Raw genomic sequence first — 56,446 nt, forward strand, 5'->3', positions numbered from 1 at the left:
CGTCGGGCTCAATTCCTCAGTGTGGCCTGCGTGCGCATCGGCCAGCACCAGCGGGGAAAGCAGGACGCCGCAAAGGACGGCGGTAGCGTGCCTGAAACGGATGCGCGATTCGTTCAGGACGAAGGACGCCTGGGCAGAACCCGAGTATGGGACAGCAGAAAACCTGGACATGATAATTTCCATCAAACAGTCGTAAACGACACGGTCGGCAGCCTGAAGCTGTCTTCTCGACCGTGTGCAATCAGTGGTGGGTGTTTACGCTGCGACGGGAGGGGCGCGGCTGCGGGCGCCGGGGAAGAAGGTCTGGCGGGCATGGCCCAGATGCGGGGAGGGCGGGGTGAAGGTATTGACGAAAGGAATGCTGAACGTGGCAAAACTGCCGCCGCCGGTCAGCGCCGGGCAGTTGAACAGCAGGCTGCAATAGCCGCATTTTTCCCACAGCACGTGGTGCGAAGATTGCGGCGGGCAGTGTTCGGCCGCGGGTTGCGCTTCATGCGCGGAATGATCCATGCCGGGCATGGCCATCGACATGTCCATGCCCGGCATGGATGTCGAGGCGTGCCGATCCATCGGCATCGACTGAGAAATCAGCGGGCCGATAAAAATCATCAACATGGCAAACAGGGCGATCCAGCTGCCGCGTGTCAGGTATTCGGTCTGACGGCGTTGCACGGATCCCCTGGCGCTGCGCGGGCGCACGGGCGGAGTCTGCCGGAACGGTTATTGGGTGTGCGCGTGTTCCGGCATGTCCTGCGGTGGTTTCTTCTGCACGGCGACTTCCACTGTTACGTCTCCGGCCTTCTCGAAATGCATCGTCAGCGGGAAGCGCTTGCCGTCGCTCAGCAGGCTGCGGTCGGTGGGGTTCATCAGCATCACGTGATAGGCCATCGGGGCGAAGATCACGTTTTCACCAGCTGGAATCGACACGCTCGGCACCTGTTGCATCTTCATCAGATCGCCCTGCATCACATGCTCGTGCAGTTCTGCTTTCGGGGCGATGGGCGAATCGACGCTGAGCAGGCGGTCAGCGCTCTTGCCGTTGTTGTGAATGATGAAATACGCGGCAACGGTCGGCGCATTCGGCGGCAGTTCCTGTGACCACGGGTGGGCGATTTCCAGCTCGCCGGCCTTGTATTCGTGGGCATGGGCGAAGCACGCAGGCAGCAACAGCGCAGCGATGACGATGAATTTGTTCAGCATGGCAGTTCTCCAGAACGATTTGAAACGCAGGTCAAATGCGGGAACAAATCAGACCAGAGGGGACGCACGGGGATTGAGGTTTGGCCATTGCTGGCGCGGTGTCGGAGTTTGCAGCACGGCAGGCGCCACGCTGTGATTGCTTTCGTATTGCGCGAAATACAGCTGCGGCGAATGCCCCGGCAACGCCACCACCGGCGCCGATCCGGAACAGCACCAGCAATGCTGCATGGTCGAATGGTTGTCGCCGCTTTGCGGCGCTTTCTGATCGAGGTTGCCGATGTCGATCGCCACCATCTTCGTGCCGCTGCCGGTGCAGAAACTGCTCCACAGCAACTGCTCGGCCGGCGTTTGCGCCGCTTGCGCCATCGCGCCCGTCAACGGCATGGCAAGCATGTTGAACAGCACTGCGAAGCAGGCGATCCAGGCAATTGCGAGCCGGCGTCGGTTCATGGGACAGGTCCGTAGGGTGGGCAATCAGGCGTGGCTATTTAGCCTGATCAGGGCCGATAAGTAAAAACGCGGTGTGCGGTTTGGTGTCGCAGCGCACTTTCAAGAGAGTGTAGCGGCTCGAAATTGCATTGCATGGGACCTGCGTCAACAATTGAACCGGTCGCGAGAGGTAAAAAAATCAGCCTCGATCACGTTTTTCAAGAGCCGAGATGGTTTCATCAACCGTCCAAAACTCCCGATCAACCCCCGCCAACCCTGGCCGCTTCAACACTATCACCGGCACCCCAAGCTCTCGCGCCACTTCCAGTTTCGGCTCGGTCGCGGTGCTGCCGCTGTTCTTGCTGATCAGCACATCGATCTGCCGTCGTTCGAACAATGCCCGTTCATCCTCCAGCAGAAACGGTCCCCGGGCGCCGATGACTTCGCAGCGTTCGTTGCCGGGATAAACGTCGAGGGCGCGCAGGGTCCAGAACTGGTGTTCAGGGATTTCGTGCAGGTGTTGCAGCGGTTCGCGGCCGAGGGTGAACAGGGGGCGGCGGAAAGGTTCGAGGGCGGTGATCAGTTCGGCCCAGTCGGCGACTTCGCGCCAGTCATCGCCCGGCTGTGGTTGCCACGCGGGGCGGCGCAGGGCCCAGCAGGGGATGCCGGTGAGTTGCGCGGCGGTGGCGGCGTTGTGGCTGATTTGCGCGGCGTACGGATGGGTCGCGTCCAGCAGCAGACCGATGCCTTCATCGCGAACAAATTGCGCCAGCCCTTCTGCGCCGCCATAGCCGCCGACGCGCACCCGACAGGTCAGATCGGTCGGGACCCGGCCCACCCCGGCCAGGCTGTAGATATGCTCCGGCCCCAAATTCCGGGCGATGGCCAGCGCTTCGGTGACGCCGCCCAGCAATAGAATCCGTTTCATGCAAACGCTCCTGCATGACCGACGATGCCGCCCTGACGATCAATCGCAAACACCTCGACCTGCACCTGCGCGGGCACCACGCTGCGGGCGAACTCGAGGGCGTGGCGACAAACTTCATCACCCAGGGCAACACCCGCCGCACTGGCCATCGCCAATGCCTGCTGGCTGGTGTTCGCCCCGCGAATGGCTTGTTGCAAGGCGTCATCGGCGCCAATTGCCGCCGCCCATCCGGCCAGTTGCGGCAGGTCGATGCTCGAATGACGCGAATGCAGATCCATATGCCCCGCCGCCAATTTGCTGATCTTGCCGAAGCCGCCGCACAGGCTGAGTTTATCCACAGGCACTTTGCGCAAGTGCTTGAGTACCGCGCCGACGAAGTCGCCCATTTCGATCAGGGCGATTTCCGGCAGGTCGTAGACCCGGCGCATGGTGTCTTCGCTGGCGTTGCCGGTGCAGGCGGCGATGTGCAGGTAGCCATTGGTTTTCGCCACGTCGATACCCTGATGGATCGAGGCAATGTACGCCGCGCAGGAAAAAGGCCGGACGATGCCGCTGGTGCCGAGAATCGACAGGCCACCGAGAATGCCCAGGCGCGGGTTCATGGTCTTCAGCGCCAGGGCTTCGCCGCCCTCGACATTGACCGTCACCTCGAAGCCGCCGCGATAGCCGGTTTCAGCGGCGAGCAGCATCAGGTGATCGCTGATCATCTTGCGCGGCACCGGGTTGATGGCCGGCTCGCCAACGCCCAGCACCAGTCCTGGTCGAGTCACGGTGCCGACGCCTTTGCCGGCGATGAAGCGGATTCCCGGCTCGGTCAGCAACCTGACCTGCGAGTAGAGCAGGGCGCCGTGAGTCACGTCGGGATCGTCGCCGGCATCCTTGAGGGTTCCGGCTTCGGCGCCGTCCTCGGTCAGCCGACAGAATTCCAGACGCATCTGCACCTGTTTGCCTTTGGGCAACACGATCTGCACGGCGTCCGCCACCACGCCGCCAAGCAGCAGGCGGGCGGCGGCGAGGCTGGTGGCCGTGGCGCAACTGCCGGTGGTCAGGCCGCTGCGCAGGGCCGCGGGTTGTTCGGCGGTTTCGTCACGCATCGAGGGGTTTGACCAGATCGAGCAAGGTGATAGGCAGGGCCTGACGCCAGGTGTCGAACTCGCCCAGCGGTTGCGCCTGGGCGATGTGGATGCGGGTCAGCTCGCCGCCGTGGTGTTCGCGCCAGTTCATCAAGGTCATTTCGCTCTGCAGGGTCACCGCGTTGGCCACCAGGCGGCCGCCGGGTTTGAGTTGCGCCCAGCAGGTGTCGAGCACGCCTTCGCGGGTCACGCCGCCACCGATGAATATCGCGTCGGGACGCTCCAGGCCCGCAAGGGCTTGCGGTGCGCTGCCGCGAATCAGTTGCAGGCCGGGAACGCCCAGCGCATCACGGTTGTGCTCGATCAATTGCTGACGACCTTCGTCGGCCTCGATCGCCAGCGCGCGACAGCTCGGGTGTGCGCGCATCCACTCGATACCGATCGAGCCGCTGCCGGCGCCGACGTCCCACAACAATTCACCCGGCATCGGCGCAAGGCGGGCGAGGGTGATGGCGCGCACGTCGCGTTTGGTCAACTGGCCGTCATGTTTGAACGCAGTGTCCGGCAGGCCGGCGAGCCGTGACAGGCGCGGTGTCTGCGGATCAGCGAGGCACTCGATGGCGATCACATTGAGGTCGGCAATGGCCGGATCGGTCCAGTCGTTGGCGATGCTGTCGATGCGGCGTTCGGTGCTGCCGCCCAGATGTTCCAGAACGCTCAGGCGACTGGCACCGAATCCGCGCTCGCGCAGCAATTGTGCGACGGCTGTGGGGCTTTGCCCGTCATTGCTCAGCAGCAACAGGCGCACGCCGCTGGACAACTGAGCGTTGAGGGCTGCAAGCGGGCGCGCCACCAGCGACAACACATGGACGTCCTGCAACGGCCAGCCCAGACGGGCTGCCGCCAGCGAGCAAGAGGATGGCGCCGGCAGTACCCGCATCTCTGTGCCCGGAATCTGACGAGCGAGGCTCGCACCGACGCCGTAGAACATCGGGTCACCGCTGGCCAGCACGCACACCGCTTCGCCGCGGCGCTCCAGAACCGGGGCCAGCGAAAACGGGCTCGGCCACAGCTGGCGCTCGCCACGGATGCACACCGGCAACAGATCCAGCTGGCGCTGGCCGCCGATGATCCGTGAAGCGTCCATCAGGGCGCGCCGGGCGTTCTTGCCCAGGCCCTTGAAGCCGTCTTCACCGATTCCTACTACTGTCAGCCAGGGTGACATCTGTAGCCCTCAAGAAAGTGTCCGCAAACGAGTTGTTCCGACGGGCAGACTTTTCATGCCGTCGGACAAAGCAGGCATAATACCGCGCCTTCGCCCACGAAGCGCCTTTCCCACTGAGCCGGCCAGCCCCTTGAACGAACGCCCGATGTCCACAGCCATACGCCCCTCGGCCTGCCCGGGGTTGCTGCGTATCGTCCAGGCGCTGGATGGCGGTATATGCCGGATCAAGCTCGATGGCGGTTCGATCACCGCCGATCAGGCCGATGCACTGGCCAATGCCGCCGAACGCTTTGCCGGCAGGGTGATCGAGGCGACCAACCGGGGCAATCTGCAGATCCGCGGCATCGGCGACCAGTCCGCCGCGCTGATCGACAGCTTGCTGGCCGCCGGTCTCGGCCCACGTACCGCAGCGGGTGACGACGTGCGCAACCTGATGCTCAGCCCGGCCGCCGGGATCGATCCGCAGATGCGTTTCGACACACGTCCATTGGCCGGGCAGATCCTCGAGACCCTGCAAAGCCATCCGCGTTTCCATGAACTGAGCGCCAAGTTCGCTGTGCAACTGGACGGCGGTGAAGCACTGGCGATGCTCGAACATCCCCACGATCTGTGGTTGTCGGCATACGAAGAGCACGGCGATACGCTGCTGGCGTTCGGTCTGGCGGGTTGCCCGACGGATCGACCGCTGGCTGGCGCGGCACTCGCGGACGGCCATGCACTGGTGGTGGCGGTGCTGGAACTGTTCCTCGATCTGGCCCGGCCGGAGCAGACGCGAATGCGACATCTGCTGGATGAGTGCCCGGCTCCGGTGGTCCTGGAAAAACTCGGTCAGCGGATCAGGCTGCAGAGCGTCGGCGACTGGCAGCGCGAAGCGGCGCCGGAAGGTCTGCACCTCGGAGTCCATCCTCAGCCATTGGCCGGTCAAGTGTATGTCGGCGCCGCACCGGCCCTCGGTCGCCTCGATCCGGTCATGCTGCGTGGCGCCGCGCAACTGGCCAGAACCTTTGGCGACGGCAGCCTGCGTTTCACCCCTTGGCAGAGTCTGTTGGTGCCCAATGTGCGTGAGGCAGATGCCGCTCAAGTGCTCGATGCCCTGTGCAAGCTGAACCTGCTGACCCGGATTGACGACCCGTTGTCGCGCCTGATCGCCTGCACCGGCTCCAATGGCTGCGGCAAAGGCCTGGCCGATACCAAACACGATGCCCGCCTTCTGGCTACGCTGTTGCCACACGCCGTGGATGTGCACCTGTCCGGTTGTTCGCGGTCATGCGCTGCCGCACACCGTGCCCCGGCGACGCTGCTGGCGGTCGCACCCGGTCACTACGATCTCTATTTTCGCGATGCAACGCAGCCGGGTTTCGGCGCGTTGTACGCTCACAACCTTACTATCGAAGCGGTCGCGACCCTGCTCGCCGATCGCTCACGGAGCCCCCTTGATGCTTGATTACATCCGCGACGGTCAGGAGATCTATCGCAACTCCTTCGCGATCATTCGCAGCGAGGCCAATCTGGCGCGCATCCCGGCCGACCTGGAAAAACTCGCAGTGCGGGTGATCCACGCCTGCGGCATGATCGAAGCCATCGACGGGCTGCAATTCTCCGAAGGCGCCGGCAAGGCCGGGCGCGATGCGCTGGCCGCCGGCGCGCCGATCCTGTGCGATGCGCGGATGGTGTCCGAGGGCGTGACCCGTGCGCGCCTGCCGGCCAACAACGAGGTGATCTGCACCCTGCGCGATGACAGCGTGCCGGAGCTGGCGCGTGAGCTGGGCAACACCCGCTCGGCGGCGGCGCTGGAGCTGTGGCGTCCACATCTGGAAGGCAGCGTGGTGGTGATCGGCAACGCGCCGACCGCACTGTTCTATCTGCTGGAAATGCTCGACGCCGGTGCGCCGAAACCGGCGCTGATCCTCGGCTTCCCGGTGGGTTTCGTCGGCGCAGCCGAATCGAAGGCCGAGCTGGCCGCCAACAGCCGTGGCGTGCCGTTCGTGATCATGCAGGGCCGCCTCGGCGGCAGCGCCATGGCCGCCGCCGCGGTCAACGCACTTGCCACGGAGATCGAATGATGCAGGCAAAAGGACGTTTGATCGGCCTGGGCGTCGGCCCCGGTGATCCGGAACTGATTACCGTCAAGGCTCTGCGCCTGCTGCGCGAATCGCCGGTGGTGGCGTATTTCGTGGCCAAGGGCAAGAAGGGCAATGCGTTCGGCATCATCGAAGCGCACTTGCAGGACGCGCAGAAACTGCTGCCGCTGGTGTACCCGGTGACCACTGAAGTGCTGCCGGCGCCGCTGTCCTATGAGCAGGTGATCAGCGATTTCTACGATGACGCGGCAGAGGAAGTGGCCGCGCATCTGGATGCCGGTCGCGACGTGGCGGTGATCTGCGAAGGTGATCCGTTCTTCTACGGCTCCTACATGTATCTGCACGATCGCCTCGCCAGCCGTTACGAAGCCGAAGTGGTGCCGGGCGTCTGTTCGATGCTGGGCGGCGCGTCGGTACTGGGCGCGCCGCTGGTGTATCGCAATCAGAGCCTGTCGGTGCTGTCCGGCGTGCTGCCACATGACGAACTCAAGCGTCGTCTGGCGGACGCCGATGCGGCAGTGATCATGAAGCTGGGACGCAATTTCCCGAAAGTGCGTGAGGTGCTGGGTGAGCTGGGACTGGCCGGACGGGCGCTGTACGTCGAGCGTGCGACCATGGCCAACCAGAAGATCGTGCCGCTGGACGAGGTCGAGCCGATGTCGTCGCCGTACTTCTCGCTGATCATTGTTCCCGGCGAACGGTGGCAAGGCTGATGACTCAATCCACACCGGCCATCGTCATTCTCGGCCAGGGCGCGCTGGCCACGGCCCGTCGCCTTCAGCAGGCCTATCCGGGTGCGCAGATCCATGGTCTCTGCGGACGCGTCGAAGGCGCCGATCTGACTTACAGCGAGTTCGGCGCAACCCTGCGCGAGCTGTATCGGCAAGACACACCGATCATTGCCCTGTGCGCGGCGGGGATCGTCATTCGCACCCTGGCGCCGCTGTTGCTGGAGAAGGGCGTCGAGCCCCCCGTGCTTGCCGTAGCGGAAGACGGCAGCGCCGTGGTGCCGCTGCTCGGCGGCCTCGGCGGGGTGAATGTCATGGCCCGCGAGATCGGTACGGCGCTTGAAGTCGCAGCGGCTATCACCACCAGCGGCGAATTGCGTTTCGGCACCTGTCTGCTCAATCCGCCCGGCGGTTATACCCTCGGTGATCTGGAACAGGGCAAACGTTTTGTCTCCGATCTGCTGGCCGGTCACAGCGTGCGCATCGATGGCGACGCGCCGTGGCTCGATCAGGCGCAACTGCCGCAAGACCCGCAGGCGCAGCGCTCGATTCATGTCGGCAGCGATGCCCGGATGGCAAGCGCCAGCGAGCTGCTGATTTATCCGCGCAGCGTGGCGGTGGCGGTCGGTGCCGATGTGGCCGACCTGCCGGATGCGATTCGCAAGGCGTTGCGGCAGGCCGGTGTGGCGATTCAGTCGCTGGCCTGTCTGGTGGCGGCAGACGTTCACATGGCCAGCCGGGCATTGCGTGAAGCCGCGCTTGAATTGGCCGTGCCGCTGCGCTTTGTGGCGCCGGCAAGTGACATGGCCGAGCTGGCCCGCCATGCTGTCCCCGATGCCCGGATCATCGCGACCGCCCACGATATCGCCATCGCGGTGGCCGAGCAGCCGCTGGAGGTTTCGCAAATCGGCCGCCCGCGCGGACGCCTGGCCGTCATCGGTCTCGGTCCTGGCGCCGCCGAATTGATGGTGCCGGCGGTGAAGGCCGAACTGGCCCGGGCCACCGATGTGCTGGGTTACGAAACCTACGTGCGCATGGCCGGCCCGTTCCGCGATGACCAGGTGCAGCATTGCACCGACAACCGCGAAGAGATGCAGCGCGCCCGTCACGCCTTCAGGCTGGCTGCAGAGGGCCGTTCGGTAATCGTCGTTTCATCGGGCGATCCGGGCGTGTTCGCCATGGCAGCGGCGGTGCTCGAAGCGCTTCACGAGTCGACGGATCCGGCGTGGCACAGCGTCGAACTGGAAATCCTGCCGGGGGTTTCCGCGTCACTCGCCACCGCCGCTCAGGCCGGTGCGCCGCTGGGGCATGACTTCTGCGTGATGTCGCTGTCGGACAACCTCAAGCCGTGGTCGATCATCGAGAAGCGTCTGGATCTGGCTGCCGAGGCGGATCTGGCGCTGGCGTTCTACAACCCGATCTCCCGTGCCCGTCCGTGGCAATTGGGACGAGCGCTGGAAATCGTCGCCCGACACCGCACGCCGCAAACGCCAGTGGTACTGGGCCGTGACATCGGCCGTCCGGGGCAGACACTGCGGGTGACAACACTTGGCGCACTGACACCGGATCAGGTGGACATGCGCACGATGGTCCTGATCGGTTCGTCCACGACCTGCACTTTTCCTCGCGCCGAAGGCGGGGAGTGGGTGTATACGCCGCGCTGGTATGGCGAGAAACCTGGTACCTGAGGCATAAAAAAGCGGCTCTTCGGAGCCGCTTTTCAATTCAGGGATGGCGAGTCAACCCAGATACCCCTTCACCCCGGTAAAGATGATCTGCGCAGCCAGGGCACAGACAAACAATCCCATGAGCCGACTGACGATCTGCAAACCCTGATCGCCGAGAATCCGCTCGATCCGGTTCGACAGATACAACACCACGCCGACGGTAAAACTGGCGAGCGCGATACTCATGATCGCGATCAGCTTGTCGTCCCAGTGCGGCTGGCTGACACCCATCACCAGCAGCGCACCGATCGTGCCGGGGCCGACGGTCAGCGGGATGGTCAGCGGGACGATGGTCACGTCCTGCTGCACATTGTCGGCCTGCACCGCCGGCTTGCCCTGGGCCATGCCCAGCGCCGAGATGAACAGCACGCTGCCGGCACCGATGCGGAAGGCGTCCACCGTGATGCCGAATATCTCAAATATGAATCGCCCGAACAGATAGAGCAGGACGCTGGAAACCAGTGTGGCGATCGCCACCTTCCAGGCCAGTCGGCGTTGTTCCTTGCGCGAATAACCCCGGGTCAGACTGATGAAGCAGGACAACACGAAGAACGGGCTGTAGAGCACCAGCATCTTCAGGTAAACGCTGAACAACTCATGGAGCATGATTGAAACTCGCGCCGACGAAAGTTGAACGGAGTCTATCAGGCGGCTCTGGCTTGATCACACGATGTTCCAGTCGAAGACGTGAGTACTGACCGGGGTCAGGGAGTACGGGCTGTCGTGCGATTGTGCTGATCACGCTGGGCCACCCAGTGCTCGATCAGCTCGCGCAGTTGCGACAGCTCCACCGGTTTGGCCATGTGGCCGTCCATGCCGGCCTGACGTGCGCGTTCCTTGTGCTCGGCGAGGATGTGCGCGGTGAGTGCGACGATCGGCGTACGGATGCGCTGATTGCCGACTTCCCAGGCCCGCAGTTGCTGGGTCGCGGAAAAACCGTCGAGGATCGGCATTTCGCAGTCCATCAGCACCAGGTCGTAGCGCTGGGCTTTCATGGCCTGCAAGGCTTCCTCTCCATTGCTGGCGGTGTCCGGTTGCAGGTTGAGCTTGCCGAGCATGCCGCGGATCACTTTGGTGGAAATCGTGTTGTCTTCGGCCACGAGGATGCGGAAGTCGCTCGGAACCTTGACGGTCGTGGCCGGGCCGGTGACTTGAGGCTGGAACACGACCTGGCCGCGATTGCGCTGGTTCAGTTCGTCGGCCAACGTAGTCTTGAGGGTATAACCGGCCACCGGTTTGGCCAGGATGCGTTTGATCCCCGAGTTGCGCGCGATGATCTTGCTCGGCGCGTTGCTGATGCCGGTCAGCATGATCAGCAGGATGTCGTGATTCAGGCTTGGGTCTTCCTTGATCTTGGCAGCCAGTTGCATGCCGGTCATGCCCGGCATGTTCTGATCCAGCAGGACCACATCGAAATAGTCGCGCAAATGGGCCTTGGTGCGCAGCAGCGCCAGTGCTTCCTTGCCTGAAGGCACGGCGCTGACGTTCAGGCCCCAGGCGCTGCATTGTTGCACCAGCACCTTGCGGCAGGTTTCGTTGTCGTCGACCACCAGCACCCGCGCACCCTGCAGCGGGCTGTCGAGGTCGGAGGTCGGATGCTCCAGGCGATCGGGATCCAGGGGCAGGGTCAGCCATAGTGTGCTGCCCTGGGAGCCGCCACTCTTGATACCGAACTCGCCCTGCATCAGACGAATCAATTGCCGTGCGATCACCAGCCCGAGATTGCCGCCCAGCCGGTTGGCCGACAGGAAATGCTTGCTGTGCAGTTCGGCGTGCATCAGCGCGTCGCGCTCTTCCTGATCCATCGGCTGACCGCTGTCCTGCACGGCGATGCGCAGGCGCGGCCTGACGCTGCGTTCATCGAGGGCGACCACCACCAGCACTTCGCCTTCCTCGGTTTTCTTCAGGGCGTTTTCCAGCAGGCTCAGCAAGGTCTGGCGCAAGCGCGTCGGATCACCGCTGATGACCCGGGGCACCTGCGGCTGAATGAAACTGATCAGTTCCACGCTCTGCTGTTCGGCCTTCGCCCGATAGATGCTCAGGCAATCGTCGATCAGGGCGTTGAGATCGAACTGCACGTCGTCCAGCTCGATCTGTCCGGACTCGAGCCGGGAGATGTCGAGGATCTCGTTGATCAGGGTCAGCAGTTCGTTGCCGGCGCTGTGAATGGTCTGCACGTAGTCTCGTTGCTTGACCGACAGCGGCGTGCCGAGCAAAAGCTCGGTCATGCCCAGCACGCCGTTCATCGGGGTGCGGATTTCGTGGCTGATCTTGGCCAGGAACTCGGCCTTGGCATTGATCTCGGCGTTGCTTGCGGCAAGGTCGCGGCTGATGCTGAAACGGCTTTCGGTGATGCTGCGCTGGCGTTCGCCCAGGGCAATGCTCATCAGCAGTCCGCTGATGCAGATAAAGCCCATCAGCGTCATGATCAGACCTTGCGGCGCCACCAGGGTCAACCCCAGCAGCGCCGGGAGGATGATCAGCGTGCCGATGTTGAACACCACCATCGCGGCGACGAACAGCCGGGCAGGGCGGTAGCCTTTCTGCCAGTGATAGAAACCCACCAGCAGCATGCTCAGCCCGGCCAGCGCCACCAGTGCGTAGGTGATGATGTTCAGCGGCAGGGTGTTGACGAACAACAGCAGCAGGCTGCAGATCACGATGAGCAGGATGTCGCCCAGCAGCAGCTTGTTCAGCGGATGTTCGCCGAGCGGAGCGAAGAAACGGTAGGCGAACATCAGGCCGGCCGGGGCCGTCAGCAACAGGGCCAGATAGGCGCCGGGGGTCTGGATCGCATGCCAGTTCGGCAGCCACGGACCGGCCAGGTTGAGCAGCAGCAACAGGCTCAGACTCAGCAGGCCTTCGCACACCGCCAGCCACAGGCTGCTGCGCGAGCGGGTGTAGGCGTAGCGGATCAAGTTGTGCAGGATCAGCATGCCGAGGCAGCCGAACAGCAGCCCGTAGATCAGCGTCTGGTTATGGTTGGCCGCGCCCATCACCGCCGATTGCAGGGTGATGTAGGGGCGTAACTGGTGTTCGGAGACCAGTCGCAGATAAACGTCGAGGGGCTTGTCGCTTTGCGGCAGCGGCAGCAGGAAATCGCTGCTGGGCAGAGGGCGCTCGGCCTGTGCCTGCCTTGTGCCGGTTTCCCGTTGCTCGATCAGTTGTTCGCCGTCCAGTACGTACAGATTGAGGTGCGACAGGTCGGGGGCGAAGATCCGCAGCACTTGTTCGTGCTTGCCGGGAGCGAGTTTGAAGCGAAGCCATAATGCGCCATCGGGTTCGGCTGCGGTCAGGCGGTCGAGCTCGATGGGACTGAATTGGTTGGTGTAGCGGGCGGAGCGGATATCACTCAGCTGAAGAATGCCCTGATCGTCGAGCAATATCGACCAGCCACTGCCTTGCGCGGCCTGGGCCGGAAGCATGCAGAGCAAGGTCAGCAAGGTGACGGTGAAGCCTATGGCAATCCTGAGCCAGCGCACGGCGAAATCCCTTCGTAGGTTGATGCCAGAATATAACGATGCGCAGCGTCGGAACAGTCCGGCAGGGACGCAAGGTCCCTGCCGGACACACAGCGTAGCTTATCAGCGGGTTTCGCCGCGTTCACGGGCAATGGCACGGTAGCCGATGTCGGTGCGGTAGAAGCAGCCTTCCCAGTCGATGGCCTTGGCCAGCCTGTAGGCCTGCTCCTGAGCGGCGCCTACGCTGGCGCCCATGGCGGTGGCACACAACACCCGACCACCGGCCGTCACGACGTTGCCGTCCTTGAGCGCGGTACCGGCGTGGAAGACCTTGCCTTCCAGTGCGGCTGCCGCGTCCAGACCGTTGATCTTCGCACCCTTGGCATAGTCGCCCGGGTAACCGCCGGCCGCCAGCACGATGCCGACGCTCGGGCGCGGATCCCATTGCGCTTCGACCTTGTCCAGTGCCTGGGCCAATGCCGCCTCGACCAACAGCACCAGACTCGACTGCAGGCGCAGCATCACCGGTTGGGTTTCCGGATCACCGAAACGGCAGTTGAACTCGATGACCTTCGGATGGCCGGCCTTGTCGATCATCAGACCGGCGTACAGGAAGCCGGTGTAGACGTTGCCTTCCTCGGCCATGCCGCGCACGGTCGGCCAGATCACCTGGTCCATCACGCGCTGGTGCACGTCCGCGGTGACGACCGGAGCCGGGGAGTAAGCACCCATGCCGCCGGTGTTCGGACCGCTGTCGCCGTCGCCGACGCGTTTGTGGTCCTGGCTGGTGGCCATCGGCAGGACGTTCTTGCCGTCGACCATGACGATGAAGCTGGCTTCTTCGCCGTCGAGGAACTCTTCGATGACGACGCGGGAGCCGGCGTCGCCGAACGCGTTGCCGGCGAGCATGTCGCGGACGGCGTCTTCGGCTTCGGCCAGGGTCATGGCGACGATCACGCCTTTACCGGCGGCCAGACCGTCGGCCTTGATCACGATCGGCGCGCCTTTTTCACGCAGATAAGACAGGGCCGGCTCGATCTCGGTGAAGTTCTGGTAGTCGGCGGTCGGGATCTTGTGGCGCGCCAGGAAGTCCTTGGTAAAGGCTTTCGAGCCTTCGAGCTGTGCGGCACCGGCGGTCGGGCCGAAGCAGTCCAGGCCACGGGAGCGGAACAGGTCGACAACACCGGCGACCAGCGGTACTTCAGGGCCGACGATGGTCAGGGAAACGTTTTTCTCGGCGAAATCCGCCAGTTGCTCGAGGGCCAGCACGTCGATGGCGACGTTTTCGCACTTGGCTTCAATCGCGGTGCCGGCGTTGCCCGGTGCGACGAAAACTTTCTGCACACGCGGATCCTGAGCCACTTTCCAGGCCAGGGCGTGTTCGCGGCCACCGCTGCCAATGATCAAAACATTCATTTCAAAAACCTCAAAATTCTGTCAGGCGCTGCTGGAGCGCTTTATGTGGGAGCGAGCCTGCTCGCGAAAGCGGTGTGTCAGTCAACCTCAACGTCGCTGACAGATTGCATTCGCGAGCAGGATCGCTCCCACATTTGAATCTGCGTATCAGTGACGGAAATGGCGCATGCCCGTGAACACCATCGCGATACCGGCTTCATCGGCAGCAGCAATCACTTCAGCATCACGCATCGAACCACCTGGCTGGATCACCGCAGTGATACCGACCTTGGCCGCATTGTCCAGACCGTCGCGGAACGGGAAGAACGCATCGGATGCCATTACGGAGCCAGCGACCTGCAGACCGGCGTGCTCAGCCTTGATCGCAGCGATACGTGCCGAGTTCACGCGGCTCATCTGGCCGGCGCCGACGCCGATGGTCTGACGGTTCTTGGCGTAGACGATGGCGTTGGACTTGACGAACTTGGCCACTTTCCAGGCAAAGATCAGGTCGTTGATTTCCTGCTCGGTCGGTGCACGCTTGGTCACCACTTTCAGGTCGTCGGCGCCGATCATGCCGATGTCGCGGCTCTGCACCAACAGGCCGCCGTTGACACGCTTGTAGTCCCAGGCCGGAACGCGATCCGCCGACCATTCACCGCAGGCCAGCAGGCGCACATTGGCCTTGGCGGCGACGATTTCGCGGGCTTCTGCGCTGACGCTCGGGGCGATGATCACTTCGACGAACTGACGCTCGACGATTGCCTTGGCGGTTTCGGCGTCCAGTTCACGGTTGAACGCAATGATGCCGCCGAATGCCGATTCGGTGTCGGTGGCGTAGGCCAGATCATAGGCCTGACGGATGCCGCCTTCGGCGTCCGGGCTCACGGCTACGCCGCACGGGTTGGCGTGCTTGACGATCACGCAGGCCGGTTTGACGAAGCTCTTCACACATTCCAGTGCGGCGTCGGTATCGGCCACGTTGTTGTACGACAGCTCCTTGCCTTGCAACTGGGTGGCAGTGGCGATGCCGGCTTCGGCAGGCTTGGCCTCAACGTAGAACGCCGCGCTCTGGTGCGGGTTCTCGCCGTAGCGCATTTCCTGGGCCTTGATGAACTGGCTGTTGAAGGTGCGCGGGAATTCGCTGCGGCCGGAAGTCGAGAGGGTTTCGGCAGCCTGGTTCACGGTGCCCATGTAGTTGGCGATCATGCCGTCGTAGGCGGCTGTGTGTTCGAACGCCTTGAGCATCAGGTCGAAACGCTGCGCGTAGGTCAGACCGCCGGCCTTGAGGTTTTCCAGGACGTTGGCGTAATCGCTGGCATTCACCACGATCGCTACATCTTTGTGGTTTTTCGCCGCCGAACGAACCATGGTCGGACCGCCGATGTCGATGTTCTCGATGGCGGTCGGCAGGTCGCAGCCCGGCTTGCTGATGGTGGCTTCAAAGGGGTACAGGTTGACGGCCACCAGATCGATCGGCTTGATGCCGTGTTCGCTCATGATCGCGTCATCGACACCGCGACGACCGAGGATCCCGCCGTGAATTTTCGGGTGCAGGGTTTTCACCCGACCGTCCATCATTTCTGCGAAACCGGTGTAATCCGCGACTTCCACTGCGGCCACGCCGTTGTCCTGCAGCAGTTTGAAGGTCCCGCCGGTGGAAAGGATTTCCACGCCCAGGGCTTCCAGCTCCCTGGCGAATTCGAGGATCCCGGTCTTGTCGGAAACACTGATCAAGGCGCGGCGGATCGGCAGGCGGGTAGTCTGGTCGGTCATCTCAATTTCCATCAAAAGCAAGGGAAGTCAGCAAAAAAGGCGACCGGTTTTACGCGGGCGCCTTTCTGGTTGGATTGAATGCTTACAGCAGATCGTACTGCTTGAGTTTCTTGCGCAGCGTGCCGCGGTTGAGTCCGAGCAGCTCGCTGGCCTTGGTCTGGTTGCCCTTGACGTAGTTCATCACGCTTTCGAGCAGGGGAGCCTCGACTTCGGAGAGCACCAGGTTGTACACGTCCGTGACGGCTGCGCCCTCAAGGTGGGCGAAATAATTGTGCAGCGCTTTCTCGACACTCCCGCGAAGGGTCTGGCCTTCTTCGCTCGGGGTGTTGAGGTGCTGTTTCAAATTCACGTTGTCGCTCACGGGTGTTGTTCCACTCACTAAAGTCTCGGTCATCATCGTCATGCGGCCACCCCTTCTTCGTCCCCTGTCAGGCTCTTATAACGTTCGGCGAAGAACTCCCGAACGTTGGCGCATTGTGTTTCCGTACCATCCAAACGATTGAAACGGGCGCGAAACTCCCTGGCGCCCGGCAAGGTTGCGAGATACCAGCCCACATGCTTTCGGGCAATGCGTACGCCCATCACGTCCCCATAGAAGGCGTGGAGGGCGGCCAGATGCTCAAGCAGAATGCGTTCCACCTCGGACAGCTCCGGCGCCGGGAGTTTTTCTCCCGTACGCAGGAAGTGTTCGATCTCACGAAAAATCCATGGTCGCCCTTGGGCGGCCCGGCCGATCAACAGGCCGTCGGCACCGGTCGCGTCGAGCACGTAGCGGGCCTTTTCCGGCGATACGATGTCGCCATTGGCGAAGACCGGAATAGACACCGCCTGCTTGATCGCGGCAATGGTGTCGTACTCGGCTTCGCCGGTGTACAGGTCGGCGCGGGTGCGGCCATGCACTGCCAGCGCCGTGATCCCGGCCTGCTCGGCGATCTTCGCCACGGTCAGGCCGTTCTTGTTGTCGCGATCCCATCCAGTGCGGATCTTCAGGGTCACCGGCACATCAACCGCCGCCACGACGGCGTGCAGGATCTCGGTAACCAGCGCTTCATCTTTCAACAACGCGGAGCCGGCAGCCTTGTTGCAGACCTTTTTTGCCGGGCAACCCATGTTGATGTCGATAATCTGCGCGCCCAGCTCGACGTTGGCCCGGGCTGCATCCGCCAGCATCTGCGCGTCGCCTCCGGCGATCTGCACCGAGCGTGGCTCGGGATCGCCTTCGTGGATCATGCGCATGCGCGACTTGCGGGTATTCCACAGGCTCATGTCACTGGTGACCATTTCCGAGACTACAAGCCCTGCGCCCAAACGCTTGCACAACTGACGAAAGGGCTGGTCGGTGACACCCGCCATGGGGGCGAGAATCAAGCCGTTCTGTAATGTATATGGGCCGATGCGTACCGCCGACATAGGACTTCCCTGAAGTGGGGCCGGATCATGAGAGTTCGAAAAAGGGTTGGCATGATACCCGCTCTCGATGACTGGATAAAGGCTGAATTGAACAAAATCTGAACAGTCATTCCGTTATTGCCTGTGGTTTGGTCGTACAGGGCAAAGTCAGAAAACTGCCGTCAATGACACATTGGTGAGGCGCTTTATTCGGGAGAGTGGAAACTCAGACTGTAGTTCACCGCTTTCGGCCCTGGATCGAGAATGTCCAGGGCGATGTGGATAGGCGTCTGTGGCGGCATTTCCGCCATGCCTTCGAGGTCGCCGTTGAGGTATTCGCCAGGTTTGAATCGGCGACTGGCGATCAGGTGGCCGTTGAGGTCGGCAAAGCGCAGCTCCAGCAACGGGAACGGTTGGGAAAATGGCGCGCGGTTATAAATGATTGCGTCGACCACCAGTGCGCCACTGAAGTCCGGATGGCTGCGTACGACCAGGTTGCTGCTCTTGATCTTGGCAATATCGACCTTGGACGGCACCGTGCAGCCAATCTGCGGGCACAGTTGCTGGAACCATGGGCGGTACTGGTCCTGACGGGCCAGCTCGTCAAAATGATAGGCGACGTACTGGCCGGCGAGGCCGGCAGTGGCCAGTAATACCAATAGCAGCCAGAGCAGGCGTCGGCCCCAGGGCGAACGGCGCTTCTGCCAGTCCAGTTGCAGCGGATCGTCGGTCAGATCCTGCAAGGCTTCGGCACGCACGCCGGGTTCATTGCGTTCGCGCTTTTTGCGGGGAGGCTCGACAGCTGGCGGATCGTTATCGATTTCCGTACCGGCCGACAGACGTGCCTGGCGAGATGCCGGATCGATCGGGTCATGCAGGCGCAGTTGTGGAATCACGGGTTCGTCATCGAGGTCTACCGGGACCAGCGACAGGGAAGGCTCGGTGCGTTCCGGCTTTGCCGGTTCAAAATCGGCGACGTCGTCTGCGTGTTCGGCCTCGACGATCCGTTCGTCGGCCGGTTCGCTGAAAAGGCTGTCCGACCACGGCTCGTTATCCGGTTCGTGGTCGTCGCGGCGAGCACTGAGGGACTCTTCGCGGGCGCCACCGAATTCGATGGTAGGCTGGATTTCCCGCTGTTCGAGACGAGCCAGTTCCTCGTCCAGATCCAGACTGTCGAGATCCAGTTCTGCGGCGCTCCACTGTTTCTGGCTGATGGCGCGTGGTTGAGGCGGTTCAGGTGGCTCGGGTGGTCTGGCGACGACCGGTGTTTCGGCTACCGGGGGCGGTTCGGCAATGACTGGCGCCACCGGTGTGACAGCCTCCTTGCCTGCGCGTTGCTCGAGCAGCTGTTTGGCGGCGTTGAACACTTGCAGACAGGAGCCGCAACGAACCACCCCGCGGGCCACGCTCAACTGAGTATGGCTGACACGGAAGCTGGTTTGGCAATGCGGGCACTGGGTGACGAAGCTGTCGGTCATGCGGCGATCCGGATTGAGCAGGCGGTCATTCTAGCGCCGACGGCCGGTGATGCGCACCCAGCCATCGCGATTGGCGATCGGGTCGAGATCGAAGTCCTGCGCGTACGCGGCAGCGACTTCATCGCCCTGTTCGGCGAGGATCCCGGACAGCGCCAGACGTCCGCCGGACTTGACCAGGCCGGACAGTTGCGGCGCCAGGGAAACCAGCGGTCCGGCCAGAATGTTGGCCACCAGCACGTCGGCTTTGACCTGCGGCAGATCCTGTGGCAGATACAGCGCAAACAGTTCGTCGGCAATGCCGTTGCGCCCGGCGTTGTCGCGGGACGCCTCCAGCGCCTGCACGTCAATGTCGGTGCCCACGGCTTCTTTCGCACCGAGCAGCAGGGCGGCGATGGCCAGAATCCCTGAGCCGCAGCCGAAGTCCAGTACGTTGCAGTCCTTCAGATCCTGACCATCGAGCCATTCCAGGCACAGGGCGGTGGTCGGGTGGGTGCCGGTGCCGAACGCCAGGCCCGGGTCCAGAAGCAGGTTGACCGCGTCAGGGTGTGGTGCGGCGTGCCAGCTCGGTACGATCCACAGGCGCTGGCCGAATTGCATCGGCTGGAAACCGTCCATCCAGCTGCGCTCCCAGTCCTGGTCCTCGATCACTTCGCTGTGATGCTCGGGCAACGGGCTGCCGGTCAGCAGTTCGAGATGAGCCAGAACCGGCGCCGCTTCGGTACCGCCCTCGAACAGGGCCAGCAGGTGGGTGTGCGCCCACAGCGGGGTGGTATTGAGCTCGGGTTCGAAGATCGGCTGATCTTCGGCGTCCATGAAGGTCACCGATACGGCGCCCACTTCTAGAAAAGCGTCTTCGTAGGTTTCGGCTTGTTCCGGGCTGATGGCGAGACGTACTTGCAGCCAAGGCATGGCGGGCACCTGTGAAAAAGATTGATTGCAGCCAGATGGCTGCGAGAAGCGCGCAAGTTTACGCGAGCGCGACGGTTTTGTGGGAGCGGGTAATGTGTGAGTAGATGAAAACTGCGCAAACAACAAAGCCGCCCGAAGGCGGCCTTGTCGTGTGCCGGTGAAAGCTTAGTGCTTGTCGCCGGCCAGCTTGTGCTCGAGGTAGTGAATGTTCACGCCCCCTTTGCAGAAGCCTTCATCGCGGGTCAGGTCACGGTGCAACGGAATGTTGGTCTTGATCCCGTCGACCACGATTTCATCCAGGGCATTGCGCATGCGTGCCATGGCTTCGTCGCGGGTGGCGCCGTAAGTGATCAGCTTGCCGATCAGCGAGTCGTAGTTCGGCGGAACCGCATAACCGCTGTACAGGTGCGAATCGACGCGAACGCCGTTGCCGCCCGGTGCGTGGAAATGCTTGACCGTACCCGGGCTCGGCATGAAGGTGCGCGGGTCTTCGGCGTTGATCCGACACTCCAGCGCGTGGCCGCGGATGACCACATCTTCCTGGCGGATCGACAGCTTGTTGCCGGCGGCAATGCTGAGCATTTCCTTGACGATGTCGACACCGGTGACCATTTCCGAAACCGGGTGCTCCACCTGAACACGGGTGTTCATTTCGATGAAGTAGAAACGACCGTTCTCGTACAGGAACTCGAAGGTGCCGGCGCCACGGTAGCCGATGTCGATGCACGCCTGGACGCAGCGAGCGAAGACTTCCTGGCGGGCCTTCTCGTCGATGCCCGGTGCCGGCGCTTCTTCGAGAACCTTCTGGTGGCGGCGCTGCAGCGAGCAGTCGCGGTCGCCCAGATGGATGGCGTTGCCCTGGCCGTCGGACAGCACCTGCACTTCGACGTGACGCGGATTGGTCAGGAATTTTTCCAGATAGACCATCGGATTGCCGAACGCCGCGCCAGCTTCGGTGCGAGTCAGTTTGGCGAATGCGACCAGGTCTTCTTCCCTGTGCACCACGCGCATGCCGCGACCACCGCCGCCGCCGGCGGCCTTGATGATCACCGGGTAGCCGACCTCACGGCCAATGCGCAGTGCCGTTTCTTCGTCTTCCGGCAGCGGGCCGTCGGAACCTGGAACGGTTGGAACGCCAGCGGCGATCATCGCGTGCTTGGCCGACACCTTGTCGCCCATCAGGCGAATGGTCTCGGCTTTCGGGCCGATGAAGGCGAAGCCGGAATTCTCGACCTGCTCGGCGAAATCGGCGTTTTCCGCGAGGAAACCGTAGCCTGGGTGAATGGCGGTGGCGCCAGTCACTTCAGCGGCTGCGATGATGGCCGGGATGTGCAGGTAGGATTGCGCAGCGGAAGCCGGGCCGATGCAGACGGATTCGTCTGCCAGACCCAGGTGCATCAGATCTTTGTCGGCCTTGGAGTAAACGGCGACGGTCTTGATGCCCATCTCTTTGCAGGCACGCAGAATCCGCAGGGCGATCTCACCGCGGTTAGCGATCAGAACTTTTTCCAACTTCGCAGTCATCAAAGGCTCTCCGCAGTTCAAACGATGGTGAACAGCGGTTGGTCGTACTCAACCGGCTGGCCGTCTTCGACGAGGATGGATTCGATCACACCGCTGGTTTCAGCTTCGATGTGGTTCATCATCTTCATGGCTTCGACGATGCACAGGGTGTCGCCTTTCTTCACGGTCTGGCCGACTTCAACGAAGGCTGGCGAGGTTGGCGAAGACTTGCGATAGAAAGTGCCGACCATCGGCGAACGGGCAACGGTGCCGTTCAGCGCCGGAGCAGCAGCGGCAGCCGGAGCGGCGGCAACTGGAGCTGCCGCAGCGGCAGCGGCTGGCGCGGCAACCGGAGCGGCCGCAGGTGCCGGAGCGTAGTACTGCTGGGCCGGAGTCTTGCTGTTGCGGCTGATGCGAACGGACTCTTCGCCTTCCTTGATCTCGAGCTCGTCGATGCCGGACTCTTCCAGCAATTCGATCAGTTTCTTAACTTTACGGATATCCATGAATCATCAACTCCCAAGGGTCGGTCAGGGGCGTATAGCTTGTTGTTCAAGCTGCTCTAGTGCAGCCTCCAGGGCCAGTCGGTAACCGCTGGCGCCAAGGCCGCAGATCACTCCCACCGCTACGTCGGAGAAGTAAGAGTGATGGCGGAAAGGTTCGCGTTTGTGCACGTTGGACAAATGCACTTCGATGAATGGGATGCTCACTCCCAGCAGCGCGTCACGTAATGCGACACTTGTGTGCGTAAAAGCTGCCGGATTGATAAGAATGAAGTCCACGCCTTCGCTGCGGGCGGCATGGATCCGGTCGATCAATTCGTACTCGGCGTTGCTTTGCAGGTGCAGCAGATGATGGCCGGCTTCGCGGGCGCGGCGCTCCAGATCCTGATTGATCTGCGCCAGGGTGGTCGACCCATAAGTCCCGGGTTCCCGGGTGCCGAGCAGGTTCAGGTTGGGGCCATGCAGCACCAGTAGCGTCGCCATCTGCGTGTTCCTTGTTTTGGGTGAGGCTTCATCAGAACCCGGCGACTATGCCGCAAAGGCTTTGTGACTGTCCAGTTCTCTGCAATAGCCAGCACGATCTCCGATGTTTGCGCGAAATATGTGACTGGGCAGTGAGATCCGGTCATTCGGGTACCCAAAACCGGCATTATCGCGATCAGACGCGGAATGCCTGCACCGCTGTGTGCAGTTGCCCGCCCAATACCAGCAGATTCTCCCCCTGTTCGCGTCCTTCACCGATGCGAAGCAGGTTATCCCCACCCAATTGATGGATTCGTTCGCTGTGATCGCGGATCTCGCTGACCGCGCCACTTTGTTGTGCCGTGGCTTCGGCGATGCGGACCGCCGTGTCGGAAATGGTCTGGATCGCGCCGACGATCTTGTCCAGCGCACCGTCCGCCGATTGCGCCTGGCTGGCCGTGGCTTCGGCGTGCTCCACTTGCGCACGCATGCCTTCGACCGATTGTCGGGCGGCGGTTTGCAGGCCGGCGATCAGGGTTTGAATTTCAGCGGTGGCGCCGGCGGTGCGTTGCGCCAGTGAGCGGACTTCTTCGGCTACCACGGCAAAACCACGGCCCATTTCACCGGCGCGGGCGGCTTCGATCGCCGCGTTGAGGGCCAGCAGGTTGGTCTGGTCGGCGATCGAGCGGATCACTGTCAGAACACCACCGATGGTCGCCGATTCTTGCGCCAGATGCTCGATCATCTGCGCATTGCCTTGTACTTCACCGACCAGGGCATGCAGACCGGTGAGGCTCTGGCCGATGACTTTCTGCCCGTGTTCGACGGCCAGGCCGGCATGGCGACTGGCGTCCGCCGCCTGACGCGCATCACCGGCCACTTGCTGGATGGTCGCTTCCAGTTCGCTGAGGGAGTCGCGGATCAGCGCCGTGTCCCCGGCCTGATGTTCGGCGCCGCTGTGCAGGTCGTTGCTCAGTTCGGCCAGCGTGCGGCTGCTGCCCGCCACTTGTTCGGCATTGCCGCGAATGGTGCCCACCAGGTCCACCAGATAGGCACGCAGACGATTGAGCGAGGCTTCGATGTCATGCAGCTCGCGGTTGGTCTTGCCCAGATGGATACCGCGACTGAAGTCGCCCTCCGCCCAGGTGGACAATGCGGGTGCGAGGTTGGTCAGGGTGCGGGCCAAGCGTCGCTGCAGGGTGTCGATCAGCAGGGCGATCAACAGGATCAGGCCGATCATCACGCCTTGCATCAGCCGCACCTCGCTCTGGATCTGGCCATGCTGGGCGCGCACCACCGGCTCCAGGCCGGCAATGGCCTGCTGCACCGCAGCGATTTTCTGGTGGGTCGCGGTGCTCAGATCGGTACGTTTCTGGATCTGCTCGCGGGTTCGCGCCAGTTCCGCCGGGTAGCGATTGAGCAGACTGTTGAGGTCGCGCTTGAGGCCGACGCCGGCATCTTCGGCGACCGCTTTCTCGGTGCTTTCGATGCCCATCATCGAGGCGAAATCGTCGCTGCCGGACTCACTGCTGGTCACCACCCCAAGCAAGGGCAGGGCGTCGATCGTCCGGGCCTGGGTACGGATGTTGCTCACTTCGCGCTCGACATCGGCGGCCAGTTCGCTGCGACCGCTGCTGACCAGTTTGTCCCGGGCCAGCGACAACTTGCCCAGGTGTTGCGACGCGGCAAGCAACGGCACCAGATAGGCCGGGTTGCCGCCGGCATAGGTACTGAGTTGGTCGAGGCTGGCACTCAGTTCGCGTTCGGCCTGCAGCAGCAATGCCTGTGGATCGCCGGCCAGTTTGCCAGCAGCCAGCAGGTCGGTCTTGCTGAACTCTTCGAGGCTCGACAGGCTCGGGCGCAGCGTCTCGGCCAGTACCGGCGGCAACGCGCCGAGTTCTTTTTGCAAGCTGTCGATGCCCTGGCCGGCGCTGCTCAGGCGCAGCGCATCGCCGCTGCCGAGGTAGTCCTCGACGTTGCGTGCGACTTCATTCTGAAATTGCTGCGACAGAGCGAGGTAGCGCTCCATCAACAGATACGGACGCTCGAGGGCTTTCTGTGACCACCACAGCGTGGCGCCGAGGGCCACGCAGACGGCGACCAGCAACAGCGTGTTGAGATTGGTGAGCAACTTCAGGCGCATGACGGCTACCAACGGCAGTAATGGTAAGCGCCTGAATTTATTGCGGTTCTGTTACAGGGTTATGACCGAATCGGTCGATTCCGATGAAAAAGTGGCACTTTGCTCTCGCGCGGTCTGCACCCGGTTTCGGCCTTCTGCCTTGGCGCGATACAACGCCTCGTCGGCCTGGCTGGCCATCATCAGGCTGTCGGAATCGTCGCGCATTTCCACCACGCCGGCGCTGAAGGTGCACCACAAATCCTGAGGCTGGGCCGGGTAGTGAATCTCGGCGAAGCGCTGGCGGATTTCGTCGAGCACTTTATGGGCAGCTTCTATATCGGTATCGGGCATGACGATGGCGAACTCTTCGCCGCCATAACGACCAATGAAATCGGTCTTGCGCAGACGTTGCTTGAGGAACAGCGCCAGGCTCTTGATCACCCGGTCGCCCATGGGGTGGCCGTGGCTGTCGTTGACCCGCTTGAAGTGGTCGATGTCGAGCATGGCAAAGCTCAACGGCTTGTTCTCGCGACGGGCGCGGAACGAGCAGTCTTCGAGCAGTTGCAGGATGTGCGTGTGGTTGTACAGCCCGGTGAGACTGTCGCGGACCATGCGTGCCTTCAGGTTGCGCGCGCGGGCGGCGCGATTGCGTACGGTGGTGATCAGGTGCCGCGGCTTGATCGGCTTGGTCAGGAAGTCGTCACCGCCCTCGCTCATGGCATCGAGCTGCTTGTCCAGATCGTCTTCGGCTGACAGATAAATGATCGGCACGCTGACATAGCGGTCGTTGTGGCGGATGACCTTGGCCAGTTCGGTGCCGGTGCAGGCCGGCATGTACATGTCGAGGATGATCAGATCCGGCTGGAAGTCCGCCAGTTCGGCCATCGCCTGAATCGGCTCGATCAGCGTACGGGTCACGATCCCGGCGCTGTTGAGCAGCCGCTCGGTGTGCAGGGCCTGGGCGCGGGAATCGTCGATGATGAGCACTTTATAGGGTTCATATTGGGCGACGCAGGTCAGCACTTCGATTTTCTCCAGCAGGCTCGAGGCTTCGAGGGTGCCGGTGAGAAATTCCTGACCGCCGGCGCGCACGGCGGCGAGGCGGGTCGGCGTGTCGGTTTCGTGCAGGCTGAAGAACAGCAGTGGCAGCGGTTCTTCCAGGCCTTGCTGGGCTTCCGCCGCGAGTTTCAGGCCGACGCCGGCGCCGCTGAAATCCACGTCCATGACGATGGCGGCCGGCAGGCGCTCGACCATCGATGAACGAAACGCCGACACGCTGTCCAGCGCCTGGGCGCTCAGACCGAAAAACTCCAGTTGCTTGGCCAGCCGCTCGGCGCGGTCGTGGTCCTGTAGCATCACGTAGATTGGTTTGCGCAGGGGCGGCAGAAAGGTCTGGTCGAGCTGGTCGCCATGGCGCAGGCCGGTGCGGGACAAACGTTGCATCAAGCGGTTGAGGTCGGTGATCAGGCCGCTGCTCAGGCGCCCGCGATTGGCGTCCACCGCTTCCAGTGACTGGCTGATGTGGTGGGCCAGTTGGCTGTGCTCGGGCTGTTCGAAGCGCTCGGCAAAACGCAACAGGCGCAAATTGGCCTCGCTAAGCTCGGCAAGGTCGGCCGTGGACCACTCGCTGCGTTGCAGGCGCTGCCATATCTCAAGAATCTGACGTGCCTGATGAATTACCCGCTGGGCAAAGTGGTGCTTGAGGCGCTCACGGCTGGGGTCTTCTGGCTCGGTCATATCCTGACTACTAGTTAGGCTGCATGCTGAGGTCGACTGGTGGCTCTATGCTAGCACCTCTTTTCCCTTACATGAGTGTCGTACGTCAATAATCTGCGGTACGTCACTATTCAGTTTCTGACCGGGTGGTTTCCTACCGGACCTGCTCGTCGACCAAGCGTCCGTGAACAGGTGGTTTCGGGAGGTTTCCCAAGGCTGTTGAGGAAGCGTCCCGGTGGCGGGAGGGCTTTGTCTGTCAGGGCATTCTGATTTTTCCCTGAGGCGGTTTCGGCAGGAATTCGGACTGGTAGGGTCAGGGAAACCCCTACAAGAATTTCCCCGGATATGAGCCAGTGTTTCAACGAACACCCCAGCGATAACCAGCGTCTGAATCACAGCACCCGGCCGGTTGCGTAGTTGCCCTCGATGGCGTGCTGATTGCCGATCCGGTGCAACGTAACCGGGCGATCAACGCCGCCCATGCCCGGTTGTGGTTTAGATCGCAATGAGGATCTTCAACGTCTGAGAGAGGCGTCTATTCTTTCGCTCACGGGCAACGTCCGATTGATTTTCCCCGATGCTCCATTCGTGGGTGCCGGGTCGAGGCACGTTGTTGTATGGTTGCTGTCGAACCGTTGAACCCAAGTTTGAAAGGATATCGCCATGCTGGACTGGAAGAATCGCGCGGGCAGCGCGCCCGAACGTGCCGCCGAGCCGAAATCCGCCGCCCGCAGTTATGTGGGCGGCCTGTTGTTCAGCCGCGCACTGGCCACACTGGTCGGTATTTACCTGTTGGTGACCATCGCCCTGGGCTGGTATTGGAGCGAGGAGCCGGCCCTGTTCCCCGTGGCGCAGAATGCGCAGCTGGCCGCGGAGAAAGAAGGCAAGCAAATGGTGGTCGGCTACACCACCGTCGAAACCCTCAAGACTGTTGCCGGCACCCTGCTGAACAAGCCGGGTGGCTACATTTCCAATGATCGTTTCCCGCCGGGCCTGTGGATGGACAACATGCCGAGCTGGGAATACGGCGTGCTGGTTCAGGTGCGCGACCTGACCCGTGCCTTGCGCAAGGACTTCGCCCGTTCGCAGTCGCAGTCGGCTGAGGACGCCGATCTGGCCAAGGCCGAGCCGCGCTTCAACTTCGACAACAAGAGCTGGATCCTGCCGTCCAGCGAGTCGGAATACCAGGAAGGCATCAACTCCCTGAGCCGTTATCAGGCGCGCCTGTCCGACCCGACGCAAAAGAATGCGCTGTTCTATGCCCGCGCCGACAACCTGAACAACTGGCTGGGTGATGTCGGGACTCGTCTGGGTTCGCTGTCGCAACGCCTGTCGGCCAGTGTGGGTCGGGTCAAGCTCAACACCGCGCTGAAAACCGAAGTTCCGGCGGTGGGTGAAGTGCCGCAGGTGGACGAGGAAGTCGTCGAGACGCCGTGGATGCAGATCGACAACGTGTTCTATGAAGCCCGTGGCCAGGCCTGGGCGCTGTCGCACCTGCTGCGCGCCATCGAGGTCGACTTCGCCGACGTGCTGGCGAAGAAGAACGCCACGGTGAGCGTGCGCCAGATCATCCGTGAGCTGGAGGCTTCCCAGGAAACCGTCTGGAGCCCGATGATCCTCAATGGCAGCGGCTTCGGGATCCTGGCCAACCACTCGCTGGTCATGGCCAACTACATTTCCCGGGCCAACGCCGCCGTGATCGATCTTCGTCAACTGCTCAATCAAGGCTGATTCATGAGCGACAACGCCAGAGAGGCGGCCCACCGCGCCGCCTCGGATGCCGAACGGATCGCCTGGGTCGACGAGCAGGACAACCTGCTCGGTTCCCTCGTCCGCGCCGACTTGCGCGCGCGCGGGCTGATCGGCCGTGGCACCTACATCATGCTGTTCAACTCCGCCGGAGAGCTCTGCGTCCATCGGCGGACCCTGAGCAAAGCCATTTATCCCGGTTACTGGGACGTGGCGGCGGGCGGCATGGTGCAGGCGGACGAAACCTACGCCGAGTCGGCGGCCCGTGAGCTTGAAGAAGAGTTGGGCGTGAGCGGCGTTGAGTTGACGGCGCATGACCATTTTTTCTTCGAGGACCCCGGCAATCGCCTGTGGTGTTCGGCGTTTTCGGCCGTGTGGGACGGGCCGTTGATCCTGCAGCCGGAAGAAGTGCTTGAAGCGCGCTTCATTCCGGTCGATCAGGTCATGCTGGAAATCGAGCGGAAGCCTTATTGCCCGGACTCTCTGGCCGCATTGAAACGTTATCTGAAAGCCCGACAGGGCGACGTCGCAAAGAACTCGTAAATTGGCGCCGATTGGCACTTAGCAATCGGCGTTTTTGCCGTTACACTGCGCGACCTTTTCAAGCTGTGCCGGCCTGTCTTCTGGAAGCAACCGGTGCAGTAGCGCTGCCCCTGCCTGAGTGGGGCTTCGCGGTCGATAGCCTTGCCCAGGGCTGCGATCAGTCTTTGTCCTCCCGAGAGGATTGCCGGTGGCCAAAAAAGCCGCATCCTTCGCCGCCCTGGGCGGCCTGGTATTTTCCACCGACGCAGGTCGTCATTGCCCGGAATGCAGTAAGCCGGTGGACGCCTGTATCTGCAGACAAACCGTTATCCCGGCCGGCGACGGCATTGCCCGCGTGCGTCGCGAGAGCAAGGGGCGTGGCGGCAAGACGGTGACCACCATCACCGGCGTGCCCCTGGCCGAAGACGCGCTCAAGGAACTGGCGACAACGTTGAAGAAACGTTGCGGCACCGGCGGCGCGTTGAAAGACGGGGTCATCGAGATCCAGGGCGATCACGTCGAGCTACTCTTGGCCGAGTTGGTCAAGCACGGTTTCAAGGCGAAGAAGTCCGGCGGTTAGCAGCCTCTGTGAAAACCACCTGCGGCCTGGTCCGGCACTGATGGTCATCGGTTCCGGCGTCGTTTCCATGGTTTTCACAGAGCCTGTTCAAGACCGGTTTCTAAACTCAACGCTGTCAGCGCGGTCTACCGCCCCGCTGACGAACCGTCATTTTCATTCTTTAGACTGCGCCGGCCTGCAACCAGGCGACGCACCATGACTTCTTTATAGGGGACTTCGATGTCCGTACGACGCACACGCAAAGACGATGGCAGCCAATGGACAGTTGCGGACAGCCGCAGTGTTTACGGGATTCGCCATTGGGGGGCCGGGTATTTCGCGATCAATGACGCCGGTCGCGTCGAAGTTCGTCCGAACGGTCCGAACAGTTCGCCGATCGACCTGTTCGAACAAGTCGACCAGTTGCGCAAGAGTGGCTTGTCGTTGCCGCTGCTGGTGCGCTTTCCCGACATCCTGCAAGACCGCGTGCGTCAGCTGACCGGTGCATTCGATGCCAACATCGAGCGTCTGGAATACCAGAGCAAGTACACCGCGCTGTACCCGATCAAGGTCAACCAGCAGGAAGCGGTGATCGAAAACATCATCGCCACTCAGAACGTCTCCATCGGTCTGGAGGCCGGCTCCAAACCTGAGCTGCTGGCCGTGCTGGCGCTGGCGCCGAAGGGCGGCACCATCGTCTGCAACGGTTACAAGGACCGCGAGTTCATCCGTCTGGCACTGATGGGCCAGAAGCTCGGCCACAACGTGTTCATCGTGATCGAGAAAGAGTCCGAAGTCGGTCTGGTGATCGAAGAGGCCGCTTCGCTGCGGGTCAAGCCACAGGTCGGCCTGCGGGTGCGCCTGTCGTCGCTGGCATCGTCGAAATGGGCCGATACCGGTGGCGAGAAATCCAAGTTCGGTCTGTCGGCGGCGCAACTGCTGTCGGTGGTCGAGCGCTTCCGCGCGGCCGGCCTGGATCAGGGCATTCGCCTGCTGCACTTCCACATGGGCTCGCAGATCGCCAACCTGGCCGACTACCAGCACGGTTTCAAGGAAGCGATCCGTTACTACGGCGAGTTGCGCAACCTGGGCCTGCCGGTCGACCACATCGATGTCGGTGGTGGTCTGGGCGTGGATTACGACGGTACCCACTCGCGCAATGCCAGCTCGATCAACTACGACATGGACGACTACGCCGGTGTTGTGGTCGGCATGCTCAAGGAGTTCTGCGATGCGCAGAGCCTGCCGCATCCGCACATTTTCTCCGAGAGCGGCCGTTCGCTGACCGCCCACCACGCGATGCTGGTGGTGCAGGTGACCGACGTCGAGAAGCACAACGACGACGTGCCGCAGATCGAGAACAAGGAAGCGCTGCCGGAAACCGTGCAGTGGCTGGTCGACCTGCTCGGCCCGACCGACATTGAAATGGTCACCGAAACCTACTGGCGCGCCACCCACTACATGAGCGATGTCGCTGCCCAGTACGCCGACGGCAAACTGACTCTGGCCGAGAAAGCCCTGGCCGAGCAGTGCTATTTCGCGGTGTGCCGTCGACTGCACAACTCGCTGAAGGCACGTCAGCGTTCGCACCGTCAGGTGCTGGACGAACTCAACGACAAGCTGGCCGACAAGTACATCTGCAACTTCTCGGTGTTCCAGAGCCTGCCGGACACCTGGGCGATCGATCAGGTGCTGCCGATCATTCCGCTGCACCGTCTCGACGAAGAACCGCTGCGTCGTGCGGTGCTGCAGGATCTGACCTGCGACTCCGACGGCAAGATCAACCAGTACGTCGACGAGCAGAGCATCGAGACCAGCCTGCCGGTGCATGCGCTGAACGAAGGCGAAGACTACTTGCTCGGCGTGTTCCTGGTCGGCGCCTATCAGGAAATCCTCGGCGACATGCACAACCTGTTCGGTGACACCGACTCGGTGAACATCTACCAGAACGCCGACGGCAGCGTGTACCACGCCGGGATCGAGACCCACGACACCATAGAAGACATGCTGCGCTACGTGCACCTGTCGCCGGAAGAGCTGATGACTCACTATCGCGACAAGTGCGCCAGTGCCCGCATCAGCGCCAGCGAGCGCACCCAGTTCCTCGATGCGTTGCGCCTGGGCCTGACCCGTTCCTCCTACCTGTCTTCCTGACGGCAGGTTCCGACTCCATCGGGTTGTCTGAAATTTTTCCGCATTAAGCGGAAGTTTCAGATGACCTGGTGAGACTTCTCTTCTTCGACTTGCGAATTGACCGTAGTCCTCACGAGAAAAGTGATGACGTCTGCTTTTCGCGTAGGTCATTTCCGAATCTGTACTTCGGCTCTCTACTCGGCCATGGCTCTCGGCGAGAATCCCCGCCCGCCCCTCCTGTAGAGAATCGCTTATGTTCGATCCAGCCGACGAGCCGTCATTTCGCCTCGATGTCGCGGGTCTGCCCGCCCCGCTCGAAGTCCTGGCCTTTACCGGGTGCGAGGCCATCAGCGAGCCGTATGCGTTTGAAGTCGATCTGTTGATCGAGGATCCTCATCTTGACCTGGCCGGGCTGCTGCATCGCTCGGCGTACTTGTCTTTCGGGTCGCCGGGCAACGGTGTGCACGGCCAGTTGCAGGGGCTTGTCCAGCACGAACACGGTCATGGGCCGAGGTTGTGCCGCACGCGGCTGGAGCCTCGATTGAGCTGTCTGGGACTGCGCCACAGCCAGCGAATCTTCAGTGGTCGATCCGTTCCGCAAATTCTGGATCAGGTCCTCAGGGAGCATGGCATCACGGGCCTGCGACGGCGGTTCGAATTGCAGTCCGAGTATCCGGTCCGGATGTTCTGCACCCAATACGGCGAGTCGGATCTGCAGCTGTTACAACGCTTGTGCCGACAGGCCCGGATTCACTATCACTTCGAACATGGGCATGACAGCCATTGCGTGGTGTTCGGGGATGATCCGGCGAGGTTGTCCCGGGCCGAAACCGTTCGGTTCGACATCGAGGGGCAGGTGCCGGCAGTGCGGCGCTGGCTGATCAGGGAGCGAGCTGGAGAAGGCGGCGAACGTGTCCGGCGGATTCGCACCGCACAGGGGCATTCGGATATGCCGACCCTGCGCTGCGGGCAATGGTTGAGTCTGGCTCCGGCACCGTTTGCAGAAGGTGCGACGGATTGGCTGCTGACCCGGATCGAGCATCGTGCCGACCGGATGCTCGAACCTTCCTACGTTAATCGCCTCTGCGCCGCCGAACACTTGCAGGTCAATGTGCCGGTCGCCGAGCATCCGGCACCGCGCATGAGCAGTCTGCAACGGGCCTGGGTCGTGGCGGTCGATGAACCACGACCTGACCGTTCGCGGCCCGTTGCGGTGCAGTTCGACTGGCTCTATCAGGGCGAGGGCGCGCTGCCCAGTCACTGCTGGCTGCCATTGGCTCCCGCGCTGGCGGACAACGTGCTGGCGTCAATGCGTGAAGGTGTGGAGGTGGTGGTGAGTTTTCTGGAAGGCGATCCGGAGCAGCCGGTGATCAGTGGTGTTCTGCAGCCGCCTGTACCTTTCGAAAGCCTTGAGCGCGACGAACCGCCGCCACTGCCCGATGTCCTGGAAAGTGACGGACTGGCGCAATGGCTGCATCGCGGTGAGCCGTTGCTTCTGCTATGCCTGATGCCCGGAGGTGGCAGCTATCGACACTGTCGGGCGTCGGTGTGCAGTTGCCGCCTGGTTGCCGGGTACGGCCCGGGCGACGGGCGATGAGCGGCAGGGGGCCGGGGCAGAGTGCGCAATGGCTTTTGCTGGATGTCGCACATGCACCGCAGGCCGTGAATGTATTGCTGCAGGAGTTTGCGGGTGTACCGACCATGAGATTGTTTGACGGCACGGAGTTTCAGCCCGCAGCCGATCTCGGCCCGTTGCTGATCGATCTGCGGGACCGGCCGGTTTTGTCGGCGCTGTGTCATTCCGATCCGCAGGCCTGGTGCGGGCTGTTGCTGGGCAGCAGGGCATCTGCCGAGGCCATGCGTGACCATCTGCAGCGGATGCTGACGGTCACGGTCGGTCTGAATCACCGTGCGTTGCTCAATTACTACAACGCCCAGACCGCGAGTTACTTTTTCGACGCCTGTGATGCCCGGCAGTTGAGTCAATGGCTGGGTCCGATCGACTGGCTGCGCTGGTTCGGCGGCACGTGGGCCGATCGGGCGAGTGGCAGCCAGGGTTGGCAGCAACTGAGCAATCCGAGGCTGGCCGTCGAACCGTTGCAGATCGAACAAGGCCTGACCCGACGGCAGCGTGAACACCTGCATCGCTGCCTGCTGGACCAGCATCTGTGGCGCTGGAGCCGGGCGACAGGTGCCGGTTATCGCTCGTTGTCCAACTGGTTCGAGCAGGGGCTGTCATTGGGATTCAGCGAGCGCAGCATACTGGACGACTGGTTATGGCTACGCTCGCAGCATCCGCGGGCGGCCCTGGTGCAACCGCCGCCCGGATTGACTCCGCGCGAGCGGCTCGAGCATGTACGCCGCCGCTGGCAGAACGATCAAGGGTGAGCGCTGCCCCCGTGAACGGCCCCGGCGAACCAGCCGTCGTTGTGCCGCAAACGCCACGCCAGTGTTCCGAGCGTCAGGCTGCGCAACACCATGAACAGCAGGAAGGATATCCACAGGCCATGGTTGCCCAATCCACTCAGTGCCCAGGCAACGGGCAGTAACAACGTCACCGTCAACAACATGCCGTTGCGCATTTCCCTGGCGCGGGTGGCGCCGATGAACAGGCCGTCGAGCAGGTAGCTCCAGACCGCAATCAACGGCAACACGGCGAGGTAGGGTAAATAGATGAAGGCGGTCTCGCGTACGCTCGCTATGTCTGTCTGCATTTCGATGAACAGGTGGCCGGCGAACAGGAACAGCCCGGCAAAACCCAGGCTCGCCAGCAACGACCAACCACCGGCCACCACCAGTGAACGGCGCAGGGCGAGGCGGTCGCGGGCGCCGATGGCATGGCCGCACAAGGCTTCGACCGCGTGGGCCAGACCGTCCAGTGCATGGGCGGTCAACAGCAGGCCGTTGAGCAGCAGCGCATTGGCCGCCACCGTCGCGTCGCCCAGTCGCGCGCCTTGTACGGTGATCAGGAAAAACACCGATTGCAACGCCAGGCTGCGAATGAAGATATCGCGATTGACCCCCAACAGCGGACGCCAGCTTTGCCACACCCTTAATGCCGCCCAGACGATATGCCCGGGATAAGCGCGCAAGGCCTTGCGGGTGAGCGCCAGACCGAGCAGGGCACCGCACCATTCGGCGACCACCGAAGCCCTGGCCGAACCGACCACACCCCAGTCCAGACCGATCACGAACCACAGGTTCAGCACGATATTGATCAGGTTGGTGGTCAGCAGAATCGCCAGCGGCGCCCGAGCGTTCTGGGTGCCGAGGAACCAGCCGACCAGTGCATAGCTGGCCAGTGCCGCCGGCAGCCCGAACAGACGGGTGTGGAAGAAGTCGCGGGTCAGTTCATTGAGCTCCGGCGACGGCTGCATGAAGTGCAGGGCGACCCCGCTCAACGGCACGCCCATGGCACCCAGAAGCAATGCCAGCCCCATCGCCAGCAGCAGGCCCTGCAACAGGATTTGCCGCAGCGCCGCACCATCGCTGCGCCCGGCCGCCTGTGCGGCGAACCCGGTGGTGCCCATGCGCAGGAAACCCATGGCCCAGGCCAGCACGGTGTACAGACTGGCGCCGACTGCAACGGCGCCCAACTGATGGGCGTGGGGCAGGTGACCGATGACGGTGCTGTCGACCAGCGCCACCAGCGGCACGGAAATGTTGGAAAGGATCATGGGGGCGGCGAGGGCCCAGACCCGGCGATGGGTCGGGCGGTCGCGCCAGTCGGTGATCAGATTGCGCATGCGGGCTCCTTGGGGAGCGGCATTGTAACGGGTGAGGTCAGTGAATGATCCAGCTCAACAGCCACAGCCCCAGCAACAGCCAGATGATCCCGGCAATGATCGAGGCGTTCATGAAGGCGCGGATCGCCGACCACAGCAGCATCAGGCCGATGATCAACGCGATGATGCTGATGATCGACGTGTCCATGCCCAGCGCCTTCGCCAACCCGTCGACGAAGTTGCCGCCGGCATGGCTCAACACGTTGAACAGACCGCTCAGGCCGTCGACGATGAAACGGATGATCGAGCCGAGCGCCTGGCCCAGCCATTCGAAAAAGCTTTCTACCTGCATGTTTGCATCCTGATGAAAGAGCTGAGCCTTGGGCCGCAGCGGGTGCGGCCGAGTTCCCTGCAAGCATAGAGGGTTTTAACGGGTGACTGGCCCTTGCCTTCGATCCGCATCCCCCCGAAGCTATACGCCTTCAGGAGATCCCGATGAACCTTGTTGAACTGACCGAACGCCTGCACGCCATTCGCGACCGCAATGACTGGCGGCAATTTCACAGCCCGAAAAACCTGGCCATGGCCGCCAGTGTGGAAATGGCCGAACTGGTCGAGATCTTCCAGTGGCTGACCGAAGAGCAGTCCCGCGAATTGCCCGCCGATAAACTGGCCCACGCCGGGCAGGAAGTCGGTGACATCGTTCTGTATCTGTTGCTGCTGTGCAGCGAGCTGGGGCTGGACATGAATGAAGTGGTGCGCAGCAAGCTCGCCGACAGCGAACGGCGGTTCAGCTGATGAGCGACCGTCATTTCGATCAGTTGGCGACGCGCTTCGCCGAGAAGATCTATGGCGGCGCCAAAGGCGCGATCCGCCTCGCGGTGCTGCAGGCCGATCTCGCCGAAGTCCTGCCGGATCGTCCGCTGCGAGTGCTGGATATCGGCGGCGGCCTGGGCCACATGTCGCTGTGGCTGGCCGAGCGCGGGCACGACGTGACCTTCACCGAGCCGGCTGAGCCGATGCTCGAAGGCGCACGCCAGCGATTCGCCGAGGCCGGGCAGACCGCGACGTTCATTCAAGCGCCGTGGCAGGCACTGCTCGGCCAGCTCACCGAACCCTATGACGTGGTGATCTGCCATGCGGTGCTCGAATGGCTGGCCGAACCGCACTCGATCCTGCCGGTGCTGCATCAACTGACCAGGCCCGGCGGCTGGCTGTCGCTGGCGTTCTACAACCGTGATGCGCTGGTTTACCGGAACCTGCTCAAAGGCCATTTCAAGAAAATGCGCAGGAACGACATGGCCGGCGAAAAACAGAGCCTGACGCCTCAGCAGCCGCTGGATCCCCGCGAACTGGCCACGCAACTCGAGGGGATGTGGCAGGTCGAAATCCAGAGCGGGGTGCGGGTTTTCCATGATTACATGCCGGTGGAATTCCAGGCCCGCGCCGAGTTGATCGATTTGCTCGAGATGGAGCTCGCCCACCGTCGTCACCCAAGCTTCGCCGGGCTTGGGCGCTACCTGCACTGGATCTGCCGGCCGATCTGATCGGAGCATGAAATGAAAGGTCATTCCGGGATATTGCTGATCTGTCTGGGTCTGGCCGCGTGCCAGGGCAGCAACCCTTATGTGGCGCAGTCACGGCCCCTGCCGCCGGCGCCAGCGCAAGCCGCGACCACCTTCGACCGCAGCGCCTATCCCGCGCCGCCCCGGGATTACGGGCGCTACCGCAGCTGGGCGTGGCTCAACGGGCGCCTGCCCCCGGGCAGTGCCTGGGCGGATTCGGCACAGGTGGCCGAAGCCGTCAGCAGTGCGCTGGACCAGCGTGGCTTGCGTCCGCTGCACGACAACCGCCCGGCCGATCTGTTCGTCAGCGCCAACCTGAGTCTGGAAACCCGCTTGCGCCAGGTCCAGGACGATTACGGCTACTACGGCGGATACGGCGGCTATGACCGCTACGGCCGGGGCTACGGGATGTACAACACGGTGCCCATTGTTCGCACTTATCAGGAACAGGTCGTGGTGGTGCGGATCGATCTGTTCGATGCCGGCACCGGTCAGCCGGTCTGGAGTGCCAGCGCCGAAACCGGCACGCAAGGCAATCAGAGTGACCGGGCCGATGCGATCCGCGAGGCTGTGGAAAAGGCCATGTCGGCGTATCCTCCCAGTTAGCTTCTCGTTAAACGGAAGCGCACCCAGGTTCATGCTTTCCACCGGAGAAAAACCATGTTCCGCCGTTTTGCTTTACTGGCCATGGCCGCGCTGCTCAGCGCCTGCGCCGCCAACCAGGTCAATCATGACTACGACGCCAGCCGCGACTTTGCCGCCTATCGCAGCTGGAGCTGGAAAGAACCCGCCCTGCAATACCGTCCGGACGACCCACGGATCAAGAGCGACCTGACCGAACAGCGGATTCGTCAGTCCGTCGCCGATCAACTGGACCAGCGCGGCCTGCGCCCGGCCGCGGCGGGCAGCAAAGGTGATTTGAACGTACAGGCCTATCTGATCGTCGAGGATCGTCAGCAACAAGTCACCACCAACTATGGCGGCGGTTGGGGCGGCCCATGGAATGGCTACTGGGGCGGGCCGATGTACAACGAAACCCGCAACATCACGTACAAGGTCGCGACCATCCAGATCGATCTTCTCGACGGCAAGGACGGCAAACTGGTGTGGCGTGGCAGCGACGAGCAGATGCTCAGTCGTACGCCGAACCCGGCGGATCGCAGCAGCGCCATCCATGAAACGGTGACGCGTATCCTGTCGAACTACCCTCCGCGCTAGGTGAGCGCCACATAACGGGAGCCCAGGGGCTCCCGTTTTTTTTGGAGGGACGGCTGGCGCGTTGCCAGCAGTGTCGTCATGCCGCGTCTACACTGAAATCCACCCACGGAGCTTGCGCCCGGCCGTGCGCCGGCAAAGGAGTGCGCCATGTCGCGTCGTTCGCAGTGTCGCGGCCCAGCCCGGCAGCGGGGGGCCATCGGCTTGATGGCGGCCGCCACCCTCAGCCTGGCGCTGGTGTTGATGTTGCTGGTGGTGGACACCGGTCGTTTGTACATGGAGCAGCGCAAACTTCAGCGGCTGGTGGACAACGCGGCGCTGGAAGCGATCAGCCGTGGCGGCAATTGCCTGCCTGGCCTTACTGCTGCCGCTTACGCCGGGCAAAGTGCGGCGCGCAACGGTTTTGTCGCCGACGCCAACAACGTGCTGGTGGTCGACTGCGGCACGCTGGTGACAGCTTCAAGCGGTTTGCGCACATTCAGCGTGGACGCCACCCAGGCGGTGGCGGTCAAGGTCGCCGCCAACCACAGCGTGACAACCAGTTTCGCCGGCGGCGTACAGTCACTGTTCAATGGTACGCCGTTCAATCTCAACACCGTGCTTTATGCCTCGGCAGTGGCTGCCAAACCCCAGCCGACTGTGGCCCAGCTGAATATCCGCAGCAATCTGGCCAACATCAGCACCGCCCAGTCGAACATCCTCAATCCGCTGTTTTCCGGCCTGCTCGGCGGTAACGTCAACCTGACGGCCCTGGGCTGGAACGGCCTGCTGAACACGGACATCAACCTGCTCAGCTATCTGAATCAACTGGCGATCAACCTCAACGTCGCCGCCGGCAATTACACCCAGCTGCTCAATACCCAGACCACCGTGACGCAACTCATCCAGGCCGCGATTACGGTGGTTCAGCTCAACGGCGCAACCGCCGACGTGATCACCGCGCTGGGACAGTTGCAGGTGGCGGCGATCAATGCCGCGCCGCTCAAGCTGGGCGATATTCTGCAGTTGCAGACCGGCACCACGGCGGCCGGGCTCGACGCCAATCTGCAATTGCTGCAACTGATCCAGGGTGTGATCCAGCTGGCCAACAGCAACAGCGCCGTGGCCGCCACCCTGCCGATCAGCGTGCTGGGGCTGGCGAATGTCACGGTGCGGGTCAAGGTCATCGAGCCGCCGCAGTTTTCCGCCATTGGCGATCCGGCCCTGGCCAAGGCTGACCCGCTGGGGCCGAACCGGATTTATGTGCGCACCGCGCAGATCCGCACGATGCTTTCGGTGAATCTGCCGGTATTGTCCGGAGTGACCGGGCTGACCAACGCAGTGTTGGGTTTGGTCGGCACACTGACCCCGACACTCAATGCGCTGCTCAGCCTGAACCTGGTCGCCACGTTGAACTCGGTGGGTTGCCTGCTGGGTGCCGGCTGTCAGCAACTGGACCCGCAACTGCTGCCCTCGCCGGAAATCGACATCAGCCTCGATGCCGGCGGGGCCGTCAGTTATGTCACCGATTACAGTTGCCCCACCGGTAATACCGGGACCAAGAGCCTGACGGCCCACACCCTTACCTCCGTAGCCGACCTCAAACTGGGCAAGATTGATCCGACCAACGCCTTTTCTTCCTCGGCCGAACCCACGGTCACGCCGTTGCCGCTGGTGGACCTGGGCATCGTGACGTGCCACAAGATCCTTGGCATCGGCACCTGCGACCCGAGCACCCACGTACAATACGGTGCCGGCGGCATTGCAATCATGGTCAACTCCAGTGTGGCGCAGAACACTCAGGATCTGCTGTTTTCCAGTGGCACGCCGTTCGCCACGCCGCCCAACCTGAAGCTGCCGCCGAGCGTGATTGCCGTCGCGCCCACCAGCGATATCGTCAACAGCCTGGCGAGTACCCTCGCCGGGATCAATCTGATCGTCTACAAGCCACAGGGCAGCAATCCGCTCGGGGCCATCGTGACCGGCGTCGCCAGCCTGATCAGCGATGTCACAACGATCCTGCAACCGCTGATCACCAATCTGGTCAGTCCGCTGCTCGACCCGTTGCTCAACAACTTGCTCAAGGGGTTGGGGATCAATCTGATGGACGTGGACGTGGGCGCCAACATGACCTGCGGTCAGACCGGCAAGGCCTATCTCGTCATTTAGTCGTCGTGGGCGATCGGCAGTTCGATGCAGAACCGCGCACCGTCCGCCGAGTTGCTCACGCTCAGATGGCCGCCCATGTTTTCGATGATGCCGTAACTCACCGACAAACCCAGACCGGTGCCGACCCCCACCGGTTTGGTGGTGAAGAACGGCTCGAAAATCCGCTCCAGCAGACGCGGGTCGATACCTCCGCCGTTGTCCTCGACCCACAGACGCACCTTCTGCTCGTCGCGCTCGGCGTAGATCGAAATCCATGGCTTGAACGCCGCATCTGACTCGCGTTTGCCCAGCAGCGCATCCCGGGCGTTGACCATCAGGTTGATCAACACCTGCTCCAGTTGATCGACGTATCCGCGTACCTGAACCTCAAATGCGGTTTCGCTGATGCGCAGGTCCACACCCTTGCCGCGCATGCCTTCGGCCAGCAGCGACAGCGTGCCTTCGATGGCGCTGGCGGGGTTGAACAGTTGCTGCTCGATCTCCGAGCGGCGGCCGAATACCCGCATGTGGTCCACGACTTTCGCGGCACGCTGGACCTGGGCGTCGATGCGGTTGAGTTTGTCGGTCAGGTAGTCGATCTGTGCATCGCCGTTGCTCAGGCGTTTCTGCACATTGACGATGGCCATGCGCATCACGTTCAGCGGCTGGTTGATCTCGTGGGCGAGGCCTGTGGCCATTTCGCCGAGGGTGGCCATTTTCGCGCTTTGGGTCAGTTGTTGCTGGGAGCGGCGCACTTCGGTGTTGTCGCGGCCCACGGCCTGCACTTCGATCAGTTTCCCGTGCTCATCGAACACGCCGCGATCCGACCACACCCACCACGCATGCTCGCGCCCCGGCAATTGCAGATTGATTTCGGCGGTGCTGACCGGGGACTCCGGGGTCAACTGTGCCAGGCGTTCGACGAATGCTGCGCGCTGCGCATCGGACATCCAGCTGCCCAGATCCACGCCGGCCAGCGCTTCGGGAGCGCATTCCAGATACTTCGCCAGCGGGCGGTTGCCGAAAGTCAGGATCAGGTCCGGACGATAGCGGCAGATCATCGCCGGGGAGTCTTCCACCAGGATCCGGTAGCGTTCTTCGCTTTGCCTGACCTGCTCGGCGGCCAGCGTCGCCTCGGTGACGTCCAGCCAGAGCCCGACGGCTTCCACCGGCAGGCCGAGATCGTTGCGCAGCAAGCGGGCTTCGTCGAGCAACCAGTGATAATCGCCGCGATGGTCGCGCAGGCGATAACGGGCGCGCACCGAACCTTCGCGTAACAGCTGCCGGGTCCGTTCGAAATACAGGGGCCGGTCATCCGGATGAATCCGCTCCACCAGCGCAGCGGCATCGCAGTCTTCCAGGCTCCAGCCAAGCAGCGGTTGCAGGCTGGCGCTGAAAAACGCCGGCAGCAACGCGCCTTCGATGTAGTGCTGGACATAGATCACCGCCGGCGAGCTGGCGATCAGATTGTCCAGCCGCGCATGGGCCGCAGCGGCTCGTTGCTGCTGATTCTTGATGTCGCTGATGTCCAGCATGAAGCCCGCCAGCCGCCGGTGATCGCCGGTGCCGCTGACCTGTCCCTGGAGGCGATACCACGCTGGCGGCTGACTGGCGTCACGAGGGTGCAGGCGCACGCACAGGTCGAGGATTTCTCCGTGCAGCTGGAGCGACTGCAATCGGCTGCGCACTTCTTCGCGGTCGGCGGGGTGGATCAGGTTCAGCCAGTTTTCCAGGGGCAGCGTCGAACTGTCCTGATGCAGAATGGCGGTCAGCGTCGGCGCCAGCTGGATATGTTCGCCACCGCTGCCGATTTCCCACCAGCCGGTGCCCAGCAGTGTCTGCAACGATTCCAGGCGTTCCAGTTGCAGTTGATGCTGTTGCTCGCGCAAGCGCCCGAGCAGCGGCCCCGCCAATGCCCCGGCCAGCATCAGCCAGTCGCGGTCGGTCAGGTACGGCGCGGTCTTGTCGACGGCGTAAAAGCCGCAGAGCAGCCACGCCATGACGCCTCGATCATCGCTGTAAGGTACGGCGAACCCCTCGGCGTTGCCGAACAGGCCCTGGACCCGTGAATGTTCATACTGGCCGTAATGCGCACCGAGGCGCTGCGGACCGGTGCCATTGAGACTGTCCAGCGGCGTACCCAGGCGCTGGCCGTCATGCCACAGCGCCGGTGCATCGTGGGCGTGGAACTGGCAGTGAATCTGCCACCCCTGTTCCTGCTCATTGAGCAGGGCGAGCGCCACACACGGGATCTGCCAGCGCTGGGCAATCGTCTGCAGTTGATCGCTGACGACCGTTGGCAGTCGCCCCAGGCTGCAGCTGCGCAACTGTTTGCTGATCTGCTCGGCAATGGCGTGGCACGCCTCGCGTTGATGGGCCTGCCGGCGTTCGGACAAGAGATCGGTAATGTCGATCAGTTGCAGCAGCCATCCATTGCCCAACGGCTGTACCCAGCCGCGCAGGTGCAGGACCTGCTCGCCCAGACCGGTGAAGTCCAGGTCCAGCAGTTGCCCTTGCCAGTCCCGGGGTCGGCCTTCGATGGTCAGAGTGCTGTGGGGCAACAGATGGTCGCGCAGTGGCAGCGGTGTATCCCGGGGTACCTGCTGCGCCAGCAGGTGGCGCAACGGTCCGGCGATTTGCAACACACCACCTTCGCCATCGAGGTACAGATGCAGGCCCGTTGCTGGTGAGCCGAGCACATCCGGCACGTCGCCGGCGAGCGGACCGCGCTTGAGCAGGCGACCGAACAGATTGTCCCCGGGCGTCAAAATTTCAGGCTCGAGCTGGCGGTCAAATTGGTGGGCAGGCTCGGAACAGCGCCGATGCCCGGCAACACCAGAAACGGAATGACCTGATTGAGCTTGCTGACGGGGTAGTTGACGCTGACGGTGAGCGTGCCTTGCGCGGCGTCATAGGTCGCCGACGTGTCCACGCCCACCACCACGTTCAGGGAGGATGGCAAGCCTGAAAACTGCTGCGTCAGGGCGGCATTGGCGGTGTTGACGACAACCGTCGAATAATTGGGCGTCGTGGGATCGACCGCGACGCTGCGACGGACTGCTTCAGCGGTGGCCTGATTGAACGTCTGCATCAGCACGAGCGGCAGGGCGTAGCTGACCAGGCCGTAAAACACCGCGAAAAAGATCACGAACACCAGGGCGAACTCGATCGCCACCGCGCCTTTTTGCGCCTTCCGAGAGCCGGTTTTCATCCGTGCGTCTACCCTGACAGTCACTGCGTAGTCTCAGCATAGAATCATTCAGCCAAAACGGACGGTTTTTACCGGATGCAAAGTCTTGTTCTCTTGATCTGGCTGACCCTGTGCGCGGTCCAGGATGCCCGGCAACGCAGGATTGCCAACGCCATGACGCTGGGTGTTGGTGCCCTGGCACTGGTTTATCTGCTGTATTTCGGAACGACCTGGACGGGGGCCGCAGCGGTGCAGGGTGGCTGGGCTTGTCTGTTGGCGCTGGCGTTCACCCTGCCGGGGTATTTCATGGGGCGCATGGGGGCCGGCGATGTGAAATTAATGACAGCCCTCGGTCTGGCGACGGACGGTCTGTCGCTGCTCGGTGTTTTTGTCGGTGCCGGTGCAGCGAGCCTGGTCTGGATCCTGCTGGCGCCAAGACTCTGGCTGCATATGAGTCAAGGGCTTAGGCATCGTCTTCGATATATGGCGCCATCGCTGTCAAAAAAGCTGCCATTTGCGCCGTTCGTGCTGGTCGGTTTTCTGCTGGCACTCCCCTGGATCCATTAGTCGCCAAACGCCACTAGTCTTATGTACATAGTCGGAAAGTGCGTCTACTTTCTAAGGTACTGGTTATACAGCCAACGGCTGACAGTACAGGAATGGTCAGTTTTGGCCCGGGCATGGAGTGGCACGTGAACAAGCTTACGTCTGCGGTAAAGGTCCTCGTTGTCGATGATCAGCCATTGATCGTCGAGGAGCTCTGCGAGTTTCTCGAGAGCAGCGGGTTTCGCTGTGTACCCTGCGGGTCCGGCAGGGAGGCGGTCGAGCGTTTTGCCGAAGATCCGGCGATCGGTCTGGTGCTGTGCGATCTGCACATGCCGGACCTCGACGGCATTCAACTGGTGCAAGAGCTGCAACGCCAGGCCGGCAAGCAGCGGGTGTTCGAAGCGATCATGCTGACCGGTCGCGCCGACAAGCAGGATGTGATCAAGGCGTTGCGCGCCGGAATTTCCGATTACTACCAGAAGCCGGTCAATCTCGACGAGTTGCTCGAAGGCTTGCAACGCCAGGAAGCGGTCCTGCAGGAGCGGCAGAAAACCCTGCAGCTGGGGCACTTGAACCAGAAACTGCAGGACCTGTCGTCGTCCATCGATGATCTGTATCAGGATCTGGACAGGGTGCGCCGCGGGCCGGCTATCGTCAGCGAACAGGCATCGGGTGACGCGGATGCACTGGAGATCCCGGCCATCTTCAATCAGTTGTCCCCACGGCAACTGGATGTGGCGCGCCTGGTGGGCAAGGGGCAGACCAACTATCAGATTGCCTGCGAACTGGGCATCACCGAAAACACCGTGAAACTTTACGTCTCGCAGGTGCTGCGCCTGACCCACATGCACAACCGCACCCAACTGGCGCTGGCCCTTTCGCCGAGCGCAGCGGCTTTGCGGCAGCGGGTCACGGAACATTGACCGGGCTTGCAGCCGTCAGAGTCAGATCACCGACGGCTGCCTTACCCCTCAATTTTTCGTGTCGATCTTGCCTCCGGCATCCTGGTCATAGAAGTCGGGAATGTCGTATTTGTATTTCTTCAGCCAGCGTTGCATGGCCAGTTCACGCTCGGTGGCCGTGGCTGCCTGCGGATTGGGGGAGGCGGCCTTGTTGCGGCTTTGCAGCAGCAACCAGCCCTCGGTTTCCTGCTGCTGGGCCGAGGCCGGGCCGGCGTCGATGGCCTGTACGCCAAGCGGCAGGCTCAGCAGACTCAGGCAGCACAGTGTCTTGAAAATGTGCATGGCAGCTCCTTGAAGGTCATTTGAGGGTCGCCGGTTGCGAGTCGGCCACGGCCGCGACCTGATTGCCCGCGGCAGATTTGGCCGGAACCGGAGCCTTGAGTCTTTCTGCGCGCTCCTGAGCCTCGGTGAATTGTTCCGGGGTCAGGTGCGCACGACTGACGATTTCGGCGGCTTGCTGCCAGTTGTTCTGGTAGATCAGCAGGGTGACCAGATTCAGCGTCGCCAGTTGATTGTTCTGCTTGAGTTCGATGGCTGTCAGGAACTCGAAGCGCGCGTCTTCGAGTCGCAGCTGATTGAGGTACACCACGCCCAGATCGTTATGGATGTTTTCATTGGTCGGCGCCAGTCGAACGGCCCGTTGCAGGTGAGCCTGCGCCTGACCGTTATCGCCCCGGGCGGCATACAGCTGTCCAAGACCGTGTTCGGCGTCGGCACTCAGGCAGGTGCCGAGCAGGCCGCGATACAGCGGTTCGGCTTCGCTGCGCCCCAGCAGGCGATAGACCTTGGCCTTGCGCAGACGCACTTCCACCAGGTTGTCGGGAAGGCCTTGCAGGTTGGCCAGACTGGCATGCAGCTTGCCGTCGTTGGCCAGTTCGTCCACCAGATTCAGCGACAGCTCCTGCTCCGAACTCAGCTTGCTGCAACCGGCGGGCGCCAGCATGGCCGTCCACGGCGCCTGGCCATCGGTTGCGCAACCGCCCAGCAGCAACAGGCTTGCCACCACCATCAGTGCTTTCATCAAACGCTCTCCATGTCAGGACGCGAACGCCCGGGTGATTGCGGTAAAGCCGGGGCCCGCCAGCACGATCAGCAAGGCCGGAAACAGGAACAGCATCATGACCACCGACATCTTCGCCGACATCTTCGAGATGTACTCCTGCAAGCGCGTCAGACGTCGGTCATCCAGCAGTTGCTTGAGCGCCAGCAGCGATTTCATTGCGCCGCCACCCTGTTGAATCAGTTGCTGGAGGATCACGCAGGTGTCGGTGAACTCATCCACCGCCAGCATCGTTGCCGCGTTGTTCAGTTCCTGACCCAATTCCAGCCCCGAGTCGACGCGAGCCAGAATCAGGCGCAGTTCGCTGGTCAGTTCCGGCAACAGTTTCTGCCCTTCGATGCTCAACACACGCAATGCCTGCTCGACCGCCATGCCGGATTCGAACAGGATGCGCAGCAGGGGAATGAACGTCGAAACCTCCACGGCGATGTTTTTCTGCCGCCGGGCAGCGGCATAGGCCAGCAGGCGCTTGGGCAGCAGGTAACCGGTACCGGTGGCGAACATCGGCACCAGCCAGCCCTTGGGTGTCTGGGGAAAGAACACTTCCTGCAAGAACAGCCCGATGCCCAATGCCAGCAGCGGTGTACCGATCTGGCAGGCGGCAAACAGCGAGCGCTCACTGGCGCGGCGCCAGCCGAGACGGTTGAGCAAGGTCTGGGTTTCGCTGTCCATGCTCACCGAACGCTGGCCGAAGCGGCTGTTGCCCAGTGCTCGCATCCAGTTGCGCAGGCGACTTTCGCGTACCAGATGACCTCGCAGGCGCTGGTTGACCTGACGCACCCGACGGCGTTCGGTCAACAAATGGTTGCCGACCAGCATCAGCGCCCCGAGCAGCAGCATGAGACTGGCCAGGATTACCATCTCAGACACTCCTCAACATGCGCCACAGCGCCAGGCTGCCGATCACCTGCAACACCACCGCGACGATCAGCATGGTCTGGCCACCGGGGTCTTTCCACATGCCGAGCATGTAGCCGGGATTGGTCAGCATGAAATAGCTGACCAGGATCACCGGCAGCGATCCGAGCACCCATGCCGTCAGGCGGGTTTCGCCGGTCAGGGCACGCAGCTGGCGGGCGCCTTGGTCGCGCTCGCGGATCAGTTTGATCAGGTTTTCCAGCAGCTCGCTGGCATTGCCGCCGTAGCGGTGATTGACCTTCAGGCCCAGGGCGAACATGCGCAGTTCGTCCTGTTCGTAGAGCTCGGCGAAGTCGCTCACCGCATCCGGCAGGTTCACCCCCAGTTGCACGTTGCGCTGCACCCGGCCCATCGCGGTTTTCAACGGATCCTCGCTGGACTCGATGCCGCCGAGCACGGCGTCGCTCAGGGTGCGCCCGGATTTGAGGCTGCGCACCGTGTGATCGAGCAACTGCGGCAGTTGCTCGATCATGCGATGGAGCCGGCGTCGATACAGCCAGGCGATGTACAGCCGCATTGCCAGGGGCGGGGCAAGCGCCAGGATCAACAGGCCGACCCAGTCGGCGGCCAGGTAACCGAGCATCATCGCGATGACCCATAGCGCCAGCCATAACCCCAGACGCTCGCCGGGACGGCCCAGACCTGCGCGCAGGAACATGCGCTCGAGCCCGGTCCACGAGGTTTTTCCCGGTGCAGTCTGTGGCTGTCCGGCGGCCAGGCGACTGAGCACCCGTTCGTTGGCGGTCTTGCGTACGCCATGCAGGAACAGGCGAATCGACAGCCCCAGCAGCATCAGGCAAATGGCGATGAGAATCACCGGCCCCATCATGACGAAAGCTCCATGCGCTCAGCCCAGGCTCGACTCGTGTCGCAACTTGTCGCCGGCCGGATTGACCGCTTCGCGCAGGAAGCCGAACCCGGTGCGCCGGTCGAGGCGGAACAAGGTGTTGGTGACATAGATGTCTTCGCGCACACCGACCACTTCCACCACCTCGCTCACGCAGCGTCGGCCATCGGGCATGCGGGTCAACTGGATGATCAGGTCGAGCGCGGCACAGATCATCTGTCGCAACGTGCGCTCGGCCACCGAGCGGCCGGTCAGACCGACCAGGGTTTCCAGACGCAGCAGTGCGTCCTGGGCATTGTTGGCGTGCACCGTACTCATCGAACCGTCGTGACCGGTATTCATCGCGGTGAGCACGTCGAGCACCTCGACGCCGCGGATCTCGCCGAGAATGATCCGGTCCGGGCGCATCCGCAGGGCGTTGCGGATCAGGTCGCTGGCCTTGACCTCGCCATGGCCTTCGGCGTTCGGCGGGCGTGTTTCCAGACGCACCACGTGCGGGTGGCCAAGCTGCAGTTCGGCGACGTCCTCGATGGTCACCAACCGTTCGTGGGGATCGATCAATTGGCTGAGAATGTTCAGCAGCGTGGTCTTGCCGGTCCCGGTGCCACCGCTGATCAGGATGTTGCAGCGCTTGCCCACTGCTTCCTGCAGGCAGTCGAATATGGCCAGGTCGATGGTCTGCATGGCGATCAGGTCGCTGCTCTTGAGCATGTCCTTGCGGAACTTCCGGATCGACAGGCACGGCCCGTCGAGAGCAATCGGCGGGATGATCGCGTTGACCCGGCTGCCGTCGGGAAGCCGCGCATCGACCATCGGCGAAGATTCGTCCAGCCGTCGCCCGAGGGGCGCGAGAATGCGTTGCATGACCCGTTCGACGTGATGTGCATCGATGAAGCGCAGGTCACTTTGATGCAGCACGCCGTCGCGTTCGATGAACACGCGGTGCGGGCCGTTGACCAGAATCTCGGTCACGGCGCTGTCGCGCAGCAACACTTCCAGCGGGCCGAAGCCGGTCAGTTCATCGACGATCTCTTCCGCCAGCCGTTCCATCTCGTAGCGTGAAATCGCCAGGTGCAGGCGGGCGATGTATTCGGCGACCTTGTCGGTGACGAACTGCGCGAGCAACTGCCGTGAACCTTCCAGCAGGTTTTTTCCGGATTCCTCGATGGCATCGATGATGTAGCGATGCAGCACCAGTTTCAGGCCTTCGTGGTCGCTGTTGCCCGACAGGCCTCGCGTCGGGGCGCCGAAGAGTTTTTCCGCGCTCATGAGATGCCTCGCAAGCGGTCGAACCAGGTGACCTTGGGTTTGGCCAGGCGTTCGGAGCGTTTGGCCAGTCGTTCGCCAAGCGCCCGCAGGCTCTGGGTGAGTTTTTCCCGGGGGGCCAGTTCAAACAGGCTGACACCCTGATTCTTGGCGTTCAGACGCAACTCCGGACTCAAGGCCAGCACGGCGATCACCTCCAGATTGAAGGTCTTGCCGAGGGTTTCCGCATCCGGCGCGACGTTACTCAGATAACGGTCGACCAACAGCCGTCCGTGGTCGAGCTTCATGCCTTTTTCCCGCCACAGGTTGAACACCGCAAGGTTGCGTCGGCAGTTGAGGACGTTCTGGTCGGTGTACCAGATCAGCTTGTCGCAATGGCTGACGAAGGTGCGCAAGGCTTCGCTGTCGGGCTGGCCGGTGAGGTTCACGACGATGTGCTGGAAGTGCTGGCGCAGGGCGCTGAGCAGCATGTACAGCTCGGCGGCGCTGGTGCTTTCCAGCGGCTCGTCATTGTCGGCATAGGCGAGAATCCGCAGCCCTGCTTCGGCGCTGGTGAAGGCGCTGTCGATCAGCGTGGCGTCGAGCCTGCGCACGTGGCGCAAGGCATCGCCGAAATGGAACGAACTCTCCAGCCCCAGCAGCGCCAGACTGTCGCCGCGAGGCAGGCCGAGGTCCAGCAGCAGTGTCTGTTGCCCGCTCTTTTGCACCACCAGTGCCATGTGGTTGGACAACAGCGCGCCGTCGGAACTGCTCTGCACGCCGTACAGAACCGTCAGGCCACCCAGTTGCGCGTTGTGGGTCACCGGCGGCATGCGCTTGCTCAGGCGGCGCACCAGCCCGGCCACCTCGCTGGAGCGCGAACCATAAGCGACGAAATCCCGCGCCCCGGCGCGCATGGCGTTGAGCACCAACTGGTTGTCCATGCCGTCGCCCAGGGCCACGATCGCCAGCATCGGCTTGGCTTCCAGCGCGCCTTCGATCAGCGCACTCTGGGCGACCACGTGTTCTCGGTCGAGGCCGACGAACACCAGGCTGGCGAAGGTGACATCCACCAGTGCGAGCAATTCGTCGAGGCTGCCCGTACCGGCGCTGACCACTTGCCCCAGGGGGGCAAGCGCGTTTTGCAGCCACTCCAGATCGGTGCTGTTGCGGGTGATGGCGAGAAAGGTCTGACTCAGGTTCTGGCTCATTGGGACAACCCGCTGCGTTTGTCGAAGTTGCCGTTCTCCAGGAAAAACATGCGGTAGAAGTTTGGATCGTAGTTGCGCAGTTTCTCTCCCGGCAGCGACGGCAGTTGCGCCTCTGCCGACAGCGGATGCACCAGATGCGGGGTGACGATCATCAGCAGTTCGCGCTCTTCGCGTTTGATCTGCGAGCTTTTGAAAAACGCTCCCAGCACCGGGATATCCCCCAGCCCCGGAAACTTGTCGACCTGGGAGGTGTTGCTGGTGCTGATCAGACCACTGATGACGAAGCTCTCGCCATCGGCCAGGGAAATGCTCGTGTCGGTACGGCGGATGGTCAGGGCCGGCACTGTGGTGCCAGCGATCTGCACGGCATTGCTGAAGTCCAGCTCGCTGACTTCCGGTGCGACTTTCAGGGCGATGCGGTCGTGGCTGATGATCGTCGGCGTCAGGGTCAGGCGGATGCCGAATTCCTTGTATTCGATGGACACGCTGTCGCTGCCGGAGCTGGGTACCGGAATCGGGATCTGGCCACCGGCAAGGAAGCTTGCGCTCTGTCCGCTCAGCGCCACCAGACTGGGGCGGGCCAGGGTGTAGGCAAAACCGCTGCCCTCCAGGGCATTGATGATTGCCATGGTCTTGCCGCCGATCCACGAGAAGTTGAACAGCGAGTTATCCACCGGCAGGCGCGGTTGCGGTACGCCATCGATGGTCGGCAATGTCCCCGGAGAGCCGAAGAGGAAATTGCCACGGGTGCCGATAATCGAGGCCGAGGCCTGTTTGAGCTTGGTGCGGCTGACTTCGACGAAGCGAATGTCGGTCTGCACCTGTGATGGCAGCTGCGCATCTTCCGACGGCAATGGGGCGGTCCCGGTCAGCGCGTTCGTGGCGGCGCCCTGGACAAACACCATGCTCTGACGCGGCTCGCTCGAACACCCGGTCCAGACCATCAGGCTGGTGGCGCCGGGGGCCATGCCGGTGAGCAGAAACGACGAATTTCCGGTGGCGTGCACATCGGCGATTTTCGGGTCGCCGATGGCCAGGCGCGTGATTGCCACCGGCGATTGCATGTCTTGTTGCCAGCCCTCGTTGACTTCAATCACTGGCGGCAGCCGGCTCAATGCCGAGCAGTTGCCGGTGGCCGCCTGCGCGGCGCTCATCGACAGTCCCATCAACAGAAAGCCCCGCAGCAGGGGGTTGAAGGTCGGCCAGGAACGACTCTGCATGCACTTGGATCCTTGCTCAGTCATGGATTCTGTTGGGTGACCTGATTGCCGCGAATCACTTCCACGGCAGGTCGCATTGCGCCGCCGTGCTCGCCGCTGGACGGGGCTTTCGGCGCAGCGCCCAGCGCGAGCTGGGTGAACTGGAAGAGCTGGCTGTTGGCGGCGACCAATTTGTCCTGTGTCTGCTTTTCGCCGGCCCAGTATTTGGCCAGGCGCTGTTCTTCGCTGCTGCGCACCGCCAGGCGCAAGGTCCCGACCTGGGTGGCGAGCATCATCCGGCTCAGCAGTTGTTCCGGCACCGCCAGCACCACGGTGCGCGCGGTGAGCCGGCGCTGATCCTGTTTGAGCTTGTCATCGGCGCTCAGTGCCGGTGTGGCTGGCTGGCCGTCGTTGGTCAGGCCGTACTGTTCGCCAACGCCGAGTACGCGCATTGCCGGCACCACGATCTGCGCCGACTGTTGCGGGTTGCTGGCGTCCTGACGCAGGTACAGCAACACGTCGACGTAATCGCCGGGCATCAGCTGTCCGGCGGCACCGATCACTTCATCCACCGACACGGCCAGCGCGCGCTCGTCACTGTGGATCATGCGTGCCAGCGCGCCGCCTGCTTCGAAGCTTTCAGCGTTTAGCCAGGTGCCGGCACTGAGACGACGCCAGGGCGTGCGGCCTACGGCTTGTTCGATGGTGCCGAGGCTCCCGGCGGGGGCGCTGCGCAGTTTTTCGATGGCCAGGTCGGCGGCAGTGAGCGGGGTGAAGGGCGGAACGTCGTGCACCAGGACAACTACGGGCTGGCGGGTCTGATCTTCGGCGGCGGTAACGGTCTTTTCCACGGTGACCACCGCAGGTGCGGGAGCCTCGGCAACGGGAGCCGGTTGCCGGCTGAGAACAAGGCCCCAGTAGCCGACAACGATGGCTCCCAGCAGAAGCACGGCGGCAAGGCCCATGGTGACGCGACTGTTCATGATGGCTCTCCCTTTCCTGCTGCACTACCAGCCCGCACTTCCAACCAAGGGAACATCGCAATCAGGCAGCTATGAACATCCAACTATTTCGCTATTTCCACGCTAGCTGAAACAAGCCAAAACGCCATTACTGGCAGGCAAATAACCTACGAAAGTATGGGTGTTGGCCAAATAGCAGTCGGAATGGGCAGAAAGACGAAGCGATTAATGCTTTGGGATTAATCCGTTCTTACAGTTGTTGACGGGTGGTTTGTTGACAATGCTCAGATGGCACGGTGGAAGCATTGCCGCTGTAGCGACATCGGCGCCGGGAGCGCAAAGGAGTGAACGTATGATTCTCGATTATCTGCTGGCCAGAGCCCGTTTGTTTTTCAAGAGTGAGGAAGGGGCTTCGGCTATCGAATACGCGATCGTGGTAGCGATGGTCGCGGTGGTGGTCGTGGTGTTCGTGACGCCGATCGGCACCAAGGTGCTGAACATCTTCAACTCTGTTCTGGTCGCTCTCGGCGGCACTGCGCAGACCAAGCCTGTGCCCTGATCACGTCTCGTCACCTCGTTCGTCGAATCCTGCCTGCCGGTTTCGGCCTGTGTTCCGGGCCGTAAACCGCGAGCACCTTTGAAAGCCGCCATCCGGTGCCCCGGCACCAAGGAGTAGCGCCATGCTCTTCGAGTTCCTGATGTTGCATGCCCGGCGTTTTCTGCACAGCCATGAAGGCGCGTCGGCCATTGAATACGCCATTGTGGTGGCCATGGTCGCCGTTGTGGTTGTTGTGTTCGTGACGCCGGTAGGCGCCAAGGTGCTGGCCATTTTCAACAATATCCTCGTGGCTCTGGGTGGTACCGCACAAACCGCACCAGTGCAGACCCCCTGACTCGCTGGGGCGCCAATCTCACACTACACTCGGTTTCACTTTAAGCTTCTCAGGGATTGACCCATGACTGCTTCCTCGCTGCCCCGCCAACAGTTGCTTCTGGTTGACGATGAGGAGGACGCGTTGCTGGAGCTGGCGGAGTTGCTGGAGGGCGAGGGTTTCGTCTGTCATACCGCGACCTCGGTGAAACTCGCCCTGCATCATCTGACCCGCCATCCCGACATCGCCCTGGTGATCACCGATCTGCGCATGCCGGAAGAAAGTGGCATGTCGCTGATCAAACGCCTGCGCGAACACACCTCGCGCCAGCATCTGCCGGTGATCGTGACCTCGGGGCATGCGGACATGGAGGACGTCAGCGACATGCTGCGCTTGCAGGTGCTGGACCTGTTCCGCAAGCCGATCTATCACGTGCGGTTGCTGGAAACCCTCGACAACCTGTTTCCCAGACCCGGTATCAATATCTCGTGATGACCGGTACGAGGCATTCATTCAGAAATTGACGCCATTTGTTTGACTTTGAGGTGGTGTCGAAATGATGGCTCGTGTACATTCCCCGCGCCCGATCCGGATGATCCGGACTGACGCGGCAGGGACGTCTGACACAATGTGTGAACCCTGCTGAAACTGTTTTTCATGTTTTGGAAGGGAATCCCGTTTGAACACTGCTCGCTTGCGCCACTCGCTTTTGGCGCTGTCCATCGCTGCAGCCGCGCTGCATGCCCCGATCACCAACGCTGCCGGCGCCAGTCTGAATTACGACCTGAGTGGCGGGCCGCTGAACAGCAACCTGCAGAACTACGGCCTGGTCGATTTGAACGGCAACGGGACCATTGCCCCCGGTTCACCGTCGACTTTTACCTATGGCGCCCAGTTCATGGGCCTGACCGCTGACCAGTTGCGCAACAACGGCACCATCCGGATCGATGGGGCCAATCATGGCGTCGGCATCAATCTGGGAGCCGCCGGTGCAACGCCGACCACTGTCGCCTACAACGTGATCAACAAGGGTTCCATTGCTGTCCACGGCCTGGCCGGCTCCGGCAGTTCCGCCGGCATTTCCGATATCGGAAGCCAATTCACTGGCTCGCTGCTCAACGATGGCGTTATCGATGTCAGTGGTGCGACCGCCAGCGGCGTGATGCTGGTGCATACCACTCTGAACGGGGTATCCAACAATGGCACCATCAGCGCCAGCGGGATGGATGCTTTGGGGCTGTTTCTCGACGGTGCCACGCTCAAGGGAGCCCTGAACAACAACGGTACGATTCGCGCCACCGGGGCAAACGCCGAAGCCTTGACGCTGGAGGGCGTGAAATACAGTGCTCCGGCAGGAACGGGTACTTTCGCCCTGTTCAACCAGGGCACGATTTCAGGTGAGTCCATCGGTGTGCACGTCAGCGATCAGCCGGCCGGTAGCCTGCCGTTCGTGATCTATCAGCAGGAAGGTCTGATCGAGGGTGGTCAGGCGGCGATTCAGGTAGATGACGGGGTCAGCTACTTTCACCTCTATGGGGGCCAGGTCAAAGGCGATCTGATCGGCCTGTCCGGTGTGAGTGTCGACGGTGAAGCTACCTTCGACGGTTCCACCATCAAATCCGGCTACGTCACCATCGAAGACGGCACGCTGACCCTGATGAGACCGCACACCACGATCATCGGCGACTTCGACATGGAAGAATCCGACTCGGTGCTGGAAATGTATTTGGGCAACGACACCAACCCGGCGTTGCCGGTATTGAAAGTCACCGGTACCACCGATATCGCACCGGGCGCCACCTTGCGTCTGCTGGCGCGCTCCAGTGATTTTCGCGTGACGCCTGGCGGCACGAAGTACACCCTGATCAGCTCGGGCAATCTGATCGGCGGCAACAACCTCAACGTGACCTCCAGCTCCGCGTTGCTGGATGTGAAGAGTTTTGGAGTCGCAGGCAACGACATCATGTCCGTGGTGACCAACAAGTCCGAAGAGACGCTGGCGCAAAACACCCTTGGGGCCGGCGGCAGTCGCAATGCGGCCATGGCGGTGGGCCGCGTGTCGGGTCTGTTGTCCCGGCTCGACGAGCAGGATCCGGTGTTCCAGGCATTCGCCAACGCCAGTACCGACGCACAACTGGCACGGCTGTCCGAAACCCTCAGCCCCGATGTCAGCCGTGGGGTGATTCATGCCGCCACCAACAGCCAGACGCTGGTTTCAGGTGTGCTCGACGAGCTCTCCAGTCGCGCCCGTGATGCGGCGGCTGCGATGGAAAAAGGCGTCTGGCTGCAAGCCTTGAGCAGCGACGCCAGTCAGGATCAGCGTCGCGGCGTCAGCGGTTATGACGCCGACAGCCACGGTATCGCCGTCGGTGCCGATGGTCAGCTGAATGCCGATCTGGCGGTCGGCCTGGCCTACAGCTACCTCGACACCGATGTGAAATCCGATCGCGGCAACAAGACCAGGGTCACCGGGCATGCCCTGACCCTGTACGGCAACTGGACTCACGACAACTGGTTCGCCGATACGTCGTTGATGTACGGCTGGAACGACAACGAATCAAAGCGCTACATCGCCGGCACGCGAGCCAAGGGTGATTACGACAGCAACGTGTTCGGTGTCAGTGCGCTGGCCGGTTACACCGTGCGCCTGATGCCGGATGTGGTGCTCGAACCCCGGGTCGGCGCGCGTTACGCCAACGTGAGCATGGACAGCTATCGCGAGAAGGGCAGTTCGGCCTCGCTGAATGTCGGCAGCCAACGCTACGAAGTGGGTGAAGTCGGCGCCGGCGCACGTCTGGCCGCAGCGTTTGCCATGGGGTCGGGCAGCTTCGAGCCGGAAGCGAAACTGATGGCCTGGCATGACGTCATTGGCGACAGGACAGCGACCACTTCTTCCTTCGTGCTGGGTGGTGACTCGTTCACCAGCCGGGGCACGACACCGGTTCGCGACAGCTATGAACTGGGTCTGGGCGCCAACTATCGCATGGGCCCGTGGAGCGTCGGTGGATCGTACAACTACGTGACCGCCAGCGGTTTCAACGCTGACGGTTTCACTGCAAAAGTGCGTTACGCCTTCTGACCGCACAGCCGGCCGGGCTACAGCTGATAGCTGAAACTGATGCTGTAGCGTGGCCGGCGATTGTAGGTATCCAGCGCTTCATCGGACATGGGCTTGGCCGCTTCCAGGGCGATGTTGTAGTACCTGGCATCGCCAAATCTGAGGCCCACGGCTGCCGATGACAGGCTGTTGGCCTGCACCGGCAACTGGTTGAACCAGCTGCGGGAACGGTCGAGCACGACATAGGGTTGCAGGATGCGCACCCAGTTGCCGTCGCGGTTGAAGCTGTAGTTGATCTCGTAAGCCACACCCCAGCCCTTGTCGCCGGATGCCTGATCGTCCGGGTAGCCACGGCCGAAGTTCTGCCCGCCGAACACCGCGCGCTCACTGTCGGGCAGGGTGTCGTCGGTCCAGTACAGCGCGCCCGAGAGCACGCCTTGCCAGTTATCGAAGAACTTGTCGCTCTGCACCCCGGAAAGGCGCAGGCGCAGGAAATTGAGATCGATGGCGCTGTTGTTGGTGTGCGCGCCCATGCTGTCGAGCCCTTGATAGACACCGCCGCTGAGAATCCGCAACTGGCGGGCGTCGGCCTTGCGCCAGTCACTTTCGAAGGCGAGGGCGCGGATGTCGGTGCGTTCTTCGACACTCAACGGGTAGCCGATGACGTTATAGCGGG

General features: G+C 62.4%; 54 protein-coding genes (2 of these 54 running past the window's edge). 21 read left to right on the top strand and 33 right to left on the bottom strand.

Translation table 11 applies throughout. The annotated features are described in order from the left end of the window. From ACK6BI_RS01200 to cbiE, 7 genes are all read right to left on the bottom strand, one after another. Positions 1-171, bottom strand: the 5' portion of a protein-coding gene (locus ACK6BI_RS01200; protein ID WP_409315682.1) for a TonB-dependent copper receptor. The gene continues 1,950 nt to the left of window position 1, outside the view; only the first 171 of its 2,121 coding nucleotides appear in the window; it begins with the start codon at positions 169-171; the stop codon falls past the left edge of the window. 84 nt (positions 172-255) lie between these two features. Continuing rightward, entirely contained in the window at positions 256-699 is a 444-nt protein-coding gene (locus ACK6BI_RS01205) for a DUF2946 domain-containing protein (RefSeq protein WP_409315683.1), read from the bottom strand. Positions 700-720: 21 nt separating this feature from the next. Further along, positions 721-1,200 (bottom strand): copper chaperone PCu(A)C, encoded by a 480-nt coding sequence (locus ACK6BI_RS01210; protein ID WP_409315684.1) that lies wholly within the window; start codon positions 1,198-1,200, stop codon positions 721-723. A 48-nt stretch (positions 1,201-1,248) separates the two neighbouring features. Beyond that, on the bottom strand, positions 1,249-1,650 hold the full coding sequence (locus ACK6BI_RS01215; protein ID WP_409315685.1) for a DUF2946 domain-containing protein: 402 nt from the start codon (positions 1,648-1,650) through the stop codon (positions 1,249-1,251). Between the two features lie 178 nt (positions 1,651-1,828). After that, positions 1,829-2,557 (bottom strand): cobalt-precorrin-6A reductase, encoded by a 729-nt coding sequence (locus ACK6BI_RS01220; protein ID WP_409315686.1) that lies wholly within the window; start codon positions 2,555-2,557, stop codon positions 1,829-1,831. Further along, positions 2,554-3,651 (bottom strand): cobalt-precorrin-5B (C(1))-methyltransferase, encoded by a 1,098-nt coding sequence (locus ACK6BI_RS01225; RefSeq protein ID WP_409315687.1) that lies wholly within the window; start codon positions 3,649-3,651, stop codon positions 2,554-2,556. Before ACK6BI_RS01225 ends, ACK6BI_RS01220 begins: the two co-directional genes overlap by 4 nt. Next, on the bottom strand, positions 3,644-4,855 hold the full coding sequence (cbiE, locus tag ACK6BI_RS01230) for a precorrin-6y C5,15-methyltransferase (decarboxylating) subunit CbiE (RefSeq protein ID WP_409315688.1): 1,212 nt from the start codon (positions 4,853-4,855) through the stop codon (positions 3,644-3,646). The genes ACK6BI_RS01225 and cbiE overlap by 8 nt, the downstream gene beginning before the upstream one ends. 145 nt (positions 4,856-5,000) lie before the next feature. On the opposite strand from cbiE, the gene cobG reads away from it, so the two are divergent. From cobG to cobJ, 4 genes are read left to right on the top strand one after another with little or no spacing between them, the layout of a single operon-like run. After that, positions 5,001-6,299 (top strand): precorrin-3B synthase, encoded by a 1,299-nt coding sequence (gene cobG, locus ACK6BI_RS01235; RefSeq protein WP_409315689.1) that lies wholly within the window; start codon positions 5,001-5,003, stop codon positions 6,297-6,299. Further along, positions 6,292-6,918, top strand: a complete 627-nt coding sequence (locus ACK6BI_RS01240) for a precorrin-8X methylmutase (RefSeq protein ID WP_409315690.1) — start codon at positions 6,292-6,294, stop codon at positions 6,916-6,918. Before cobG ends, ACK6BI_RS01240 begins: the two co-directional genes overlap by 8 nt. Then, a complete protein-coding gene (locus tag ACK6BI_RS01245; RefSeq protein ID WP_409315691.1) occupies positions 6,915-7,649 on the top strand; it encodes a precorrin-2 C(20)-methyltransferase in 735 nt (244 codons plus the stop codon). Before ACK6BI_RS01240 ends, ACK6BI_RS01245 begins: the two co-directional genes overlap by 4 nt. After that, complete coding sequence (gene cobJ, locus ACK6BI_RS01250) at positions 7,649-9,352, top strand: precorrin-3B C(17)-methyltransferase (protein ID WP_409315692.1); 1,704 nt, start codon at positions 7,649-7,651, stop codon at positions 9,350-9,352. The genes ACK6BI_RS01245 and cobJ overlap by 1 nt, the downstream gene beginning before the upstream one ends. Before the next feature lie 51 nt (positions 9,353-9,403). On the opposite strand, the gene ACK6BI_RS01255 is transcribed toward cobJ, so the two are convergent. From ACK6BI_RS01255 to gcbA, 13 genes are all read right to left on the bottom strand, one after another. Further along, a complete protein-coding gene (locus ACK6BI_RS01255; RefSeq protein ID WP_065260272.1) occupies positions 9,404-9,997 on the bottom strand; it encodes a MarC family protein in 594 nt (197 codons plus the stop codon). 98 nt (positions 9,998-10,095) lie between these two features. Next, a complete protein-coding gene (locus tag ACK6BI_RS01260; RefSeq protein ID WP_409315693.1) occupies positions 10,096-12,873 on the bottom strand; it encodes a response regulator in 2,778 nt (925 codons plus the stop codon). A 102-nt stretch (positions 12,874-12,975) separates the two neighbouring features. Next, positions 12,976-14,268 (bottom strand): phosphoribosylamine--glycine ligase, encoded by a 1,293-nt coding sequence (gene purD / locus ACK6BI_RS01265; protein WP_409315694.1) that lies wholly within the window; start codon positions 14,266-14,268, stop codon positions 12,976-12,978. A gap of 147 nt (positions 14,269-14,415) precedes the next feature. Then, positions 14,416-16,023 (bottom strand): bifunctional phosphoribosylaminoimidazolecarboxamide formyltransferase/IMP cyclohydrolase, encoded by a 1,608-nt coding sequence (purH, locus tag ACK6BI_RS01270; protein ID WP_409315695.1) that lies wholly within the window; start codon positions 16,021-16,023, stop codon positions 14,416-14,418. Between the two features lie 82 nt (positions 16,024-16,105). Beyond that, positions 16,106-16,426 (bottom strand): DNA-binding transcriptional regulator Fis, encoded by a 321-nt coding sequence (fis, locus tag ACK6BI_RS01275; protein ID WP_003186237.1) that lies wholly within the window; start codon positions 16,424-16,426, stop codon positions 16,106-16,108. Further along, on the bottom strand, positions 16,423-17,433 hold the full coding sequence (gene dusB / locus ACK6BI_RS01280; protein WP_065260266.1) for a tRNA dihydrouridine synthase DusB: 1,011 nt from the start codon (positions 17,431-17,433) through the stop codon (positions 16,423-16,425). Before dusB ends, fis begins: the two co-directional genes overlap by 4 nt. 185 nt (positions 17,434-17,618) lie before the next feature. After that, positions 17,619-18,890, bottom strand: a complete 1,272-nt coding sequence (locus ACK6BI_RS01285; RefSeq protein WP_409315696.1) for a DUF3426 domain-containing protein — start codon at positions 18,888-18,890, stop codon at positions 17,619-17,621. A gap of 30 nt (positions 18,891-18,920) precedes the next feature. Continuing rightward, positions 18,921-19,799 carry a 50S ribosomal protein L11 methyltransferase gene (gene prmA / locus ACK6BI_RS01290; RefSeq protein ID WP_409315697.1) on the bottom strand — a complete coding sequence of 293 codons (879 nt, stop codon included), beginning with the start codon at positions 19,797-19,799 and terminating at the stop codon, positions 18,921-18,923. A 165-nt stretch (positions 19,800-19,964) separates the two neighbouring features. Further along, a complete protein-coding gene (gene accC, locus ACK6BI_RS01295; RefSeq protein WP_409315698.1) occupies positions 19,965-21,323 on the bottom strand; it encodes an acetyl-CoA carboxylase biotin carboxylase subunit in 1,359 nt (452 codons plus the stop codon). A 17-nt stretch (positions 21,324-21,340) separates the two neighbouring features. Beyond that, entirely contained in the window at positions 21,341-21,808 is a 468-nt protein-coding gene (accB, locus tag ACK6BI_RS01300; RefSeq protein WP_065260262.1) for an acetyl-CoA carboxylase biotin carboxyl carrier protein, read from the bottom strand. Positions 21,809-21,832: 24 nt separating this feature from the next. Beyond that, positions 21,833-22,288 (bottom strand): type II 3-dehydroquinate dehydratase, encoded by a 456-nt coding sequence (gene aroQ / locus ACK6BI_RS01305; protein ID WP_065260261.1) that lies wholly within the window; start codon positions 22,286-22,288, stop codon positions 21,833-21,835. 175 nt (positions 22,289-22,463) lie between these two features. Then, positions 22,464-24,410, bottom strand: a complete 1,947-nt coding sequence (locus ACK6BI_RS01310) for a methyl-accepting chemotaxis protein (RefSeq protein WP_409315699.1) — start codon at positions 24,408-24,410, stop codon at positions 22,464-22,466. Positions 24,411-24,461: 51 nt separating this feature from the next. Continuing rightward, on the bottom strand, positions 24,462-26,126 hold the full coding sequence (gene gcbA, locus ACK6BI_RS01315; RefSeq protein ID WP_409315700.1) for a diguanylate cyclase GcbA: 1,665 nt from the start codon (positions 26,124-26,126) through the stop codon (positions 24,462-24,464). A 642-nt stretch (positions 26,127-26,768) separates the two neighbouring features. On the opposite strand from gcbA, the gene ACK6BI_RS01320 reads away from it, so the two are divergent. From ACK6BI_RS01320 to ACK6BI_RS01345, 6 genes are all read left to right on the top strand, one after another. Further along, positions 26,769-27,836 (top strand): DUF2333 family protein, encoded by a 1,068-nt coding sequence (locus ACK6BI_RS01320; RefSeq protein WP_085711234.1) that lies wholly within the window; start codon positions 26,769-26,771, stop codon positions 27,834-27,836. 3 nt (positions 27,837-27,839) lie between these two features. Then, positions 27,840-28,397: an NUDIX hydrolase gene (locus tag ACK6BI_RS01325; protein ID WP_409315701.1), complete on the top strand. Its 558-nt coding sequence runs from the start codon at positions 27,840-27,842 to the stop codon at positions 28,395-28,397. A 187-nt stretch (positions 28,398-28,584) separates the two neighbouring features. Continuing rightward, positions 28,585-28,956, top strand: coding sequence for a translation initiation factor Sui1 (locus tag ACK6BI_RS01330; RefSeq protein WP_065260252.1), 372 nt, complete (start codon positions 28,585-28,587; stop codon positions 28,954-28,956). Between the two features lie 219 nt (positions 28,957-29,175). After that, positions 29,176-31,089 carry an arginine decarboxylase gene (speA, locus tag ACK6BI_RS01335; RefSeq protein ID WP_065260251.1) on the top strand — a complete coding sequence of 638 codons (1,914 nt, stop codon included), beginning with the start codon at positions 29,176-29,178 and terminating at the stop codon, positions 31,087-31,089. A gap of 232 nt (positions 31,090-31,321) precedes the next feature. Then, positions 31,322-32,665: a type VI secretion system Vgr family protein gene (locus tag ACK6BI_RS01340; protein WP_409315702.1), complete on the top strand. Its 1,344-nt coding sequence runs from the start codon at positions 31,322-31,324 to the stop codon at positions 32,663-32,665. Further along, positions 32,662-33,456, top strand: a complete 795-nt coding sequence (locus tag ACK6BI_RS01345) for a DUF4123 domain-containing protein (protein WP_409315703.1) — start codon at positions 32,662-32,664, stop codon at positions 33,454-33,456. Before ACK6BI_RS01340 ends, ACK6BI_RS01345 begins: the two co-directional genes overlap by 4 nt. On the opposite strand, the gene ACK6BI_RS01350 is transcribed toward ACK6BI_RS01345, so the two are convergent. Both ACK6BI_RS01350 and ACK6BI_RS01355 read right to left on the bottom strand, forming a co-directional pair. After that, complete coding sequence (locus ACK6BI_RS01350) at positions 33,447-34,814, bottom strand: MATE family efflux transporter (protein WP_409315704.1); 1,368 nt, start codon at positions 34,812-34,814, stop codon at positions 33,447-33,449. The two genes, ACK6BI_RS01345 and ACK6BI_RS01350, sit on opposite strands and share 10 nt — an antisense overlap. Positions 34,815-34,851: 37 nt before the next feature. Then, a complete protein-coding gene (locus ACK6BI_RS01355) occupies positions 34,852-35,145 on the bottom strand; it encodes a hypothetical protein (protein WP_065260247.1) in 294 nt (97 codons plus the stop codon). Positions 35,146-35,288: 143 nt separating this feature from the next. Here ACK6BI_RS01355 and ACK6BI_RS01360 point away from each other — a divergent pair, with 143 nt between their 5' ends. From ACK6BI_RS01360 to ACK6BI_RS01380, 5 genes are all read left to right on the top strand, one after another. Next, the gene (locus tag ACK6BI_RS01360) at positions 35,289-35,591 is read left to right on the top strand and encodes a MazG-like family protein (RefSeq protein ID WP_409315705.1); all 303 of its coding nucleotides are present in this window, start codon (positions 35,289-35,291) and stop codon (positions 35,589-35,591) included. Then, on the top strand, positions 35,591-36,340 hold the full coding sequence (locus ACK6BI_RS01365; protein WP_409315706.1) for a methyltransferase: 750 nt from the start codon (positions 35,591-35,593) through the stop codon (positions 36,338-36,340). Before ACK6BI_RS01360 ends, ACK6BI_RS01365 begins: the two co-directional genes overlap by 1 nt. 12 nt (positions 36,341-36,352) lie before the next feature. After that, on the top strand, positions 36,353-36,964 hold the full coding sequence (locus ACK6BI_RS01370) for a DUF4136 domain-containing protein (protein ID WP_409315707.1): 612 nt from the start codon (positions 36,353-36,355) through the stop codon (positions 36,962-36,964). A gap of 54 nt (positions 36,965-37,018) precedes the next feature. Continuing rightward, positions 37,019-37,576, top strand: a complete 558-nt coding sequence (locus ACK6BI_RS01375) for a DUF4136 domain-containing protein (protein WP_065260243.1) — start codon at positions 37,019-37,021, stop codon at positions 37,574-37,576. A gap of 147 nt (positions 37,577-37,723) precedes the next feature. Then, a complete protein-coding gene (locus ACK6BI_RS01380; protein WP_409315708.1) occupies positions 37,724-39,721 on the top strand; it encodes a pilus assembly protein TadG-related protein in 1,998 nt (665 codons plus the stop codon). Here the strand turns inward: ACK6BI_RS01380 and ACK6BI_RS01385 are convergent. Beyond that, a complete protein-coding gene (locus ACK6BI_RS01385) occupies positions 39,718-42,468 on the bottom strand; it encodes an ATP-binding protein (protein WP_409315709.1) in 2,751 nt (916 codons plus the stop codon). The two genes, ACK6BI_RS01380 and ACK6BI_RS01385, sit on opposite strands and share 4 nt — an antisense overlap. After that, a complete protein-coding gene (locus tag ACK6BI_RS01390; RefSeq protein ID WP_065260240.1) occupies positions 42,465-42,911 on the bottom strand; it encodes a TadE/TadG family type IV pilus assembly protein in 447 nt (148 codons plus the stop codon). Before ACK6BI_RS01390 ends, ACK6BI_RS01385 begins: the two co-directional genes overlap by 4 nt. Before the next feature lie 75 nt (positions 42,912-42,986). Here ACK6BI_RS01390 and ACK6BI_RS01395 point away from each other — a divergent pair, with 75 nt between their 5' ends. Together ACK6BI_RS01395 and ACK6BI_RS01400 are read left to right on the top strand one after the other, a co-directional pair. Next, positions 42,987-43,457 carry a prepilin peptidase gene (locus ACK6BI_RS01395; RefSeq protein WP_409315710.1) on the top strand — a complete coding sequence of 157 codons (471 nt, stop codon included), beginning with the start codon at positions 42,987-42,989 and terminating at the stop codon, positions 43,455-43,457. A 125-nt stretch (positions 43,458-43,582) separates the two neighbouring features. Beyond that, on the top strand, positions 43,583-44,359 hold the full coding sequence (locus ACK6BI_RS01400) for a response regulator transcription factor (protein ID WP_409315711.1): 777 nt from the start codon (positions 43,583-43,585) through the stop codon (positions 44,357-44,359). A gap of 48 nt (positions 44,360-44,407) precedes the next feature. On the opposite strand, the gene ACK6BI_RS01405 is transcribed toward ACK6BI_RS01400, so the two are convergent. The 8 genes from ACK6BI_RS01405 to cpaB are packed head-to-tail and all read right to left on the bottom strand — an operon-like array spanning position 44,408 to position 51,861. Beyond that, positions 44,408-44,680, bottom strand: coding sequence for a DUF3613 domain-containing protein (locus ACK6BI_RS01405; protein ID WP_409315712.1), 273 nt, complete (start codon positions 44,678-44,680; stop codon positions 44,408-44,410). A 16-nt stretch (positions 44,681-44,696) separates the two neighbouring features. After that, positions 44,697-45,419: a tetratricopeptide repeat protein gene (locus ACK6BI_RS01410; RefSeq protein ID WP_409315713.1), complete on the bottom strand. Its 723-nt coding sequence runs from the start codon at positions 45,417-45,419 to the stop codon at positions 44,697-44,699. Between the two features lie 15 nt (positions 45,420-45,434). Further along, the gene (locus ACK6BI_RS01415) at positions 45,435-46,319 is read right to left on the bottom strand and encodes a type II secretion system F family protein (protein WP_409315714.1); all 885 of its coding nucleotides are present in this window, start codon (positions 46,317-46,319) and stop codon (positions 45,435-45,437) included. A 1-nt stretch (position 46,320) separates the two neighbouring features. After that, positions 46,321-47,205 (bottom strand): type II secretion system F family protein, encoded by an 885-nt coding sequence (locus ACK6BI_RS01420; RefSeq protein ID WP_409315715.1) that lies wholly within the window; start codon positions 47,203-47,205, stop codon positions 46,321-46,323. A gap of 18 nt (positions 47,206-47,223) precedes the next feature. Then, a complete protein-coding gene (locus ACK6BI_RS01425; RefSeq protein WP_409315716.1) occupies positions 47,224-48,492 on the bottom strand; it encodes a CpaF family protein in 1,269 nt (422 codons plus the stop codon). Continuing rightward, positions 48,489-49,679 carry a pilus assembly protein gene (locus ACK6BI_RS01430; RefSeq protein WP_409315717.1) on the bottom strand — a complete coding sequence of 397 codons (1,191 nt, stop codon included), beginning with the start codon at positions 49,677-49,679 and terminating at the stop codon, positions 48,489-48,491. The genes ACK6BI_RS01425 and ACK6BI_RS01430 overlap by 4 nt, the downstream gene beginning before the upstream one ends. Continuing rightward, the gene (locus ACK6BI_RS01435; protein ID WP_409315718.1) at positions 49,676-50,899 is read right to left on the bottom strand and encodes a type II and III secretion system protein family protein; all 1,224 of its coding nucleotides are present in this window, start codon (positions 50,897-50,899) and stop codon (positions 49,676-49,678) included. The genes ACK6BI_RS01430 and ACK6BI_RS01435 overlap by 4 nt, the downstream gene beginning before the upstream one ends. A gap of 20 nt (positions 50,900-50,919) precedes the next feature. Then, positions 50,920-51,861 (bottom strand): Flp pilus assembly protein CpaB, encoded by a 942-nt coding sequence (gene cpaB / locus ACK6BI_RS01440; RefSeq protein ID WP_409315719.1) that lies wholly within the window; start codon positions 51,859-51,861, stop codon positions 50,920-50,922. 331 nt (positions 51,862-52,192) lie between these two features. Between cpaB and ACK6BI_RS01445 the strand changes: the two genes are divergently transcribed. From ACK6BI_RS01445 to ACK6BI_RS01460, 4 genes are all read left to right on the top strand, one after another. Further along, positions 52,193-52,399, top strand: a complete 207-nt coding sequence (locus tag ACK6BI_RS01445) for a Flp family type IVb pilin (RefSeq protein ID WP_065260230.1) — start codon at positions 52,193-52,195, stop codon at positions 52,397-52,399. A gap of 121 nt (positions 52,400-52,520) precedes the next feature. Continuing rightward, positions 52,521-52,733: a Flp family type IVb pilin gene (locus tag ACK6BI_RS01450; protein ID WP_409315720.1), complete on the top strand. Its 213-nt coding sequence runs from the start codon at positions 52,521-52,523 to the stop codon at positions 52,731-52,733. A 63-nt stretch (positions 52,734-52,796) separates the two neighbouring features. After that, positions 52,797-53,204 (top strand): response regulator, encoded by a 408-nt coding sequence (locus ACK6BI_RS01455; RefSeq protein ID WP_065260228.1) that lies wholly within the window; start codon positions 52,797-52,799, stop codon positions 53,202-53,204. 187 nt (positions 53,205-53,391) lie between these two features. Next, a complete protein-coding gene (locus tag ACK6BI_RS01460; protein WP_409315721.1) occupies positions 53,392-55,791 on the top strand; it encodes an autotransporter domain-containing protein in 2,400 nt (799 codons plus the stop codon). Positions 55,792-55,808: 17 nt separating this feature from the next. Here ACK6BI_RS01460 and ACK6BI_RS01465 read toward each other — a convergent pair whose 3' ends face one another. Continuing rightward, positions 55,809-56,446: the final stretch of a ShlB/FhaC/HecB family hemolysin secretion/activation protein gene (locus ACK6BI_RS01465; RefSeq protein ID WP_409315722.1), read on the bottom strand. 1,033 nt of this gene lie beyond the right edge of the window; only the last 638 of its 1,671 coding nucleotides appear in the window; its start codon lies off the right edge, out of view; it ends in the stop codon at positions 55,809-55,811.

Source organism: Pseudomonas sp. KCJK9016 (assembly GCF_046231795.1).
In the GTDB taxonomy this organism is placed as follows: Bacteria; Pseudomonadota; Gammaproteobacteria; order Pseudomonadales; family Pseudomonadaceae; genus Aquipseudomonas; species Aquipseudomonas bananamidigenes.

Coding starts and splice junctions, on each gene's coding strand:
- ACK6BI_RS01210 (WP_409315684.1), bottom strand. CDS start 1,200: ATGCTGAACAAATTCATCGTCATCGCTGCGCTGTTGCTGCCTGCGTGC.
- ACK6BI_RS01215 (WP_409315685.1), bottom strand. CDS start 1,650: ATGAACCGACGCCGGCTCGCAATTGCCTGGATCGCCTGCTTCGCAGTG.
- ACK6BI_RS01220 (WP_409315686.1), bottom strand. CDS start 2,557: ATGAAACGGATTCTATTGCTGGGCGGCGTCACCGAAGCGCTGGCCATC.
- ACK6BI_RS01225 (WP_409315687.1), bottom strand. CDS start 3,651: ATGCGTGACGAAACCGCCGAACAACCCGCGGCCCTGCGCAGCGGCCTG.
- cbiE (WP_409315688.1), bottom strand. CDS start 4,855: ATGTCACCCTGGCTGACAGTAGTAGGAATCGGTGAAGACGGCTTCAAG.
- cobG (WP_409315689.1), top strand. CDS start 5,001: ATGTCCACAGCCATACGCCCCTCGGCCTGCCCGGGGTTGCTGCGTATC.
- ACK6BI_RS01240 (WP_409315690.1), top strand. CDS start 6,292: ATGCTTGATTACATCCGCGACGGTCAGGAGATCTATCGCAACTCCTTC.
- ACK6BI_RS01245 (WP_409315691.1), top strand. CDS start 6,915: ATGATGCAGGCAAAAGGACGTTTGATCGGCCTGGGCGTCGGCCCCGGT.
- cobJ (WP_409315692.1), top strand. CDS start 7,649: ATGACTCAATCCACACCGGCCATCGTCATTCTCGGCCAGGGCGCGCTG.
- ACK6BI_RS01255 (WP_065260272.1), bottom strand. CDS start 9,997: ATGCTCCATGAGTTGTTCAGCGTTTACCTGAAGATGCTGGTGCTCTAC.
- purD (WP_409315694.1), bottom strand. CDS start 14,268: ATGAATGTTTTGATCATTGGCAGCGGTGGCCGCGAACACGCCCTGGCC.
- purH (WP_409315695.1), bottom strand. CDS start 16,023: ATGACCGACCAGACTACCCGCCTGCCGATCCGCCGCGCCTTGATCAGT.
- fis (WP_003186237.1), bottom strand. CDS start 16,426: ATGACGATGATGACCGAGACTTTAGTGAGTGGAACAACACCCGTGAGC.
- dusB (WP_065260266.1), bottom strand. CDS start 17,433: ATGTCGGCGGTACGCATCGGCCCATATACATTACAGAACGGCTTGATT.
- ACK6BI_RS01285 (WP_409315696.1), bottom strand. CDS start 18,890: ATGACCGACAGCTTCGTCACCCAGTGCCCGCATTGCCAAACCAGCTTC.
- prmA (WP_409315697.1), bottom strand. CDS start 19,799: ATGCCTTGGCTGCAAGTACGTCTCGCCATCAGCCCGGAACAAGCCGAA.
- accC (WP_409315698.1), bottom strand. CDS start 21,323: ATGACTGCGAAGTTGGAAAAAGTTCTGATCGCTAACCGCGGTGAGATC.
- accB (WP_065260262.1), bottom strand. CDS start 21,808: ATGGATATCCGTAAAGTTAAGAAACTGATCGAATTGCTGGAAGAGTCC.
- aroQ (WP_065260261.1), bottom strand. CDS start 22,288: ATGGCGACGCTACTGGTGCTGCATGGCCCCAACCTGAACCTGCTCGGC.
- ACK6BI_RS01310 (WP_409315699.1), bottom strand. CDS start 24,410: ATGCGCCTGAAGTTGCTCACCAATCTCAACACGCTGTTGCTGGTCGCC.
- gcbA (WP_409315700.1), bottom strand. CDS start 26,126: ATGACCGAGCCAGAAGACCCCAGCCGTGAGCGCCTCAAGCACCACTTT.
- ACK6BI_RS01320 (WP_085711234.1), top strand. CDS start 26,769: ATGCTGGACTGGAAGAATCGCGCGGGCAGCGCGCCCGAACGTGCCGCC.
- ACK6BI_RS01325 (WP_409315701.1), top strand. CDS start 27,840: ATGAGCGACAACGCCAGAGAGGCGGCCCACCGCGCCGCCTCGGATGCC.
- speA (WP_065260251.1), top strand. CDS start 29,176: ATGTCCGTACGACGCACACGCAAAGACGATGGCAGCCAATGGACAGTT.
- ACK6BI_RS01340 (WP_409315702.1), top strand. CDS start 31,322: ATGTTCGATCCAGCCGACGAGCCGTCATTTCGCCTCGATGTCGCGGGT.
- ACK6BI_RS01345 (WP_409315703.1), top strand. CDS start 32,662: ATGAGCGGCAGGGGGCCGGGGCAGAGTGCGCAATGGCTTTTGCTGGAT.
- ACK6BI_RS01350 (WP_409315704.1), bottom strand. CDS start 34,814: ATGCGCAATCTGATCACCGACTGGCGCGACCGCCCGACCCATCGCCGG.
- ACK6BI_RS01355 (WP_065260247.1), bottom strand. CDS start 35,145: ATGCAGGTAGAAAGCTTTTTCGAATGGCTGGGCCAGGCGCTCGGCTCG.
- ACK6BI_RS01360 (WP_409315705.1), top strand. CDS start 35,289: ATGAACCTTGTTGAACTGACCGAACGCCTGCACGCCATTCGCGACCGC.
- ACK6BI_RS01365 (WP_409315706.1), top strand. CDS start 35,591: ATGAGCGACCGTCATTTCGATCAGTTGGCGACGCGCTTCGCCGAGAAG.
- ACK6BI_RS01370 (WP_409315707.1), top strand. CDS start 36,353: ATGAAAGGTCATTCCGGGATATTGCTGATCTGTCTGGGTCTGGCCGCG.
- ACK6BI_RS01375 (WP_065260243.1), top strand. CDS start 37,019: ATGTTCCGCCGTTTTGCTTTACTGGCCATGGCCGCGCTGCTCAGCGCC.
- ACK6BI_RS01380 (WP_409315708.1), top strand. CDS start 37,724: ATGTCGCGTCGTTCGCAGTGTCGCGGCCCAGCCCGGCAGCGGGGGGCC.
- ACK6BI_RS01390 (WP_065260240.1), bottom strand. CDS start 42,911: ATGAAAACCGGCTCTCGGAAGGCGCAAAAAGGCGCGGTGGCGATCGAG.
- ACK6BI_RS01395 (WP_409315710.1), top strand. CDS start 42,987: ATGCAAAGTCTTGTTCTCTTGATCTGGCTGACCCTGTGCGCGGTCCAG.
- ACK6BI_RS01405 (WP_409315712.1), bottom strand. CDS start 44,680: ATGCACATTTTCAAGACACTGTGCTGCCTGAGTCTGCTGAGCCTGCCG.
- ACK6BI_RS01410 (WP_409315713.1), bottom strand. CDS start 45,419: ATGAAAGCACTGATGGTGGTGGCAAGCCTGTTGCTGCTGGGCGGTTGC.
- ACK6BI_RS01415 (WP_409315714.1), bottom strand. CDS start 46,319: ATGGTAATCCTGGCCAGTCTCATGCTGCTGCTCGGGGCGCTGATGCTG.
- ACK6BI_RS01420 (WP_409315715.1), bottom strand. CDS start 47,205: ATGATGGGGCCGGTGATTCTCATCGCCATTTGCCTGATGCTGCTGGGG.
- ACK6BI_RS01425 (WP_409315716.1), bottom strand. CDS start 48,492: ATGAGCGCGGAAAAACTCTTCGGCGCCCCGACGCGAGGCCTGTCGGGC.
- ACK6BI_RS01430 (WP_409315717.1), bottom strand. CDS start 49,679: ATGAGCCAGAACCTGAGTCAGACCTTTCTCGCCATCACCCGCAACAGC.
- ACK6BI_RS01435 (WP_409315718.1), bottom strand. CDS start 50,899: ATGCAGAGTCGTTCCTGGCCGACCTTCAACCCCCTGCTGCGGGGCTTT.
- cpaB (WP_409315719.1), bottom strand. CDS start 51,861: ATGAACAGTCGCGTCACCATGGGCCTTGCCGCCGTGCTTCTGCTGGGA.
- ACK6BI_RS01445 (WP_065260230.1), top strand. CDS start 52,193: ATGATTCTCGATTATCTGCTGGCCAGAGCCCGTTTGTTTTTCAAGAGT.
- ACK6BI_RS01450 (WP_409315720.1), top strand. CDS start 52,521: ATGCTCTTCGAGTTCCTGATGTTGCATGCCCGGCGTTTTCTGCACAGC.
- ACK6BI_RS01455 (WP_065260228.1), top strand. CDS start 52,797: ATGACTGCTTCCTCGCTGCCCCGCCAACAGTTGCTTCTGGTTGACGAT.